The sequence below is a fragment of the Paenibacillus sp. VCA1 genome, assembly GCF_031583795.1.
GTDB classification, from domain to species: domain Bacteria; phylum Bacillota; class Bacilli; order Paenibacillales; family Paenibacillaceae; genus Paenibacillus_AQ; species Paenibacillus_AQ albilobatus.
This window is the reverse complement of the sequence record NZ_JAVLSX010000013.1, coordinates 1-57,671: the sequence shown is the minus strand read 5'-3', so window position 1 is coordinate 57,671 and position 57,671 is coordinate 1. Positions and strand designations below refer to the sequence as shown.

The following is a 57,671-nucleotide window of genomic DNA, read 5'->3' as shown; positions in this document are numbered from 1 at the left end:
GCCAAACCGTGGCGGTAAATATGCAGCATTTCATTCCAGGAGCCGCCTTCATACCACACCTGTTCCCGTTCCCGGCCGCCGCTCTCGAGATCCCTCCAGCCAAGCCTCCAAACGCCTTCTCCCTCATCGATCCATACTTCGGCCATCCCGTCTCCCTGTTCGCTTACCTTCAACATTCGGTTCATAAATACGGTTTGCATCTCGCTTTACCTCCCTCTGAAATCAGCACAACAAAAAAAGCACCTCCCTTGAAGTTCAAGAGAGGTGCTTCCCCGTTATTATGCTGTTATTCCAAATGATACCACATCATCGCAAATGGTCAATCCTTTTTGAAAAAAACGACGGCGTTCGCTAATCAAAGGCGCATGCGGATCGGATTCCTGCAATGGCCTTACTTATAATATGACGTGGTCAGAGGAACGAATAAGGCTCCTTTGTTCTCCACATCCGCGTAAATGAACAGTTCGTTGACGCCGGAGATGTCGACGACGATCGTTTTTAAGCCGTCTTTTACGGCGACCTTTTCGGTTTTCAGCTTGACCTTCTTCTCACTGTCTTCAATGAAAAAGTTGTCGATGTCTTCGCCCACAGCAGCCACCTGCAGATACAGCTTCTGGTATTTTCCTTTCGGGAACAGCATGAAGCTGCTGCTGCGTTTGCTGCCGGCATTATCGAAATACGCTTCCTTGTAATCCTTGCCCTGATAAGTCGTTTGGGCCGGGTCCTTCGTATAATACATGCTTTCGAACCCCTTCGCGATCGCTACGCCTTCCGACTTCTCCCCAAGCTCTACCGTGTACGTTTCCGGGTTATAGGATACGGCGATTCCCATCACGTCCGCAACGGCGCGAACCGGAAGATACGTCGTTCCGTTGTATGTAATCGGCAGCACCGCATTTCCTTTCTCGTCCCGAGGCTGAACGGGCGTTCCGTTGTATTTGAGCTGGATGCTGCTGTTCAAATACGCTTTGACCTCCTGAAGTTTGGCTCCGGCATAAACGCCTGAAGCTGCTGTTAGCAGCATTGCAGCCGCTGCCGTCGTCACGATCCATTTCTTTTTCAAACTTTCCACTCCTTGCCATATAATGTTTTCATAATCAATATATATGAACTATAGTGTTTTGTATTTCTTCAGACAAGCGGCTTTTTGACTAAAAATATATTTAGCGATAGATCAAACGAACGTCATAAACGCGAAAAAGGAGGCTTCGCAGCCTCCTGTTAAAGATTGAATAAAATAAAGCGCTTGTCCTTATGGACGATTCGTTTATCCGGCAGCCAGCGCTTTTTTCGCCAGAGCGAGCGCTCCGCATAAACCGGCGTTGTCTCCCAGCTGCGGAGGAACAATGTAGTCCGCGATTTGTTCGGAGATGGCCGGAAGCTGCACGTAGCCGTTCAGCAGCTCCTGCAGTTTTGCATGAATCAGCGGGAACAGCTGCAGCTGTTTCATGACGCCGCCGCCCATAACGATTTTTTGCGGAGACAAAATGAGAATGTAGTTCATCAACGCTTGCGCGAGATAATATGCTTCCATTTCCCAAGCCGGGTGATCCGGCGTCAGATCTGCACCCGGGACTCCCCACCGTTTCGAAAGCGATGGGCCTGCGGCCACGCCTTCCAGGCAGTCGCCATGATAAGGGCAGAAACCTTCGAATTTGTCCTCCGGATGGCGGCGGACCAGAATATGTCCCATTTCAGGGTGCGAAAGCCCGTGCACCAGTTCGCCGCCAACGACCGCGCCGGCGCCAACCCCGGTGCCTACCGTAATGTAGAGGCAGCTGTCAAATCCTTTGGCGGCTCCCCACGTATATTCGCCCAGCGCCGCGCCGTTCACGTCGGTATCGAATTCGATCGGCACCTGAAAATGCGAACCCAAATGGCCTACGATATCAAAGTTGCTCCAATGCGGCTTGGGTGTCGTCGTAATGCGTCCGTATGTAGGACTTCCTTTGACGGGATCGATCGGGCCGAACGAACCTACCCCAATCGCTTCCACGCCTTTATTTTGAAAAAAGGAAACCACCTGTGCCATTGTTTCTTCCGGCGTTGTCGTCGGAAAGCTGATCCGCTCCAGCACGGTTCCGTCTTCCTTGCCGATTCCGCACACAAATTTTGTACCTCCGGCTTCAATCGCTCCCAGAATACTCATCGTTTGCAATCCCTCCTGCACCATTCTCTTGTCTGTTGTTCTTATGAGGCATTTAAGTACTGAATCCTATCCATAACCACGGGCATTATAGCCCAGTTCTCCGATGAAAGTCAATGTACAAACACACGAAGGGACGCCTGGCGCGATGCCGGCATCCCCCGGTGTATGGCGGTTTCGCCCGATTTTCCTTTATAGGACGACTCCAAGCAGATGGCAGAGACTTTTCATTTCGAGCTCCTCGAACTTGTCGACCACCGACTGCTCGTTGAGCGACAGCTCACAGTTCTCCAGCGCGCACGCCACAGGAGCTTCACAATAGATTTCCGCGAGCTTGCGCGACAGATGCATCATTTCCAGATCCGCTTCGATTTTGGCGCGGACGCTTTTCGATATCTGATCGAGATTGTCCAGGATGCCTTCGATCGACCCGTATTCCTGGATCAGCTTGTGTGCCGTCTTCTCTCCGATGCCGCGGACGCCCGGATAGTTGTCGCTGGCATCCCCCATCAACGCCTTCACGTCAATGATTTGGCGCGGACGAAGCTGCCTTTCCTCGTATAACGACTCCGGTGTGTACACCTTATAATTGCCGTGGCCTTTTTTCATGATAATGACGGTCGTACGGTCGCTTACGAGCTGCAGCAGATCATGATCGCCTGACAGCACCATAACGTCCATGTCCTGGCTGAACTTGGCCGCCAACGTGCCGATGCAATCGTCGGCCTCGTAACCTTCCGCTCCGATGTTGGGTACGCCCATACTGTCCATGACGTCCCGGATCAGTGAAAACTGCGGCACCAGATCGTCCGGCGCCTCCGGACGGTTGCCTTTGTAAGCCGAAAAATGCTCCCCGCGGAACGTCTTGCCCCCAAGATCCCAGCAGCAAACCACGTGGCTAGGGTCAAAGTTTTGCACCGCATCCCAGAAGTAGCGGATGAAACCGTAAATCGCATTGGTCGGAATTCCCGATTTCGTCCGGCGGATATATCCGCTGGTGGCGGTAGCGTAATAAGCTCTAAACAACAATGCCATTCCGTCGACCAACAGGACGGATGGGCGTTTCTCTTGCGTAATCAATCTTCGTTTCTCCCCTTGTGTGCCTCACCCCGTACAGTGGGCGGGCAATGCTGCATCTAGTATAACACAACTAGGGGGAGCTTTTGGGCGGTTTCCTGTTATCCCCAGACGGATTCGTACTGATCCTCCTTGAAACCGACGGTAACTTTGCGGCCATCGGTTACGACGGGGCGTTTAATCAACATGCCGTTGGACGACAACAGCTTGATCTGCTCTTCTTCGGTCATGTCGGCCAGCTTGTCTTTTAAACCCATTTCTTTGTACACTTCACCGCTCGTGTTAAAGAACTTTTTGAGCGGAAGCCCGCTTAGGCGTACAAGTTCGGTCAGCACTTCCGGCTTCGGAGGCTCTTCCTTAATATGATGAAGCTCCAGTTCATGTCCATGGGACTGAAGCCATTTAACGGCATTGCGGCAGGTGCCGCATTTCGGATATTGGTAAACTTGAAGTTTGCTCATCTGGTCAATCAACTCTCTTTTTTAGTCATTCTTTCTCGTTGTCTATCGTGATTCAGCTATAGTGTCCTTCCCGTAACAGCTCCCGCAATTCCCGCATATCCTCGGGCATCGGCGCCTGAAAGGTCATCTTCTCGTGCGTGACCGGATGCTCGAAGGACAGCTCGAAGGCGTGAAGCGCCTGGCGCGGGATGGCCCGGTCCAATAAAACGATGTTCCGCGCGAATGAGGGCATAAGGCTCACGTGCGCTTCGGCTTCATTTCCGGGATCCGAACCTTGGCTTTCGATGTCCTTGTAAACGTCGTGACGGTACAGCTTGTCCCCGATCAGGGGACAGCCGATGCTGGTCATGTGCACACGGATCTGATGCGTTCTTCCCGTCTCCAGGTTCAGCCGGACAAGCGACCCGTCCGCCCAGCTTTCCAGCACCCGGTATTTCGTCCGCGACGGATAGCCGTCCGGCGTCACGATCCGGCGGTGGGGCTCCTCAGGGTCCCTGTCGATTGGCCCGTCGATTTCGCCCTCGGGCGGCTCCGGCGTACCGTGCACCAAGGCGAGATAGGTTTTGTCCACGCGGTTTCCGATCATTTGCTCGGATATATGCTGGTGCACGTAAGGATTTTTGGCGATCGCAAGCACGCCGGTCGTTTCCTGGTCGAGACGGTGTACCGCGCGGAAACGGAAGGCCTCCCCTTTTTGGCGCCAATAATCCACGACTCCGTTCGCAAGCGTGCCCGTATAATGCCCGTGCGTGGGGTGCACGATCATGCCGGCTTCCTTGTTTACGACGAGGATATGCTCGTCTTCATAAAGAATTTCGAAAGGAATCGGCTGCGGCAAAATGTCGTCGGAGGTTTCCTGCTCCATTCGGATCGCCACCTCGTCCCCGGCCTGAACGGGAACGCTGGTGTAAACTCTGCGGCCGTTTAACGTAATTCCTTGTTCCGTCAGCTTCAGCCGGGACTGCAGCTTACGTGATACATGCATGCGCCGGAGCAGGATGGCCTTTAGCAGCCAGCCGTCCTCCGCTTCGGGCACGATATAAGTAATTGGCGGATAATAGGATGTCATTTTTTGTTGCCGAACACCTTTTTGCTGCGGACGTATTCGATATCCGGGACGCCGCCGCGAACGTTGGCCGTACGGGCCGCAACGAAGAAATAATCGGACAGCCGGTTCAAATACCGGCGAACTTCCGGGTTGATTTCTTTGTGACGCCCCAATGTGACGACCCTGCGTTCCGCCCGGCGGCATACCGTTCTGCATACATGCAGCGTTGATGACAACAGCGTTCCCCCAGGCAAAATAAACCGTTCCAGCTCAGGGGTCTCCTCCAGATATTTATCGATCCACTGCTCCAGCCGCTCCACCATCTCGGCACGAACTTTATATTTGCTCTCGCTCAGTTTGACGAACGCCAGATCCGACCCGCAATCAAACAATTCATGCATAATTTCGATCAGGTCGCCGCGCAAATCGGCAAAAACCTCACCCTCCATCAGGCTTGCAGCCTGGCCGACGTAACAATTCAGCTCGTCGATGGTTCCGTAAGTTTCCACCTGAAGGTCATCCTTCGATACGCGTCCGCCGATAACGGATGTCTCGCCTTCGTCCCCGGTCCGTGTATATATTCTCATTCGATCGTTCCTCCCTTAGGCCGTAAAGCCGCCTACTCCGTCATTTCCTTAAGCGCCTTCACCGCGTTATCCACATGTTTCGCCGACACGGGGATCGTGACGAACAGCTTGTCCGGCGTATATTTCAAATCTTTGAACATCTTCATATCCTTGACGGGAATCCCGTACAGATGCTCCGTGTTGTCGATCGTTTTATCTTCCTTTTCTTCCTTGCTCGCAAATACGCCTGCCGGATATTTTTTCGGATCAAAATGGTCATCCAGCACGACATGGCCTCCCATTTTGCCGTAATTTTTCATGTCCTCTTCAGGCAAAATCATGATGTCGTGGCCGCCCGCGGCATATTCGACCATCAGCTTTTCCGGGTTATACAGCGGGCTTGCGATCACCTGGACCTTGATGTCCTCGCCGAGACGTTCCTGCAGCGCTTTCTCAAGCGGTTCGGCGACCTGCGTCGGATCGGACTTGTCGTCAATCATGAAAATCGATAGATCCGGCTTTTCCTTCCCGCAGCCCGCAAGCATAAAAACAGCGAAAATAACCAGCATGAGTTTACCGTACGCCTTCACTCTCTGCTCCTCCTCCATTCTCCAATAGGTTCAATATATCATACCTGGAAGAGACAAAAAAGCGGACCGCTTCCAAACCCGCAAACAGCAAAAAGCCCCCTCGGGACAGGCGGCGGAAATTCGCTGAAAACGAACTCCGCTTTCCTGTTCCCCGAAGGGGCGGGGGTTTTACCGAAAACAAGGATATTTGCAGCCTTTTTAAGGCTTACGATTTATTTTTCTTGGGGCAGGATTTCATGTATTCGTTAATCTTCAGATCCAGCAAGCTGCTGATTTCGATCACGACTTCCGAGGTGAAGGACTGTTCCTGCATAAAGATTTGTTCCATCTTGTTGCGGAGCATCAGAATTTCATCTTCCAAGGAAATATTCTTCGCAGAATCCGTCGTTTTGGCCGACCAATCACCGCGCTGATCATCTTCTGCAATATAGTCGCCTTGATATGAGGGCAAATCATATTCGGCACAGAACAAAGGTAATCCCTCCCTGGTAAGTCTTTTCTTGCTCCCGAAGCAAAATTATAACATATTCGCGGATAAAAGAAAGTGAATAATTCGTTAAATTATTCAAAAATCAGTACAAACCCCTAAAAAAAGGTTTTGCAAATATCCTTAAGGGAGGCTTCCGGCCAAGAAGAAAAGAAAACCATGTTGAGGAAGACCTATAGTTACATTAAACAGAAAATAATGGAAACGAAACTTGAAAATGCTAAAAACATCCAATCAGCCGGAGGACGGCCGATCGGATTCGATTCAAGACTCCTGTTTGAGTTTGTGCAGAAACTGCCCGATCCGGTCAAGCGCCTCGGTCAGCTGAGCCACAGACGTGGCGTAGGAGCACCGCAAAAAACCTTCCCCGCTTGCGCCGAAGGCCGTTCCCGGAACCGCCGCAACCTTCGCTTCGAGCAGCAGCCGCTGCGCGAACTCTTCGGAGCTGAGCCCCGTCGAGGCAATGCTCGGAAACGCGTAAAACGCGCCCTGCGGCTCGTGGCAGGAAAGCCCGATGTCCTGGAAGCCCTGAACGATCAGGCGCCGGCGTTGATTGTAGGATTCGACCATACGATCCTTTTCTTCCATGCCGTGCTTTAATGCTTCGAGCGCGGCTACCTGGCCCATGACCGGAGCACACATGATCGTATATTGATGGATTTTCAGCATGGCGGCGATCAGTTCAGGATGGGCGCAGACATACCCCATCCGCCAGCCGGTCATCGCAAACGCCTTGGAAAAACCGCTGACCAGAATGGTACGGTCCTTCATGCCCGGAACGGATGCCACACTGACATGCTTTTGGCCGTAAGTCAGCTCGGCGTAAATTTCGTCGGAAATGACGATCAGATCGTGTTTTTCCACGACTTTCGCGATCGGAAGCCAGTCCTCGTACGTCATGATGGATCCGGTCGGATTGCTCGGATAACACAAGATCAGCACCTTGGTTTTAGGGGTGATTTTCGCTTCCAGCGCTTCGGCCGTCAGCTTGAAATCGTCCTTCGCGTAAGTTTCGATGCCGACAGGCACGCCGCCCCCGATCGAAGTGATCGGCGAATAAGGCACGTAACACGGTTCCGGAATCAGGATCTCGTCTCCCGGAACGATCAGGGCGCGCAGGGCGAGGTCGATGGCTTCGCTGCCGCCGACCGTGACGATAATCTGGTCCTTCGGATCGTATGCCACCTGAAAGCTGTCGTTCAAATATTCCGAAATCGCTTCACGGAGTTCGATCATCCCCGCATTGGAAGTATACGCGGTCATTCCGCGTTCCAGGGAATACACACAGGCCTCCCTGACATGCCAAGGCGTCGTGAAGTCGGGTTCGCCCACGCCGAGCGTGATGATATCCTTGCTGCCGTTCGCCAGGTCGAAAAACTTGCGGATCCCGGACGGCGGAATGTTGCGGACCAGCGGGGACAAATACGATTCCATCGATTTAACTTGCTGTTGTTTGGTATCTTCATTCACGATCATGACACATCTTCCTTTACGGCGAGACTATGAGACGGTTATCTTCTTCGCGATCCTCAAAAATGATGCCGTCCTGCTTATATTTTTTCAAAATAAAATTGGTTTTCGTCGACAATACCGAATCGATCGGCGACAGCTTCTCGGACACGAAGTTCGCCACTTCCCTCAGGTTCCGCCCTTCCACTTCGACAAGCAGATCGTATGCGCCGCTCATCAAATAAACGGATTTCACCTGCGGGTACAAATAAATGCGCTCCGCGATTCCTTCGAACCCGCGGCCCCGCTCCGGGGTAATCTGCACTTCGATCAGCGCCGTTACGGTTTCTTCTTCAATTTTGCTCCAGTTGACAACGGCCGCGTATTTCACGATGACGTGGTCCGCTTCAAGCTCCGCAATCGCCTCTTTCACCGCCTCCTCTTCCACGCCAATCAGGGTGGCGAGAAGTTTGGGAGATCGTCTCGCATCCTCATTCAGCAGATCGAGGACTTTCAGCTTCAGTTCGGTAAGTTCTTTCATACAGGTTCCTCCAGCATTCGTTTCGCGGGTTGCTTACAAAACATGTCATACCCGGGAAAGAGATTAATACTAATATTACAATACTTTGGGATGCATGCAAAGAAAAACCGTCTCCCCGGCGTGGGCCGAATTTGAGACGGTAAAAATGTGCCATGCTCCTCCAACCGGAACTCCCGATCACATGTTTAAGCCCTCGGGAAGCAGGTTATTGGTTACATGTAATAAGGATTTTGAGCGTTTTGCTGATTTTGCTGCATTTGCGAAGCCTGCGCGTAATGGCCCATGCTGCTCGTTTTTTGCTGCACGAACTGCCGGGTCTTTTGCTGCGTGTTCCGCGCATCCTGAACCTGCTTGTCGAGGTCCTGGCGAAGGGCGCTGGAGGAAGTCGAATACATGTTGAGCTGCTTCATCAGATTATAGAGTTCGCCTTGCATGCGAAGCGTATCGTTGGTCAACTGCGTGAACAGCTGCCGCACGGCCGGACAGGAAGATTCCGTCGTCGCCGTCGTGTATTCCCTGACGGTCCGTTTCAAATCTGCGAGGATGGTGTACAGCAGGTCTTCATCCTGCATGAATGCGGAGTTGCCGGATTGATAATTCATCGTAGTCGTTTACCTCCTGAAGTAATTTATTGCTGCGGTTGGGTCGGCGCAAGCGGCTGATGCTGCTGCAAGGATTGGACGAGCAGATCCAGATGGTGGTCCATCGACCGGATATATTGCTGCAAAGCCTGCTGAATCGTCGGATTTTGGGTCGTAGCGCAAGTGGCCGCGCATTGCTTGATCAGCAAATCTTCATTGGAAATCGAATCGACGATATATTCCAGCTCTTTGCCCGTAATGGCCTGCATTTGACCGGATTGCATAAACGTTTTGCCTCCTCTGGGGATATTTAACTCGCATTTATTATGTCCCGGTCCGTTTTTTCTATGTGCCGAGCGTAATCGGCTTGGGAATGACAAATACTGAAGTGAGGCAAACGAGGCTGGAGCAAGGGAAAGGAGCGATAGCGAGATGATCCTGAACAGCGGAAATCCGGCATGGCCCCATACGATGAAACCCGTACCCGAATATCCCGCGCTGGATCAAGACCTGGAATGCAGCTTCCTGATCGTCGGCGGCGGGATGAGCGGCGCCATGCTTGCATACAAACTCGCGGAACGGCATTCCGACATCATACTCATCGACAAAAGAAAAATCGGGGGCGGCAGCTCGGCCGCCAATACCGGCTTGCTTCAATATTCGAACGACAAAACGCTGACGTCCATGATCCGTACCTTCGGCGAGGATATCGGCGTTGCCTTCTACAAAAGCTGCGAGCGAAGCATCCGCCAAATTCGGGAGATGTGCGCCAAGCTTCCGCGCGACCTGGAGTTCGTCCCCCGCAGCAGCCTGTATTTTGCCAGCAGCGAAAAAGACGTCGAGATGCTCCAAGAGGAGTATGAGACGCTGAAAACATATGGTTTCAAGGTGGATTATTGGGATCGGAGCAGCATCGAAAAACATATGCCATTCTCGAAAGCAGCCGCCCTTTACACCCGCGGCGACGCCGAGGTGAACCCGTTCCGCCTCGTCCACGCCATGGTCGAAGCCGCGGCGCTGCGGGGAGTCCGGGTGTTTGAGCATACCGAAGCGGTTCATTTCGAATACGGCGAAAGCGGCGTCACCTGTTATACGGATGCCGGCAACATCCGCGCAAACAAAGTGATCTTTTCGACGGGCTACGAGACGCAGGAAATAAAAAAGGACAAAAACGCAGTGATCAACGTTTCTTATGCCGTGTTGACCCAACCCCTCGAGGACCTGTCGGACTGGCATGAACGCTGCTTGATCTGGGAGACGGCAAGGCCATACCTCTATATGCGGACCACGCCTGACAATCGCATCGTCGCGGGCGGGCTGGACGAAGCTCCCCCCGCTCCTGAAAAACGCGAAGGCCGCCTCCTTCATCAAACCGAGGTGCTGCTGAATGAAATCCGTAACCTCTTTCCCGGATATAACCGCCTCAAAGCCGATTACGCTTGGGCGTCGATTTTCGGCACGACCCATGACGGAATGCCGATGATCGGCACGCATCCGGACTATCCGCATTGTTATTTTATCGAAGCATACGGCGGCAACGGCACCGTCTGCTGCATGATCGCCGCGGATTTGCTGGCGGATGAGCTCTTGGGGCAGAAACGGCCGGAGCTTGGCATGTTTTCGCTTCAGCGGAGCAGCAAACCCTCTCCGTCAAACTCGGTTCCGATCCGCTAAACAAAAAGCAGGCCGCGTCATCCTTTGACTTGGCCTGCTTTTTGCATTTGAAGCCGGATCTCGATTCTGGTACCTTGGTGAAGCTCGCTGTCCACATGGATTTTCCCTCCATGAGCCTCTACGATATCGTGTGCGATAGCCATGCCGAGGCCGGACCCTTTGTGCAGCTCGCCCGTGTTCGTTCCGCGATAATAACGGTCGAAAATCCGTTCCAGCTCTTCTTTCTTGATTCCTTTGCCGTGGTCCTCGACAACGATGCGAACGAAATCCCCTACTTTCCCGACACGGACTTCAACGGCCACATTCTCATCGTTATGGACGACCGCGTTGTAGATCATATTGGCGACCGCACGGCGAATCAGGATGTCATCAGCCTCCACGAGGATCCATTCGTCGCTGTACTTGAAATCGATATTCCGGTTGCCGTACCGCGCATCGTTTAACGTATCGATGACGGCATTCCGGACAAGGCTCACGATGTTTACGCTTTTCAGATTGAGCGCCAGTCCCTTGTTTTTCAAACGGGTGGAAAGGTTAAGGTCCTCAATCACGTCTTTCAAATAAAGCGACTTCCGTTCAATGATTTCCGCGTAATCCCGCATTTCCTCGACCGTAAAATCATAATCCTTGTCCCGCATCATTTCGGCGTACCCCTGAATCGAAGCAAGCGGCGTTTTGATATCATGCGAAATGTTCGCGATCCACTCCTCTTTCATCCGGTCCAGCTTTTTCCGTTCCAATTCGCTTGCCCGCAGCTCCTCGCTCAGCACGTTGACATTGTAAAACACGTCTTTGTAGATGCCCCTCGTCTCGTAGCGCACCCGGTAGTTTTTATGGGCCAGCTGTTTAATCCCGTCAATGAGCGCGGAAAGCGGCCGGGTTAACCTTTTGCTGAACAGATAAGCGATGCAGAGCGCGATGAAGCCGTCGACGCAAAGCAGAGTGAGGATGCCAATTTGAAGAAACCGTCCAACCTTCCGGATATCATAGGTAAGAACATTCCGCTCCAGATTAGGGTTTTGAAAGCCGATCAAATAGCTGTAGCGTTCCCCGTTCACCGTCTTTTCCCCGATAAAAACGGTCGACATCAGCTCCGCTTCCATATATTTGTAGGTCTGAACGATATCCAGCGGCGTATATTTGGTTTTGGCTTCAGGCGGCACAAGATAGCCATAGACCTGACTGCCGTTTTCGTTCAAAATTTGAATCCAGGCATGATTGAGCTCAAGCGTTTCCTTCCCCTGCCCTGTGATGTCCATTCCCGATTCGGAAACGACGATTTCTTTGCTGAATGAGCGGGTGATGGCCTCGGCCGAGGCCTTTTCTTGATAAAACGGGGGCTGGGGGGATACTTGCCGGTATATAAAAAGCCCGGTTACCACCATAATGTTAATGAAAATGACGACGACCACAATCAGGACGACGGATGCCATATATCTGCCGGTCAGCCGCCATTTCATTGCGCCGATTCCTCCAATGCAAGCTTATATCCCAGTCCCTTTACGGTCACCAGATATTGCGGGTTTGAAGGATCCTCCTCGATCTTTTCCCTTAGTCGCCGAATATGAACCATGACCGTGTTGTCATAACCGAAGGATTCCTCCCCCCACACCTGGTCGTACAGGCTTTCCTTGCTTATAATCCGGTTCGGATGTTTCAGCAAATAGCTAATGAGGCCAAGCTCTTTCGGTTTGAGCTCGATGATTTCGCCGTTTTTCTTCAATTCGAATTTTTGTTCGTCAAGCTCAAACGGGCCGGCTTTCAGGATGTGCTCGTTTTCCTCATCCGGCACAGCCTCCGTTCTTCGAAAGCGGGCTTTGATCCGGTAAGCCACTTCCTTCGGGCTGAACGGTTTGGTGATGTAATCGTCGCCGCCGATGGCAAATCCGAGTATTTTATCGATTTCCTCGGTTTTGGCCGACAAAAAGAAAATCGGCACGTTCGAAACGCTGCGGATTTGTTTGCATACGTCATACCCTTCGCCGTCCGGCAGCATAATGTCCAGAATGACAAGGTCGGGCTGCTTGTCCTGAAACCGAATCCAGCCTTCTTCGGCGGAAGAGGCGGTATATACAAGCTCGAAGCCTTCCTTGACCAGCACGGTTTTCAGAAGCTTTACGATATCCTCCTCATCGTCCACGATCAATATTTTCTGACTTTGCGGCAATCGGTTCGACCTCCTTTCTGCAAGCAGGGAAAAAGACCGGCAGCTAAACTGCCGAGTCTTCAGTAATCATCTTCCCCGTCCTCCCATTACTATAACCATATATTGAAACGGGCGCATTGGCCAGCGACTCTATTTTCTTATTCATCGGCAAAAAACTTCGCCATCGGGTTGGCCGTCTTTTTGCCGGACGCGATGCGGCCTGCTTTGTCCAAGATGTAATATTGATAATAGTCGCCGCTAAAACCGAGCGCACCCAGCATCTGTTCCGCAAATGGTTCGACCGCGTTGCCGTTCAGGGCCTCACCATTCCAGAAAAAATGCAGCAGCAGACGATTTTGATTGTAAGGCTGCTTAATGACGTATGCGCCAGAAGATGCTTTTTGGTTCATCTTGCTTTTCCAGTCGAAGCCGATGGCCTTCGATTTCTGAATGATTCCGGGTTTAAGCGCCTGGATGAGTCCGTTCGTTTTGGCGTTACCGATGGCGATGATATTGCTGGTTCCGAGCTCATTTTCCAGCTTTTTCTTGAGTGTTTGCCTATCGGAAATGACCTCGTATGGAATGCCCATGATGCCAAGAGTCCCTTCAAGCTGTGCCAAGATCGTCTGCTGCTGCTTTTTCGCTGGGCTGCCGGCCTGGTCGCTCAGCACAATCGTCAGCGGTTCGCCCTGCAGCGCCTTATCCATGATACGGCTCATCGTTTCCGCAGGAAGATCCGGAACTTGGGTCAGGGACGAACGGTACATGTTTTTGAACTGCTCATGCCAATACGCGGCTGTTTCCGCCTCGGACAATTGATATTCGGGTTTCAGGACAAAATGCGGATCATGCAGTACCTTGTCCATTTCCTTTCGCGCCTCATCACCGAGCGTATCCTGAATCGTCTGCAAAAGCCCTTGGATCGTCGCGTTTTTGTACTCGTACCGCTTGAAATATTCCTGCATGAACGCATCGAATTTGTCCTCGCCCACCATGCGGTACAGCTGGTAGATGGCCTGGCGACCTTTATTGTAAAAGGTTGGATTTTCCAAGTCCCCTACTTCCGTATTGGTTGCGGCGATCGGCTTGTCTACGGAAGACAAGTCATCGATTTGGATCGATTTGAACCCGTTCAGCTCATCGCCTTGTTTTTCCGCGAAATACACCTTCGAAAAATCGGCAAACCCTTCGTCCAGAAACGACTCCTTCTCCGAGTTGTTGCCGATCAAGGCATGGAACCATTGGTGGGCGATTTCATGCACGAACACGTAATCATGCGCAGGATCGCTATTCCGCGCGATTTGTCCCATTTGAATGACACGGGCAAACTCGACCGCCACACCCTCTACGTACGACTCCGCGATCCGGAACTCAGGGTAAGGGTATTTCCCGTATTTTTCGTTAAAAAACGAAATGGCCTTAAAAGCAGTATCGATGTATCCGTCCACGAGTTTTTTCTTATCCGGCATGTTGTCGAAATAATAATATTCAACCGTCAGGCCGTCACGCGTCACACTCTCCACCTTATAATTCGGGCTGGCAAAAAAGACGAGCTCCCGGGTGTTATCGGCAACGGCGGTTACGATTTTGCGGCCGGGCTCCTTCGGGTCGACCTGCGTCGTCATGTTCCCCGGCATCAGCATTTGATAGGAATCGGGCACGTTAAAATGCACTTCAAAATCTGAGGATTCGTAATAATCGGTTTCAAAGGTTTTGCTATACGGCGTTTTGTCCCACGCATGTTGGTTCTCGTCGTAGACCGACATGACCGGGAACCAATGTGCGCCGTTGATGATGTCTTTGTAGTAGGACAGGCGCTGCATGCCGTAAGGGATCTTCACCTCAAAGCCGATTTCGACGGTCACCGCTTCGCCAGGCTTTAGCTCCTGCTGCAGTTTAACGGTCAAAACCTGGTTGCTGTTCGAAAAAACCAAGGGTTGTCCATCGGCCGCCGCGCTCCGAATGTCGATGCCGCCAAGAAAGTCCTCCGGCTTCTTCTCGGGATTTTCCTTCCGAATCTCCTCGTTGCTTCGCTCAAACATGGAAGTTTGGGTCGCTTTGGACCGGTTGGCGTCGGCAAACGTATGGAAGACGATCTCCCGCAGCGTATCATTGGTCGTGTTCCGGTACGTGACGGTCTCGCTTCCTTGGATGCGCATGTTGTTCTCGTCAAGCCGGGCGTCGATCCGGTACTGGACCGGGGCATGGGCCTCAGCAGCCAGGACGGATCGGGCGGATGAAGCCGCCGGCGCAGCAAAGGCTTGAGTGGCGTTGACAATGGGGCAGACCACTAGCGTAATAGCCAGCGAGTAAGCCAGAGTTTTTTTTGATACAGATTTGAAGGTTGTTCGATACATTTAAGTCTCTCCCTCGTACACATGTTTAGTAGACTACATCCCGGCTCCGGAAAGAATAGTTTATTTCCCGGCGCCCTCCAGCTTTTGCTTCGCTTGTTCGGGCAGCTCGCTAGCCTGCACTTCCTGATAAGAGCTGACTTCATTTCCCTTCACATAGATTCGCAAATAAGCGTTCTTGCGCAGTTCCTTGCCTGCCGTAAAAGTCAAATCCTTTTCTTTTCCGTTAGAATCAAAGCCCTTCAGGGTGTATTCGTAATAAACATACTTCTGTCCACTGTCCGACTTATCTTCCATTTTCTTTCCGTCTTGGGTAATCTGCACGTAATATTGCTGCGCGCCAAGGCGGTTCACATTCACGTTTTGGATGAATACGACGAATCCGACCAGAACGATCACAACAACCACTAAAGCGATAATCCCCTTTTTCATTCCCGTTCACTCCTTATTTTGTATTGGTAACGATTTTGCAGTACGCATGTACGGTCAAGAAATAATAGATCAGGTAGATGCCAACATAGACCCCCATGCAACTCACGACGGGAACGACCAGATTGGCCATCATCAGCTTCGACAATGCCGACAGGGCGACGGCGCAGTGGGCGATGCCGAAAGCAAGCGGCAGGGCGAAAACGAACAGCACCTGTTTGGCGACGGATTTGCGGATTTCCCGTTTTTTGACGCCGATTTTATGCAAGATCAAATAACGGGCTTTGTCGCTGCCGGCTTCCGTCAGTTGCTTGAAGTAAATGATGCTGCCCGTCGCCGCCAGAAACACGAGGCCGAGGAATCCGCCCATAAACATCAAGAGGCCGGTAGATTCCATTCCCCGCGAATAATCACTGTAAAAGCTTGAAAACTCCGCTTTCTTCGGCAAAATCCCTTCCAGCCGCTTCGTCAGCTCCTTCGCCTTGTCCTGATGGGTGATGCCGTAGGCTTCCACAGCCATGGCCTTGGCCTTCGGCTTAAGCTCCGCAAACATGTCATCGCTGACGACAATGGTGGAGTAAACCGTTCCTTGATTCAGCACATTGTAGTTTTTTAATGTTTTGAATTGGATGGTCTTATTGATTCCGTTTCCCTTCAATTTGATCGACGAACCGACGTATTCCGGCGACATGCCTTCCATATAGAACGGCTCGATAGCTGCGGCCTCGCTGCCTTCAAGGCTTACGACATCGTCACGACCCTGCAGCTTGGCCAACCGGTTAAAATCGCGGCTTGATATAACCGCAAACGATTGTTCATCTGATCCTTGAGCGTTTTTCAGGCCGGAGGTGTCGGCATCCGCTTCGAGAAGAGGAATGGACTCATGGTATAGCACCTTATGCCCCGGAGCCTGCCCGATCGCCTGATCGGCTCTCTCGGTCGCCGCGCCGTCAACCCCGATAAACATATAGCTGTTCGGATTCGCAAGCGCCGCGTTCGTCCGGTTGTTGTAATAGGTGCTGTACGCCGTTCCGACCGCCGTCAGCGTCGTTGCGCTCAGCACGGCGATGATCGTCAGCGTCCGCGCGTTGCCTTTCATCCGGTACAGCAGCTGGGAAGTCCCGATCAGGTTCAGTCCGCGCCAGTAGCTTCTTTTGTGTTTGCGGGCCAGCTTCAGCAGCGTAACGGTCAACGTGTTAAACAGCAGGTATGTGCCCAGGATGACGGATATCAAAATAACAAGCGGAGTCAGCATGAAGCCGAACGTCGCCCATGCCTTGGACGTAAGCATATTTTGCAGCGCGAGCCAGTAGCCGAACCCGATGAGCGCTACGGATAATAACGCAATGATCAGGGAAGACTTTGGCTCTTTCTCACGTTCTTGATCTGCCTTGAACAGCTCGATCAGTTTGAAACGATAAATCAAGCGATAGCCTTGGACCGACGTGATCAGCGTAATGATCATGAACACCACGAACGTATTCAAGATCGCAGCCGGGGAAATGGAGAAATCCGCCACGACGGCGTAACCCATCACCTTCATCAAAATCATGACAAAAAACCGGCTAAGCACCGATCCAAGCGCGATTCCGACGATCAGGGCCAGAATGCCCATCAGGAAATTTTCATAAAACAGCATCCGCCCGATCTGTCTTTTGCGGACGCCAAGCAGCGAATACAACCCCACCTCTTTTTTGCGCTTCCGCGTGAAAAACGAGTTCGAATACCAGATGAATACCGCTACGAAAACGATCAGCACGACCGCCGCCCCGCTGAACGCCGAGCTGATCTTTTGCGATCCTTCCGATGCGGATGCGATGGTGCTGTCGTATTTCAAGGACACGAACGTAAAGTAAATGACGATGCTGAAGATCATCGATGCGAAATAAAGAAAATAATTCGTGAAATTTTTCCGGATGTTTTTCCCGGCGATCTTAAACAGCGTCATGATGCCCACCTCCGAGCGTCGCCAATACCTCAAGAATCTGTCCGAAAAATGCTTGTCTCGTCATGTCTTCCTTATGGAGCTCTTTGAACAGCCGGCCGTCGTTGATGAAAATGACCCGCTTGCAGTAGCTCGCCGCATATGCGTCATGGGTAACCATCAGGATGGTCGCTTGATTGTGCCGGTTCAGCTTGCTCAAGCTTTCCAGCAGCCCGGTCGCCGATTTCGAATCTAGCGCGCCGGTCGGCTCGTCCGCCAAAATCAGGCTCGGATTCGACACGATCGCCCGCGATGCCGCCGCACGCTGCTTTTGCCCCCCCGAAATGTGGTACGGGTACTTATCGAGAATCTCGCGAATGCCGAACGTATCGGCGATTTCCTCAACCCGCTTTTCGATTTCGGCTGCCGGGACTTTGGATAAAGCCAGCGGGAGCAGGATGTTTTCCTTGACCGTCAACGTATCAAGCAGATTGTAGTCCTGAAAAATAAACCCGAGTTTATTCCGACGGAAATCGGACAGCTTCTCCTCGTTCATGGCAACGATGTTTTGCCCGTCGATCGTGATTTCGCCGGAGGTCGGCGTATCGATGGTCGAGAAGATGTTCAGCAGCGTCGATTTCCCCGCCCCGGACGGGCCCATGATGCCGACATACTCCCCTTCTTCAATGCTCAGGTTGATGTTTTGCAGCGCCGTATATAGGTTTCCTTTTGTGCCAAAGGTTTTGTTTACGTTTTTTGCTTGCAGTATGGTTTTCATTTGGTTACTCCTTAAATGAATAATTTCTTAATCTTTGATGTCTGTGCAAGGTGCCGCTGCGGTTACGGATCGTTCTTCCGATCAGCTTCACGATTCCGTCCCTTCCGCTATTTCGCTACTATGAAGGTGTTTAACGTAAGAGCTTACTCACAACTCACAAACCTAATCTTAAAGCTCCAACCTTACAGCATTTTAATCCCAACCTTACAGCAACCTTAAATTTCACAACGCAAAATAACCCCACAAAATGCTATAGACACAAAAAAACCCCCGGGCGCTTTCTCAGCGTCACCCCGAGGGTTGCAAAAATACCATATTACTACTTATTTGTTACGGCCGACTTTTCCGCCTTCAGCAGCTTGCGGGCGAACACCCAGCTGACAATCGGCGATGCGCCAAGAACAAGCATCAGCACGGTGATGGTGAGCGGCGTCCTGCTGATCATCAGCACGGCGATGAAAATAAAGGTTCCGAGCAGCCGCCCGACCATCAGGCTCAGCTCGCGCAGGACGACCAGCTCGACCCGTTTTTCTACCGTTTCGTCGCTCCTGCCCATCAAGTCGAACCCCGCCGCGGTGATCGGCAAAATATACAGCGGCATAAACACCGCCGTCCCGATCCCGAACGCCAGCAGGGTACCGTAGCCGTTTTTCCACAGCAGCGGGAGGATGACAATCCACAGCAGCAGGGCTCCGACAAGCATCCCCGGACTTCTGAATTTGGGTTTGAACCATTTCCCGGCAAGCCAATAAGTCAGAAGCGATATCGCTGACGTAATCAGCGTAAATTGTCCCAGCTTCGATTCCTGCTTCGTCGCCACGAACACGAGCAGGCCGATCAGGAAGGCGAAAACCCCTTCGCGCACGCCTTGGGCCACAAGCCCCGGCGTCATCCACCGCCACGGATTCCCTTTGCTGCGCAGCTGGCTGATGGGCTCCGCCCAGCTGTAGCCGCTGCCTCTCTCCCTTTTTTTCAGAAAAAAACTAAGGAAGACGCAAAGGCCGTAAATCACCAGCGAGATCGTAAACACGACCCTGTATCCCCGATCACCCTTAAGCCACGTAATCAGCAGCCCCGAAAACCAGGGGCCGACGATGCCGGTGACCGAACCGAGAAGCCCGACCCAACCGTTAAACAAATCCCGGTTCGCCCGGTCGGTCACTTCGAAATAAACGACGTTGAACGAAAGCCAAAAGAGTCCCATTGCAATGCCAAGCAGCAGTCCCAGCGGCCAGATCCAACGTACCGCGTTCGGCCCTGCCCATAATACCAGCAGATAAAACAGCCCCGAAAGAACGATGCCTGCACGCAGGGCGTTCATCTTGTTGTATTCTTTCACCCACTTGCCGCCAAGCCAAAAGGTAAGCCCGATAGCCACCTGTTGGGCGACGGTAAACCAGCCGATCATCGCGTAATCTTGTTTGCTTTTCCATAGATACACGTTCAAAAAGGTGCCGGAAAGGGCGCCCGCCAGCACGATCAGCCCGTTCACGGCCAAGAGCAGCAGCGATTGGCGGTTCAAATGTGCCTTCGTTTTCATAAGTCCCCCCTTTGGATCGCCGGACATGTTCGGTCTTAACATACCCCAAAGGGAGGAATATCATTTAAAAAATCATGTGCATTCAGGGTCCATGAGCGGTTAAGCGTTGCCGCGGCTCAAATGGTCCACCATGCGCAGCCGGTCTTCTTCGGCCAAATTGGTTTCAACATGGAAGCATCCCGTGCAAATATACATATTGACCCGGAAAGGAGGCTGAATGACAGGCGACTTCATGGCGCTGAACTGCGCCGGCGCAAAGCTGTCCCCTGTAATCTGCTGGGTGCCGGCCAAAATCATGTAGTCGCGGCATTTCGGACATTCCGGCACTTCCTCCTGCTCATCCAATATTTTTTCCACGGTTTCTTCGTAATTCATCAAATCATGGCTCTCTTCGAATTTATCCAGCGTACGGATAGAAGGGGGGAGATTATGCCGCATATCCTCTTGTCCCCAATACGCCGCGTCGTCATCGATTCCTTCGTCTTCCCATTCCTCATGCTCCGCGGGCTCTTCTTCCTCTTCCCCGAGCTGGATGCTCAGCGTCCGATACCCCTTCAATTCGTTTTGGCAGTATGGACAAGTTTCTTCAGGTCCAATTTCCTCGTCCCAGACGATTTCCGTCTGGCACCATGGGCAAACGGTCGTTTCCATTGCCATTCACTCCTCAATGATTCATTAAATAATAGATGCCGACGATAAAAAAGATTAAAGCGGCCACGAATAAAATTCTTATCAGGTTCTTCATTTTTTCCCCCTAATAAATACAAGCCCCGATGACATAAGACAGGGATACCGAGATCAGCAGGGAGATGATCCCTACCGCCCGGTTATCCTTGCGTATTTCCTCGTCGACCGAAAATACCGGAGTTAAAAACTCAAACAGCAAATACGCCACAAACAGCAAAATATAACCAAAAACGGCCCACTTCATCGTATCGTATATGGTTGTTTTCGCCTCGATGCTGTACCTTAACACGTTGGCTATGGCGAAAATTTTGCCGCCGGTCGCCAGGGATGCCGCGACGTTGCCGCGGCTGATCTCCTTCCAGCAATTATACCTGGCGACCAGCTCAAACAGGTACAAAAATACGATCAAGCCCAAAATGGCTACCGAAAAATAACCGATCAAAATCCCAAGCGGATGGGAAAGCATCTGATCCACCCAATTTTTCATCGTCCTGCCTCCTTCAATCGCTGCACGTCAGCCTTTAACCGGCCGATTATTTAAGCTCCGCAACCGTTACGCCTGTTCCGCCTTCGCCGTAATTGCCGAGACGGAAGCTCTTGACGTGTTTATGCCTGCGTAAATAATCGGTGATTCCCTTCCGTAAAATGCCTGTGCCTTTGCCATGAATCAGGTACACCTGACCCAAGTTGCCAAGGAAAGCTTCGTCGATAAAACGATCGACTTCGATCAACGCTTCTTCAAGATTGGCGCCGCGCAAATCAAGCTCGGTCCGGACGTTGTCGTCCCGGGTGCGCTTCACCGTCGTCGCCTGCCGCTGAACCTGTTTGGCCGCCGCTTCGTGCGTCTGCACCAGCTCCAGGTCATCCAGGCCGACTTTCATTTTCATGATGCCGAGCTGCACGACCGCTTCTTTAGGTCCGGCCAGTTCGACGACATGGCCTTTTTGGTTCAGGCTGTACACCATGACCTCGTCGCCCGCTTCGATTTTGCGGGGAGCCTTCGGCTTGTTTCGCGCCGCCGATTTTTTGCGCTGCTGCGGCTCGGCATCCTCAAGCCTTTTGCGTGCTGCAATCAGCTTATGCTCTTTGACCGCCGCGCCTTCTTCTTTGGCGAGCTGACGGAGATCGCCTATGATTTCCTCCGCTTCGCGTTTCGCTTTCGCAATAACCTCTTTCGCTTCCGCCTGCGCTTTTTCGATCAACCGGTCGCGCTGCTGCTCGAGTTTCTCCAGCTCCTGCTGGTGCCTGCTGCGCAGCTGCTCCATCTCCTGCCGCAGCTTTTCGGCCTGCTCCCGCTCCACTTCCGCGCCAAGGCGGTTTTCCTCGAGCGATGCGATCATATGCTCCACGCGCTGATCCTCTTCGTTGACTTGGCCGCGCGCAAAATCAAGAATTTGGTTCGGCAGCCCAAGCCGTTCCGCTATCGCAAACGCGTTGCTTCGGCCCGGCACGCCCACAAGCAGCCGATACGTCGGGCTTAAGGTGTTCACGTCAAACTCCATGCTCGCGTTGATGACGGATTTTCGTTCGTAAGCGTAAGCCTTCAGCTCGCTGTAGTGCGTCGTTGCGACCATGCGGCAGCCCATTTGATGGATATGCTCCAAAATCGCGATCGCAAGCGCGGAGCCTTCCGCCGGATCGGTGCCCGCACCGACCTCGTCCAGCAGCACGAGGCTCTTTGGCGTCATGTTTTTCAAAATACGGATAATGTTCGTCATATGGCTTGAAAAGGTACTGAGGCTCTGCTCGATGCTCTGCTCATCCCCGATATCGGCGTAAATCGCGTCGAATACGCACAGCTGGCTGCCTTCCTCCGCCGGAACGAACATCCCCGACATCGCCATCAGGCTGAGCAAGCCGATCGTTTTCAGCGTTACCGTCTTCCCGCCGGTATTCGGGCCCGTGACGATGATGGACGTGTAGGAATTCCCCAGCTCCACGTCGATCGGGACAACCTTCTCCATATCGATGAGCGGATGGCGCCCTTTGCGAAGCTTCAGGAACCCCCGGTCATTCATGATCGGTTTTGATGCTTTCATCGCATGGGCCAAGCGGCCTTTAGCAAAAATAAAGTCGAGCTGGCCGACGAGATCGAGGTCGAACAGCAACAAATCCGCCTGCTCGCCCACTTTGGCCGTCAGCTTCTGCAAAATGACCTCGATTTCGCGCTCCTCTTTCATTCGGGTTTCGCGGAGCTTGTTGTTCATCGCCACGATCGATTCCGGTTCGATAAACAGCGTTGCGCCGGAACCGGATTGGTCATGCACGATGCCGCCGAAATACGAACGGTATTCCGCTTTGACCGGAATGACGAAACGGTCGCCGCGGATCGTCACGAGCTGGTCCTGCAGCATTTTGGCGACGGACGAGGAACGGATCATGTTATCCAGCTTCTCGCGGATGCGCACTTCGCCGGAGCGGAGCTCGCGGCGGATTTGGGCAAGCTCAGAGCTTGCGGAATCCAGCACTTCCGCTTCATCCGAAATGCATGCCTTAATGGCGTCCTCCAGCGTTTTTTGCTCCGAAATGTTTTCGCTGATGCTTACGAGCAGCGCAAGAGGCTCGTCCTCGTTCATTTGCGAAATGAAACGCTTGATGCGTCTTGCGCCTCCGGTCGTGTTGCTGATCGCCAAAAGCTCGTGCGGATTCAGCGTGCCGCCGATTTTCGCCCGTTTCAGCGCCGCCGAAACGTCGCTGATTCCGCCGAAGGACGGCGTTCCTTTCAGACGTTCCACGGTATAGGCTTCATCGGTCGCCTGCAGCAGTTTTTTGACCGACTCGAGGTCGGTGTCCGGCCTTAAGTTTTCCGTGATTTGTTTGCCCATGGAGGTCTGGGTATAGCCGGCACATGTATTTAAAATCTTGCGGTATTCCATTGTATGCAAAATTTTATCGTCCAAGAAAATTCACTACTCCTCTCATGCATCGGGACCTGCAAAACCGTGTGCTGCCGCAGTCAGCTTTTTTGCAAATCCCCATATCGCTCTTTATTATATACGAAACATGCTCGGCTTCGCTATTTGCCTTCAAAATGGCCAAAGCGGAAATTCCAATAAATCAGGACAAGTCCGATACATAACATTGCTCAAATTGAATACAATAAACGATGCATACAGAACCCATTTCCTAATGAACGGCATTAACATGCATTACGAAATGGTTCATACAACGTACTTTCTACGCAAAGGAGGCCAATTGCATGCATTTTCTGGGTCATGTCGTACGATTTATCGTTTCCGCGATTGTGCTTATGGTTGTCGGCTGGATCGTTCCGCAATTCTCCGTCGGTGGATTCTGGAGCGCTCTGCTGTTGGCCCTGGTCATTGCTTTGCTTGGCTGGGTAATTGAAGGAATCTTCGGCAAGCGAGTTTCGCCGTTCGGTCGGGGCATTGTCGGCTTCGTGGTCAGCGCGCTGGTCATTTACATCGCCCAATTTATCGTTGGCGGAGTCAGCGTCACCATCCTTGGTGCGGTCCTTGCCGCCCTCGTGATCGGGATTATCGACCTGTTCATTCCGGTGTCCGCCTTCAATGCAGCCAAAGACCATAAATAACACATGCAAAAACCCTCCTGTTCCCATGGAAGCAGGAGGGTTTTTCATTTCGCCTGTCATGGTTATGGTTCGGATCAGATGGAAGCCACCTTGCCCTCGGGCGAGTCGGCCAAAATCGCATCGGAAGCCGTCACCACTTTGTTTTTGCCTGTCCGCTTGGCATGATATAACGCGATGTCAGCCTTGCAGAACAACGTTTCCTTGTCGTCCCCGGGCCGGTAATCGCATAACCCGACGCTCACCGTCACCGGCCGGCCTTTCAGGTTCGGGTGCTCCTGAGCGGAAATTCCTAAACGGAGCTTTTCCGTGATGGCTTCTGCCTCCGCCAGCGTTTTATCCGCGAAAATAACCGCAAACTCTTCCCCTCCATACCGGGCCGCAAAATCGTTCGGCATCATGATGGAAGTGATCGTTGCAGCCACCTGCTTGAGCACGAGGTCGCCGACCCAATGCCCGTACGAATCGTTGACCTTTTTGAATCCGTCGATATCGATAATCGCCAGCTGCAGCGGCAGATGGTATTTCTCCGAATGCTGCAGCAGCGCGTCCAAATATTCGTGAAAGGTTTTATGATTGTAAAGCCCCGTCAAAGCATCCATTTTAAGCAGCTTGTCCGAAATGGTTTTTTCGACGAGAAGCTGCTGTTCCGACTTCATGACCGTTTTCAAATACCCGGCAAATTCCTTCACCCGGATCAAAATCGTGCTTCCAATCAGCAGGCTGACCACAAACACGCTTTCGACCTGAATGAATTCCTCGATCGGTTTTTGGTACAGCGGACGTTCGATCAAAAAATAAATCGGTATGTACGTCAAAATGGTAAAAACACCGAAGCTGAACAGCATTTTTCGGTCAAAATAGACGACGGAGATGACAACGGGAAGCAGCAGCGCGATTTGCGATCCGTCCGCGGTCGGTTGGGTAATAAAATAAAACATGTACGAGATCAAGAAACCGCATGCCGCGATCGCCTTTTTATGATGTTTCGGCCAGCAGCGCAGCCACGTTTCGGTCATGACGAGCAGCAGCACGGTCAGCCCGTTCGAGCCGGACCACCGCAGCCAGAAGCCCGTCCCTTTTCCCGCCCCGCCCGGGTGGGCTCCGCCGGACAGCAAAAAAACGGCCTGGGCCAGCAGAAACATCAGCATGACGATCCAGTAAGCGTTTAATATTTTTCGGTGCCACCGATCCTCCAAAAGAACATTGTTCCCGTCCATGAAAAAGTCAATCCCCTACTCTTTAGGAAAAAATAAACTTACAGGAAAAACATAAGGAATCGTGATTATCATTATAACTTAACATCCAGTCAAAATACATCTCGAGCTGTAAAATTATTGAAAATCCAGTTGGTTTGGTTCCCCTATGGACGACTTGCGTTATGAATTCACCAATTATTCAAATGAGTGACGTTCCGCTCTTCCAATTTTGGGGTATGATGACTACTAGAATTGCTTCAAAATTAAAGTTTTGAGGAGGGTTCACGATTGAAAAAGACCATTGCTTTGGTTCTTTCCTGCATGCTTCTCCTGACGCTTGTCGCTTGCGGAAAAAATAAGGAGGATGCATCAACCGCAAACGGCGGCGTCACCGACACGGGCGTTGCCCCCAGCGAAGAGCTGGTCATCAAAGCGACGAATTATTCGTTCGATAAACAAGAATATCATCTCAAAAAAGGGGTTCCCGTTAAAATTACGTTCGACAATAAGGAAGGGACCCACGGCGTTTTGGTTCCGGGTCTCGAACTCCAGCTCGACAACAAACATAAATCCCAAGTCGTGACGCCGGATAAAGCCGGCACGTTCGAAATGACCTGCTCGGTATTTTGCGGCGCAGGACATACGGCCATGATCGCCAAAGTGATCGTGGACGAATAACATCAGGCGGGTCATCTTTCGCAAATAACGGTCCGCAAACCGAAACCCGTCCAAATAACAAAGGGTATAGGGGTCTTCGACGATCGGACGGACTCCAAGCAAATCCCCCTACAGACTGCAGAAAGGAACGCGTCATGATATGCTCCTGCTTGCGGCTGTAGGGGGATTGTCTGTCTTTTAGGGAACGCGATCAGCTTTGGTCCTGTTCGATCAGTTCGATCCACTCGTTGTATTCGGTTTGCAGCTTGGCGTATTCATCCTGGAGCAAGCTGTGTTCCTTTTGCAGCTCCTCCGTTTTCTCCTGCTGAAGCTCAAGCTCGGCCTGCAGCAGACGGTACTGGTTGGCCATTAGCTCGAAGTTTTCGCCGACCTCGCGCAGTTCGGCCGCCGCGCGTTCCTTCTCGTTCTGCAGCTCGTCCAGCTTCTCTTCTCCTGCGGCGATTTGACGCTGCCATTCGGCAAGCTCCGCCTGCAGCTCCGATTCCTTGCTGTTCCAATGCTCCTCGCGGCTCATCATCTCTTCCAGCTTTTCCTGATAGGACTGAAGCGCGAGCTCGCTATTGCGGAGCAGCTCCCGCTGCTCGTTTTCCCGATCGGCGGCTTCATCCAGCATCCGCGTCAGCTCCTCCGCCTTCCGGATCGCTTCATCCTTTTCCTCCAGCACCATCAAATACTCGATTTCGGTATCTTCCTGCTGCCGTTTCATTTCGGCGACCTTCCGCTGCAGCTCCTCGTATTGCTTTTGCAAACCTTGGTACTGCTGCTTCAAGTTTTCGTATTGGTTCATGTGCTCCTGATAGAGGCGTTCCAAACCGCTATGTTTCTGCCTGAAATCGCTGACCTGGAGTTCAGCCTCGCGATAAGACGCCTCAAGTTCGGCAAGCTCCCTTTCAAGGCGGTCGCACCGTTCGCTTGTTTCGGCCATCTGGTTCAGCAGCTCATCCTGTTCCCGGAGCCGCTGATCGTACTGATCCTTCAGCATCTCATGCTGCTGCAGCGTTTCGCCGTGCTGGCGCTGCAGCTTGCGGTACTGCTCTTCTTTTTCTTCCATCGAATGCCGCAGTTCCGTAAGCCCGGCTTCTTTTTGTTCCGCGGCCTGCTCCAGCTCCGCATACCGCGCCTGCTGTTCTTTCAAAGCCTCTCGGAAATCCGCGCTATTCGCCTTGCTTTCCTCAAGCGCCTTCCGAAGTTCCTCTGCTTGGGCTTTGTTCCCGTCAAGCGCAAGCTGAAGTTGTCCGCATTGCGCTTCCGTTTCCTTGAGCGTCCGCTGGAGCTGTTCGGAATGCGCTTCGTTCTCCTTCAGCATTTGCTGAAGCTGCGCATATCCGGCTTCTTTTTCCTCAAGCATTCGCTGGAGCTGTTCATATCCGGCCTCGGTTTCCTCGAGTGTACGCCGAAGCTGCTCGTATCGGGCTTCTTTTTCATCGAGCTCGCGCCGAAGCTGTTCTTGCGCAGCTTCTTTTTCATCGACCTCGCGCTGAAGCTGCTCTTGCGCAGCTTCTTTTTCAAGAAGCTCTCCTTCCAGCTTCTTCCGGATTCTGTCTTTTTCCTGCACCGACTGCTGCAGCGTTTGGATCAGCTCTTGGCTTGAATCAAGCTGCTCCTGACGTTCCCGGAGGACTTGCTCCTTGGCCGCAAGCAGCTCCTGCTGCTCCTCGATGGAAAGCTCCTGCAGCTGCAGCGTTTCGTCCAAGTCTTCGAGCTTCTTGTTCAAGTATTCGATCTGCCGCTGCTGCTGTTCCAGAAGGGCGCGCTGTTCTTCGTTCTTCCGCTCCGCGGCTTCCGCCTTCCGGGTCTCTTCCTCCAGCTGCTCCTTAAACACGCTCAGCTCGTCGTGTAGCGACTTCATGCCTGCTTCGAGCGTATCGTTCTGCTCTCCGGCCTCCAGCAGCCGAAGCTCCAAATCGCCGATTTCTTCCTTGTGCTTGTCCGCCTGGCTGCGCCAGGAAGCCGCATCGGCCGCCAGCTTTTCCAGCTCGGCTTTCTGCTTTTGGGCGGACGCGCCGTATTCTTCAAGAAGCTTTTGCATGCGGCGTTGTTCCTCTTCCGAAAGGGCTGCTTCCTCCTTGAGGCCGTTGATCTGTCCATTCAGTCTGACCTGCTGCTCCCGAAGCGTCTTCAGTTCGGTCTGGGAAACCTCTTCTTTCTTGAGCGCCGCCTGGTGCTGCTCCCGAAGCTTGGCATACGCGTTTTTCGACTGCTGCAGTTCCTCCTGAAGACTTCGGAGCTTGCCTTGCAGCTGGGCGCTCCCTCCCCGAAGCTCGTTCAACTGCTTGTTTAAGCCCTCGATGGCCGTTTGATGTTTTTGCTCCGCCTCGCGCAGGGACGCTTCGTGCTTCTCGCGGGCTTCCTTTAATGCGGCCAAATGCTTTTCTTCGGCCGTTTTGAGCAGTTCCTGCTGCTTCTGCTGCGCCGCCTGCAGGGCAGCGGCATGCCCCTTCTCAAGCTCCTGCACCGCCGCCTTGTGCCGCGCTTCTAGCGATTGACGGTCCCTTTGATGCTGCTCGGCCGCCTGTTTTTCCTTGCGCTGCAGCGCTTCCTTCGCTTCCGTTTCCTTCTTGAGCAAAGCGCGTGCGTCTTCCAGCTCTTTGCCGAGCGAAGCCCGGGTTTTCTGCAGTTCGGCGCTTAAGGATCCTTTGGTGTCCTCCAGCTGCTTTTGAAGTCCGGAGCGTTCGGACTCCCACTGCTTCCGAAGCTCCTCCATCTCTTTCCGGCTCGCCTTATGATCGGCCTGGAGTTTTTCGTATGCCTCCTGCTGCTCCGCGCGGAGCGAATGCAGCTTCGCCAGCTCGCTCCGCAGCTCGCTTCTTTCGCCGGTCAGCATTTTGACCTCGCTCTGAAGCTCTTGCATCTGAATGGCTTCCTCGGCCATATGCACGGCGGTCAACACGGCAAGCTTCATCGTGTCGAGCCGGGCATGGCTTTTGGAAATGGTGTTCATCCGCTCATCGACGTAAGCGGCGATTTTTTTCATGTAATCGGCACTGCTGCCTACCAATTTATAAGAAGTCCCGTAGATCTCTACGGTGACGCGGGTACGATCGGGTGTAGTCACTGCTTGCGCCCTCCTTCGTATTGTGTTGGTCTGAGATGTCTGTTTTTTCCGCAAAAAAAGCCACATCGAATCGTATATGTACATGGATTCGATGCGGCTTCGTTCAATTCCTGCTATTTTCTCAATTCTGCATGAAAAGTTTGCTCCAGGCGGCCGACTACGGCTGCATGCGCCGCGGATACCTCTTCATCCGTCAGCGTGCGTTCGTTGTGGCGGTAGACCGTCGAAATCGCGACGCTCTTTTTGCCTTCGCCCAGCTTGCTGCCCGTGTACACGTCGAATACCTGCACGGACTGCAGCAATTCTCCGGCCGCTTCGCGGATGGCTTCCAGCATCGCTCCGGCTTCCACGCTTTCGTCGACGACGACGGCGATGTCTCGTTCGGATGCCGGGAAGCGAGGGAGTTCGCGGTATCTGATGTCTTCACTAGTATGATCGTATAGCGGCTGAAGCAAAATTTCCGCCGTATATACGTCGCCAAGGTCGCGCTCCTGCTGAAGCTGCGGATGCACCTGGCCCATCGTGCCGATCAGAATCTGCTCCGTGCCATGCTGCAAATATAGCGAAGCGGAACGCCCCGGATGATATCCTTCCGGCTGATTCGCCACGTAACGGATGTTGTCCTCGAGGCCGAGGAATTCGAACAACGTTTCCAGCGCGCCTTTCAGATCGAAGAAATCGACCTTCTCCGGTGTTTGGTTCCACTGTTTTTCCGCGCGGCTGCCGCAAAGCAGCAGCGACAGCACCGGCAGTTCTTTCGGCTGAACCGTCAGCTGCTCTTCGTTCGTATAGAACACGTTCCCGATCTCGAATACGGCAAGGTCGTTTTGCTTGCGGTTGGCGTTATACGCGGCGACGTCCAGCAGGTTCGGAATGATGCTGGTGCGGAGGACGCTGCGCTCCTCGCTCATCGGCATCAGCAGCTTGACGGCATGGCTGCCCTCGGTCAAGGCCGGGAACAAGCGGGTCGTCTCCGGATGCGTGAAGGAATACGTAATGACCTCCTGCCACCCGCCATGCGTAAACATCTTGCGGATATCGCGGCGGATCGCCTGCGCCTTTGTGTAAGCGCCCGGCGTCGTTTTGCCTTCGATCGCCGTCGTCGGGATGTTGTCGTAGCCGTACAGGCGGGCGATCTCTTCGATCAAATCCACGTCCAGCGTAATGTCTCCGCGCCGCGTCGGCACTTTAACTTCAAGCACGCCCTGCGCGGTGTCGGCACAGCTGAAATGAAGGCGATTGAAAATCGTTTTGACCTCCAGCATCGACAGATCGGTGCCTAGGAAACGGTTCAGCTTGTCGAAGGAAAGCACGATCACCTTCTCTTCGGCGTTTACCGATCCGGCTTCCACGATGCCTTTATGAACCGCGCCGGACGCATAACGGCAGATCAGCTCCGCCGCCCGGTTGAGCGCAGGAATGACGGCGCTTGGATCGACTTCCTTCTCGAAACGCTGGCTCGCTTCCGAGCGGAGTCCCAGCTGTCTGGACGTTTTCCGCACCGTACCGCCGTCGAACTTGGCGGATTCGAGCAGGATGTTCACCGTGCCGTCCGTCACTTCGGAATTCAGCCCGCCCATGACGCCGGCAAGCGCGACCGGTTTAACGCCGTCGGTAATGAGCAGCATATGCGGCTCCAGCTTGCGTTCCTGCCCGTCCAGCGTGACCAGCGTTTCGCCCTCCTTGGCAAGGCGGACGTCGATCGCGCCGTTCTCCAACTGATCGGCGTCAAACGCATGCAGCGGCTGGCCGTATTCCAGCATGACATAGTTCGTGATATCGACGATGTTGTTGATCGGGCGCACGCCCGCGGCCATCAGGCGGTTCTGCATCCACTGCGGGGACGGCCCGATCTTCACGTTCGTAATGTATCTGGCGGCATAGTGGCTGCATTGCTCCGGAGCGCTGATATTAACCGAAATATGGTCGGCCGCCGCGTCGCTGACTTCGACCAGTTCCTTTTCCGGTTTCGGCAGCTTCACGTCGCGGCCGAGAATGGCCCCGACTTCGTAAGCCGCGCCGATCATGCTGAGGCAGTCGGAACGGTTCGGCGTCAGGTCGAATTCCAGCACCTTGTCGTCCAAGCCGAGTACATTTCCGATCGGCGTGCCGACCTGTACGTTCTCTTGCAGCACGAGAATGCCTTCCTGCTGTTCCTTTGGCAGAAGCTTGTCGTTCATGCCGAGCTCTTTCGCCGAGCAGATCATGCCTTGCGACGCGACGCCGCGCAGCTTGGCCTTTTTAATTTCCAGCCCTCCGGGAAGTTTCGCTCCGACCAGCGCCACCGGCACCTTTTGGCCTGCCGCGACGTTTTTCGCGCCGCACACGATCTGCAGGTCTTCTTCTTGTCCGGCATCGACGATGCAGACGTTCAGCTTATCCGCATCCGGATGTTTTTCCTTGCTTTTTACATAGCCGACAACGACCTTCGAGACGCCTTTGTTGCGGTTTTCGATTTCGTCGATTTCGATCCCCGCGCGCGTGATTTGTTCGGCAAGCTCTTCGGCCGCCACGTTTTCAAGCGAAACATAGTCCGCTAACCATTCTGTTGATACTTTCATCCCGGGTCCCTTCCTTCTTTCCTGATTTCATGTCCGTTCGCAATTTCCTTTACCGGCGGGCGAACTGTTTCAAAAATGCCATATCCCCATTATAGAAATGACGAATGTCGTCAATGCCGTACTTGAGCATCGCGATCCGGTCCGGCCCCATGCCGAAAGCGAATCCGCTGTATACTTCAGGATCGTAGCCGCCTTTGCGCAGCACTTCCGGATGCACCATGCCGCAGCCCAAAATTTCGAGCCAGCCGGTCTGCTTGCACACGCGGCAGCCGCTGCCTCCGCATCTTGCGCAGGTCACGTCCACTTCGGCGCTTGGCTCGGTGAACGGGAAGAAGCTTGGACGCAGGCGGATTTGGGTTTCGGGCCCGAACATTTTTTGCACGAATTGGAGCAGCGTGCCTTTCAGGTCGCTCATCCGGATATTTTTGCCGATGACCAAACCTTCGATCTGGTTGAACTGGAAGGAGTGCGTCGCGTCATCGTCGTCGCGGCGGTACACTTTGCCCGGGCAAATAATTTTGACAGGCACATGCCCCTGCATCTTTTCCATCGTCCGCACTTGTACAGGCGACGTTTGCGTCCGCATCAAAATGTCTTCCGTAATGTAGAACGTATCCTGCATGTCGCGCGCCGGGTGGTTTTTCGGCAGATTCAGCGCCTCGAAGTTGTAATAGTCCGTCTCCACTTCCGGCCCTTCGGCGATTTCATAACCCATGCCGATGAAAATTTCTTCGATTTCCTGGATGACCCGGTTCAGCGGATGAACGCCGCCCTGCTTCATTTTGCGTCCAGGCAGCGTCACGTCGACTTTTTCCGCCTGCAGGCGTTTTTCGGTTTCGGCTTTCTGGAATGCTTCCTGTTTCGATTCGATGACCGCTTCAATCGCGCCGCGCACGTCGTTGGCCACCTGGCCGATGACCGGGCGTTCCTCGGCGCTCAGCGCGCCCATGCCCCGCAAAATTTCCGTCAGCGCGCCTTTTTTGCCCAAATATTTGACGCGCAGGTCATTCAGCTGCTGCACATCCTCTACTCCCTGCAGCTGGTCCAGAGCTTCCTGCCGCAGCGCTTCGAGTTTCTCCTTCATCTTTTTCCTGCCTCCTTCTCAAAATAAACGTACCGCTTTCGCCTCAAGGGCGATTCGGCAGCCTCCCCGCAACGAAGAGGAACACCGCACCCGAACCTGATCCCTGAGGCTTTACAAAAAACAAAAAAGGCCTTTTCTCCCCAAAAGGGACGAAAAGACCGTGGTACCACCCTTGTTAGAACCGCATATCGCCCGCGGACGGGCATGCCTGTTCTCACTCTGATTCGTCGTTAACGGCACGAAAACCGGTTTCCCCTACTGCCCCGTGCCGGCCGCGCCGGACAAAAGGTTCAGGGAACTGCTCCGGAGGGAATTTCGGCAGCCCTGTCCCTATAGAAACGCTCTCAATCTCCGGCGTCTCCTCCCTGTAAAGCGGCACTGCGTACTTGTCTCCATCATGGCATTTGTTTTGTTGTTGAACATCAATATATGACGTTTACTTCATCTTGCACACTATAGTCATCTATTATAAGCAAAAAGGGCGGCGGTGGCAAGCCACCGCCCCGTTCGGTCGGAATTAAAGGCTCTCCAGTTCCTTCCGCAGCGAACGAATTTGCCGGATGCGTTCTTCGGCGCCCTCCGCCTCATCGATCTCGAGCAGCCTGGCGATTTCCCATTCAAGCGCGAGCCTCCGGTTTTCCCGCTCCGGATCTTCATTTAAAACTCCCCCATGCCTAGCCATGCGCTCCTCTTCTTCCTCTACCGTGCCTTCGAACAGCGCAGCTTCATGGTCCGGGGAAAGCGTCAGCAGGCGGTTCGCCAGCTTGCGGACCAGCATCCGGTCATGGGACACGACGAGCAGTGCCCCGGGATACGAAGCCAGCGCCTCTTCGACCACCTCGCGCGTCTGGATGTCCAGGTAGTTCGTCGGCTCATCCAGCACAAGCAGGTTGGCGCCGCTGAAATAGAGCTGCACGAACGCCGCCCGGCATTTTTCGCCCATGCTGAGATTGCCGATTTTTTTGAACACGTCTTCCCGCGAAAAAAGAAAGCAGCCCAGAATCGTGCGCGCATGCGTTTCCGTCATGTCCGGCAGGCGCAGCAAGCTGTCCAGCAGCGTTTCATCCAAATTCAAGCCTTCCAGCTCCTGCGAAAAATAACCGATGCGAACCGCAGGATGCATCCACACGTTCCCTTGATCCGGTTCAAGCTCGCCGAGCACCAGCTTCAGAAGGGTGGATTTGCCGCTGCCGTTCGGGCCTCTTACCGCCATCCGGTCGCCTCGGGACAGATCAAAGTCCAAATCCCGGAACAACGGTACATCATCATAACCGAAGGTTACGTCTTCCAGCCGAAGCAGGTAGCGGGCCGCAAACCCTCCGTCCCCAAGCTGCATATGGACCTTCGGCGTATCCCTCGGTTTCTGCACGCTGTCCTTTTCCAATCGTTCCAATTCTTTTTGCTTCGCATGGTACCTGGAAATGTTTTTCTTCGCTTTTGCTTTGTAATAAGGAGTGGCGGCTTTGGTTTCGGTATTTTTATCGGCCGATTTTTCGGCGTGGTGGAACCATTCCTGGTAACGGCGGATCGACTCTTCCAGCGCTTCCTTCGCCTGCTTCTGCTTTTTGTACAGCGCCTCCTGCTCCCTCAGCTCCCGCTCCTTCTCCCGTTTGTAGTCGGAATAGCCGCCTTTGTATTTTTTTGCGCCGGTCGGGGTCAGCTCCCAGATTCCCGTCGCCACCCGATCCAGGAAGGTCCGGTCATGGGAAACGATCAACACCGTGCCGTCGTATTGGTTAAGCCAAGTTTCGAGCCAGGCCATGCTTTCCCCGTCGAGATGGTTGGTCGGTTCGTCAAGCAGCAGAAACGCCGGGCGTTTGGCCAGCAGCGCCGCCAGCCGTACCCGCGTTTTCTGGCCGCCGCTCAGATCCGCAAAAGGAAGCTCCCATAACTCCGGTCCGATGTTCAGCATGGTAAGCACTCGCTCGAGTTCGATTTCCCACTGGAACCCGCCGAGCTGTTCATAACGCTCCAGCGTTTGTCCATAAGCGTCAAGCACGGTGCCGTCTTCCGAAGCGGAAGGATCCGCGAGCCGCTGTTCAAGCTGCTTCAGGTTCTGCTTCGCGCGCCAAACCTCCCCGCTGTCGCATCCCGCCGCATCCAGCGTTTTCAAGGACATCAGCGATTCGGAGCCCTGCTCCATCATTCCCCACTGTTCGAGAGGCAGTCCGCGTTCCACGCTGCCGCGGTCCGGGGACAGCCGTCCCGTCAGGATGTTGAGCAGCGTCGTTTTGCCGGCTCCGTTGGCGCCGAACAACGCCACCCGTTCGCCTTCGAAAATTTCGAAATCCACGTTTTCAAAAATCGTTTTGCCTTTAAACTCCTTGGTTAGCTGTTTTGCTTTCATAATATTCATCATCTATGCATCATCCTTTTGAAATCAGAAATAAGTAAAACCGCAGGCAGCTCGCCTACGGCAGGGATTCAAAATAGGATGATGCCTATTCGTTCATACGCGGACATACGGAGCCATCGACCCGGAGCATGACTGCAATCCGGAACGCAGCTTCCCTATACGCCTCCAAAAACGCGAAAAAAGCACTCCGCATCCTTAACTGGGCCCACGAATCCCGAAAAATAGACATAACCACTCTCTTCCCTGCGCTTGGCGCGAGAAAACTGCCTGTGCAACATATTCATGTCGGCATGCAGATTAAAGAGAATAGCCATGTGTATCCATTGGTATTGTGGTTACCTCGTTTCGTTAGGATGAAATGCTCGATGCCATTGTATCAAATTTATCCGAGGAAGGGAAGCCCGGAAAAACCCCCGCATACATCTCCGGATGTACCCCCGGGATAAAGAATCGACTTGCGGTGGGATTCCGGCCGCCGGATCTGTTGATATTCTTGAATCATGACATGAACGAAGTTTCAAAAAAAAGTATAATCATGAGGTGGTTAACGATGATGAATTCTTCCAACTATATTATTATCATTGTGCTTGTGTTATTGCTTTCGGCCAGAGAAAGAACCGTGAAACCCGTAAGTATGTGGATCATCCCGGCCTTGTGGGCGTTTATGGTGCTGCCCGCGATCCAATGGCAGTCGGTCGGCGTCCTCGAAGCCGGCATGTTTGCCTTATGCGTCGTCGTCGGATTGGCTCTTGGCGTCATCAGAGGTAAACTGGAAAAAATGCGCGTCCGCGAGGACGGCAGCATTGTCGCGCAGGGCTCGATGGTCAGCATGCTTATTTTTGTCGCCGTGCTCGCCCTCAGGCTGTTTGCGGAACATTGGGGGCAGACGCACTCCTTCGTCAGCTTCGCGAATGCGCTGATGTTCATTCCGCTTGGCACGATTTGTGCCCGCCGCATCGTCATTTACCGGCGTTATCAAGCCATGTTGAGCCGGCGCGGCATGTAACCGAAAGCGGCTCGGGCGTCCGTTCATGCTTCGCCTTTGACTGCCCGCATCTTTTGTTTTGGAGGTAACCGCCATGAAAAACAGCAAGGCCAATCCAAAAATACCGGGCGCCGCCACACGCGTGCGCAGCCTGCTGTTCACCCTCCTCCTCGCCTTCTCCATGGTTCAAAACCTGAGCCGCGCCCCGCTCCATGAGGCATTGCCCGGCGCGGCCCTGATGATTGGCTGCTTATCGCTGTTATGGATGCCGGTCCGGTTCAAGCGTCCCTGGATAATTCTTGCGGCCGCGTCGATCATTTGGGTCGGCACCATGTCGTTTTGGCTTGCCGAAGGGTTGAACGCGACGATTTATATCGTGCTCATCTTCCTTACGGGATGGGTCACCTCATGGGTGCCGTCGGCGCACTCCGCCATTTTTACGGCTGCTACCTGCGTTGCGAGCCTTTTCCTCCTCTTTTATGTGAGCGGACAGGGACCCGAATCGTTGTTTACCCATGGGATGGGACTCGCCGGCATTTACCTGCTGATGTGGGGCAGCAAAGTCCGGAAGGACGCGCGCAGGATGGAACAACGGCATTTGAAGGAGCTTACGGAAGCGCACCAACAGCTTGAGCAAGCCTACGCTCAGCTTCACGAAGCCCATCTGGAGCTGGAAGAGGCCGCCGAACGTTCGCTCCGTTATGCCGTTCTGGAAGAACGAAGCCGGATCGCCGCGGATATCCACGACAGCATCGGGCATGGTCTGACCTCCGTCATCGTGCAGCTGCAGGCGCTGCCGTACATGATCCGGGCAGCCCCGGACGAAGCGCGCTCCGCGCTGCAAAGCGTGACCGAAATCGCCCGCGGATGCCTGCAGGACGTCCGGGCGGTCGTTCATGAAATGGGTCTCTCCCATACCGGCATGACCGGACTGAAAAAGCTTGCCGACAATTTCGCCGAACGAAGCGGGCTTGAGGTCGATTTTGCCGCCGATCTGCATGAACAAATTCCGCCCGAACAAATCGACGTGCTGTACCGCATCCTTCAGGAAGGATTGACGAACATTTTGCGCCATGCCGAGGCGACCGCGGCCGAAATTCGGCTGTCGGGGGAGCGCGACCGCATCATCATGACCATTCGCGATAACGGTCGGGCCGAGTCTCCCGTCAAGCCGGGATTCGGCCTGTCGGCGATGAAGGCAAGATGCGAAAAAGCCGGAGGCTCTCTCGCGATCCGTACGATACATCCCCATGGATTGGAGCTTGTGGCGCAGCTGCCGAAAAAGAAAGGTTAGAGAATCCCCGCAAATGAGCGATTGTTCCGAAGTTATTCAGGTACGCTAGGAGAACCATGAATGATAAAAATACTATAAACGCTTCGCTGTCTTTAAACAGGCGAAACGAGAAAGAGGTGGCCCAACATGCCCACCGAACGGATCCGCGTCATCATTGCCGACGACCAGCCTTTGATCCGCCACGGACTCGGGTTCATCATCAAAGTCCAACAGGATATGGAATGGTGCGGAGAAGCCGGCAACGGCCATGAAGCCGTCACGCTCGCCCTGAAGGAACGCCCCGACATCGTGCTGATGGATGTGCAAATGCCCGAACAGGACGGCATCGAAGCCACCCGGGAGTTGAAGCGGCTGCTGCCGGATGCGAAAGTGATCATCCTGACCACCTTCGACCTGGAGGAATACGTGTATGAGGGCATTCGCGCCGGCGCCGCCGGGTATTTGCTGAAAGACGCCGACCCGGACGAACTGCTGAACTCGATTCGCGCGGCCCATCGCGGAGAAGCGATTTACCGTACCTCCGCCGCGGCCAAAATGATTTCGGAAGCCTTACAGATGTCCGCTGCGGCGCAGGGCAAAAAGGACGCGCTTTCCAATCTGCCCGACCCGCTGACCGACCGCGAGCTGGAAGTGCTTCAGGAGATGGCTTACGGCCTGAAAAACGAGGACATTGCCGCGAGGCTTCATATCAGCGAAAGCACCGTCAAAACCCATGTGCATCGGATTTTGCAAAAAATCGGCGCGGAAGACCGCACGCAGGCGGTCGTGCTGGCCATCCGCAACCGGTGGGTGGACTAGCGCCGCACACCGGAAAACCGAAAAGAGGCCGTCCCAAAAGATCTTGGATCTTGAGGGCGGCCCCATTTTTGCTGTTGAGAGACGCTACGGATACGGATCATTCCTCCCGTCGCTCTTGCGCTCCAATTTCCTGAATGGTTTTCGCACTAGAAATTGGAAGTGAATCCAGCATTCGATTGAATGAATCTATACCTCTTCCAATATCAATACCCCGCGTCCCGGCAGTTCCACGGTTCCCGACAGTATTTGTCCCGACAGCAAATCCCGATGCTTGCCGCTGCCGATGTCGACTGCCGCAAGGTCCGCGTTATGGTTCAACAGGAAGAGGAAGGAACGGCCTTCCTTCACGCGCCTTGCGGCTTCAACCCCATCGGGCAGCCGCTCGACCAGAGGTTTGACCCCTTGATCCGCGCACAGCTTGGCAAGGAACGGACGCAAAAACTCCGGTGCTGGGCTAGTGGCCACATAATACGCCTTGCCTTTTCCGTAAGCATGAACGGTCAAAGCAGGCATGCCTTGATAAAAATCCGAGCCGTATTCCGCCAGCACTTCGGCCCCCTCCGCATGGATCAGGTCGAACAGCATTTCGCAGTCATAGGAACCGTCCAGCTCGCCAAACGGTTCTTTCATCACGATCTGGTTGTACTGGCCCGCAGGAAGGGCATCGATTTCCTCCGCCCAGATGCCAAGCAGCGGACGAAGCTCGCCCGGATAACCGCCGGTCGTGACGCGGTCGTTTTCATTGACGATGCCGCTGAAAAACGTCGTGACGAACGTGCCGCCCGCCGCCGTAAAGGCCTCCAGCTTTTTGGCAACCCCCGGTTTGACCATATACATGACCGGCGCGATGACGATGTCGTACCGGCTGTAATCGGCTTCGACGCTGATCATGTCGGCTTGAATCCCGAGCTTGAACAAGGCGTCATAATATTTATGCACTTCGCGCACATACTGCAGCTCAACCGTCGGACCGCTCGAAAGCTCGATCGCCCAGCGGTTTTCCCAATCATAAAGGATCGCCACCTTTGCATCGCTTCGGGCGTCGAGAAGCCTGTCCCCGAGCCGTTTCAGCTCTTCGCCGAGCTCGGCGACCTCGCGGAATACGCGCGTATGCTCGTGCCCCGCGTGCTCGATGACCGCGCCGTGAAACTTCTCGCAAGCCCCGATCGAACGCCGCATTTGGAAAAACATGACCGTATCCGCGCCGCGGGCGACGGCCTGATAGCTCCACAGCCGCATGACGCCGGGTCTTTTGAGCGAGTTGTAGGCCTGCCAGTTCTGCTGGCTCGGCGTCTGCTCCATCAACAGGAACGGCATCCCGTCCTTCAGCCCGCGCATCAAATCATGCACCATCGCCGTTTCGCTGACGGGCGTGTTAAGCGACGGGTAATTGTCCCAGGAGATGACATCCATCTCTTTGGCCCAATCGAAATAGTTCAGCTCCGGGTACGTTCCCATCAGGTTGGTCGTAACCGGCACGTCCTTGCTGTGCTCGCGGATCGCCTCCGCTTCGATTTTGTAGCATGCCAGCAGGCTGTCCGACATAAACCGGCGATAATCAAGCGAAATGCCTTGAAACGCGCTGACGTTGCCTTCCCCTTCTTCGCTGAGGCCGCTTGGAAGCACGATGTCGTCCCAATCGTAAAACGTATGTCCCCAGAAGCGCGTATTCCATGCTTGATTGACGGCATCGAGCGTTCGGTAGCGGTTTTGCAGCCATTCGCGAAAAGCCGCCTCGCATCGTTCGCAGTAACAGTAACCCCCGTATTCGTTCGAGACATGCCAGAGCAGTAGCGCGGGATGATCCTTGTAGCGCTCCGCCAGCTTGCCGGCGATCAGTCCGGAATATTTGCGGTACGTCGGGCTGTTCGGGCAGGAATTATGCCGTCCGCCGAACTTGCGCTTCCGCCCGTAAAAATCGACCCGGGTCACGTCCGGATGCCGTTTGGCCATCCAGGCCGGATGCGCCGCCGTGCTCGTCGCCAGCACGACGCCGATGCCGTCCGCATGCAGGCGGTCCATCGTTTCGTCCAGCCAGGCGAAATCGTACGTATGTTCATCCGGCTGGTTCAGCGCCCAGGAAAAAACGTTGATCGTCACGACGTCGATCCCGGCCAGCTTGAACATCCGGTGGTCTTCCTTCCACTCTTCCGGCCCCCACTGCTCCGGATTATAGTCTCCGCCATACCAAATTTTCGGCAGCTTCGGATGGATCAAATTCGGCCTCCCCCTTTACTCGGTTGTCCCCGTTTTCCACCTTTCCCCACGTATGGGAAAACGTATCCCAGATCGAAAGCCCGCGCCCGTCCTCGTCGTACGCCCCTTCGATCTGACAGGAGGCCGTCGCGGCCCCCCAGCGGAAATCGGACGAAAGTTGAAATATGCTCATGCCATTTCTCCTCTCACATCGGTGTTATCGTATAGATCTCGCCCGGCTGCGTCGCAAATTCTTCCGCGGCCGAAACCAAGGTCCCGTCTTGGCGCTGGACGACATAAACGTCCCCGTTCAAAATCCGGCAGGCGCGGCCATGCGTGGACGTGATGTTCGCCTGGATCAGCCGGCCTTCCGCCCATTCCATGGCGACGGTAAAGCCGCCGCGGGCGGCCAGCCCTTTAACCTTGCCGCAACTCCAGGCTTCAGGCAGCGCCGGGAGCAACTCCAGACCACCGGCATGGCTTTGAAGCAGCATCTCCGCCACCCCCGCCGTAAACCCAAAGTTGCCGTCGATCTGAAACGGCGGGTGGTTGCCGAACAGGTTCGGCAGGGTCGAATCGGTCAACACCCGGTGGATGCTGCGGTAAGCCCGTTCCCCGTCGCCCAGCCGGGCGAATAAATTGATCATCCAGGCTGCGCTCCAGCCGGTATGGCCGCTGCCGGCCGCAAGTCTCGCCTCAAGCGTCGCCGAGGCGGCTTCGGCAAGCTCCGGCGTCAGCCGCGGATGGATGGCATTCCCGGGATACAAGCCGTACAAATGGGAAACATGCCGGTGTCCCGGTTCATGCTCGGCAAAATCCCCGCTCCACTCCCTGACCCGCCCGTCGGGCCCGATGCCCGGATGGGCCAGCCGTTCCCGCCGTGCCGCCAGCCCGTCGCGGAGCTCGGCATCCGTGTTCAAAATGGCCGACGCCTGAATACAGTGGCCGAACAGCTCGTCGATCAAGGCCATATCCATGGCGGAGCCTTGCGCTATGCTGCACGGCGTGCCGTCCGCCGTCAGAAAAACGTTCTCCGGCGACGTCGATAAAGGTGTCGTCCATGCGCCGTCCGGACGCTGCACCAGCCAATCCAGGCAAAACAGCGCGGCTCCTTTCAAGATCGGATACGCCGTTTCCCGTAAAAACGAAAGATCCGGCCGGAACGCATACCTCTCCCATAAATGCCTGGACAGCCAGACACCGGCCATCGGCCAAAACGCCCATTTGGCGCTGCCTGCCGACGGCGTCGACATCCGCCACAAATCGGTGTTATGATGCGCGGCCCACCCGCGGCAACCGTAATGGACCGCGGCAGTACGCCCGCCGCTGTCGCTGAGCTCGCGGATCAGGTCGAAAAGCGGCTCGTGGCATTCTCCCAGGCTGCAGCTTTCCGCCGGCCAATAGTTCATTTCCGTATTGATGTTGGTCGTATAATTGCTGTTCCATGGCGGCTGAAGATGCGGATTCCAAATCCCTTGCAGGTTCAGGGCTTGGGTACCGGGCCTGGAGCCGGCGATCATCAAATACCGCCCGTAATGAAAGAGCAGGCTTTCCAGCTCGGGATCGTACGCTCCGCCCCGATAGGCTGTCAGCCGTTCATCCGCAGGGAGGTTCGCGGCTGCTCCCGCTTCCGTCCCCGGGGTCTCCGTACCGAGGAGCAAATCGCAGCGGTCAAACAAGGAGCGGTAATCCTGCACGTGTCGCTCCCGAATCTCTTCAAACTCTGCCGGCGCGTCCCGCAAAATCCGCGAGCATGTTGCAGCCGGCGGCAACCCGTCCCGTCCCGGCATGACGTCGTATCCGACGAAATCCGTCGCCGCCGTAAGCAGGAGCAATACAGCCCCGGCCTGCCGGATGATCAAGCGCCCGTTCTCCGTTTTCGCCTCACCGCCTTGGGTTTTCGCGGTCAGCATCACCGAGAAGCTAAGCCCCATCGTGTCCTCGTACAGAACCGGACGCGGATGGTCGCCGCGGTAATTTTCCGCGACATGGGACGGACTGCGGCCGGTTAATACCAGCGCCCCATCCCCTTCGATCCGGCACGGATGCGGGGAAGACAGCCAGACTTCCATATCGGGCAGCGCCGCTTCGCCGCTTCCGTCGGCCTTTTCGGCGCGGATATGAACGGCGATCACGTCGTCCGCATGGCTGGCGAGCACCTCCCGGACGATTTTTACGCCATCAGCTTCAAATCCCGCCTCTACCACGGCCTCCTCCAAATCCAGCGTCCGGCGGTAGTTTCGGATTTCTCCTTCGATGCGGGTTGCGATATGCAAATCGCCAAGCGGTTGATAGGATTCGCTCCGGCGGCCGATCATGCTTCCTTCGATCAGCGCCTCCGCCTCGGTGTATCTTCCCTGGGCCGCCAATTCCTTGGCAAGATTCAGATGGCGGAGCGCTTCATAATTTAACGTATCCCGCGGGAACCCCGACCAAAAGGTGTCTTCGTTCAGCTGAATCCGCTCTTCCCGGTCTCTGCCGAACACCATGCCGCCCAGCCGCCCGCTTCCGACGGGCAAAGCTTCGGTCCACTCCTCGGCCGGCCCCCTATACCATAATGTTTTTCTGTATTGACTCATTCGCGTTTTCCCCTTCCCAGACCCATTTTTCAACTCATCTTACTTGCCATGAGCTTTCCATAGGCGGGCGGAAGGTTCCTTCCTCCAAATGCATTTTCCGCAAAATATTACACGCGAGGTTTTTGCAAAATCCAGACGCTCAAATATTTGCACGCTTTCCGCTTCCCGGTTCAAAAGCAAATCGTCAGTTCCGCGGCGCTGGCATCCGGCGTCACGACGATTCCGCGCTCCGTGCTCGCCGCCCGGCCGCCTTTCACGCTCGCCACCTGGCTTACGCCCGGTAAAACGGCCTTCCAGTCCGAAGTGCCCGACGCCTCGACGCGCACGGAAAGTTCGCCGCCGGCCAAAACCGCTTTTGCCTGCAGCGCGGGCTTCCCTTTCAGGTCCGGAACGGTCACCCGCATCTCCTTGCCTTCCTCCGGCGCAAAGATATGAAGCTCCACGCCGTCCGCAAAATCATAGTCCGGTTTATCGTCCACGGCGCCGACCGGGATGATGCTGCCCGGACGCACGTAGAGCGGCAGGCTCATGAAACCGTGCTGCTCCGTGATCCAACGGCCGCCCTGCACTTGCTCTCCCGTCAGGAAGGAATTCCACGTACCCGGCGGCAAATAAAACTCGACTTGTCCGTCTTCGCTGAAAACCGGCGCAACCAAAAGCGAATCGCCCAGCATGTACTGCCGGTCGAGCGTACGGCATCCCGGATCATCCGGGAACTCGAGCACCATCGCCCGCATCAATGGCAGCCCCAGGACCGAAGCGTCCACGGCGGCGCCGAACAGGTACGGCATCAGGCGGCATTTGAGCTTCGTGAAAAATCGCATCACCTCTACGGCTTCCTCCCCGAACAACCACGGCACGCGGTACGATTGGTTGCCGTGAAGGCGGCTGTGGCTGGACAGCAGGCCAAATGCCGCCCAGCGCATATAGACGTCGGCCGGTGCCGTGCTTTCGAAGCCCCCGATATCGTGGCTCCAGAAGCCGAAGCCGGACAGGCCCAAGGAAAGGCCTCCGCGCAGGCTTTCCGCCATCGAATCGTAGTTGGCCGTGCAATCCCCGCCCCAGTGGACCGGGAACTGCTGGCCCCCGGCCGTCGCGGACCGGGCGAACAAAGCCGCTTCCCCTTTGCCGAGCTTTTCTTCCAGCACTTCAAACACCGTTTGGTTGTAAAGCTGGGTGTAATAGTTATGCATCCGGTGCGGGTCGGAGCCGTCAAAATAAACCGCGTCGGTCGGAATCCGCTCGCCGAAGTCCGTCTTGAACGAATCCACGCCCATATCGACAAGCTCGCGCAAATAATCGCCGTACCAGCGGCACGCATTCGGATTCGTGAAATCAACGATCGCCATCCCCGGCTGCCAACGGTCCCACTGCCAGACGCCGCCGTCCTTGTTTTTCAGGAAATAGCCGTTCTCGGCCCCTTCATCAAACAATCGCGACTGCTCGCTGATATACGGGTTGATCCAGACGCAAATTTTCAGCCCTTTTGCTTTCAATCGTTCCAGCAATCCCCGCGGATCCGGGAATACGGCCTCGTCCCATTCGAAATCCGTCCAATGGAGCGGCTTCATCCAAAAGCAGTCGAAGTGGAACACATGCAGCGGAAGGTCGTGTTCCTTCATGCCGTCGACGAAGCTCATGACCGTCTGTTCGTCGTAATCGGTCGTAAAAGAGGTGGTCAACCACAAGCCGAAGGTCCAGGCCGGAGGAAGCGCCGGCTTGCCGGTGAGCGCCGTATAATTTTGCAGCACATGCCGCAGCGTTTCTCCGCCTACGATGAAATACTCCAGCTTTTCCCCTTCGACGCTGAACTGCACCTTCGACACCTTCTCGGAACCCACTTCGAAGGAAACGAGACCCGGATTGTTGACGAACACGCCGTATCCTTTGCTCGACAGATAAAAAGGAATGTTTTTGTAGGCCTGCTCCGTGCCCGTGCCGCCGTCGCGGTTCCAAATGTCGAGCGATTGCCCGTTTTTGACGAACGGCGTAAACCGTTCCCCAAGTCCATAGATATGCTCGCCGACGCCCAAATCAAGCTGTTCGCGCATGAAGGTTTGACCGTCCGCGCGCGTAATGTGGGCGAGCGCCTTAAGTCCGCTCCCCGTGATCCGTTTGCCGTCCTGATAAAAGGACATGCCCCAGTCGCCGCTGCGGCGGATGCTTGCCTTGAGCCGCCCGCTTTGCAGCCAAACCTCTTCATCGCCAAGCCCCGTTTGAACCTCGTGGTCCTCTTGTTCATGGATTCGGAATTCGGGCTTCAGCGGCGCTCCGCCTTTGTGATGGTGAACGAACACGCGAATGACGTCCTCCATCGGGGAAGAAAGGCCCACCGTCAGCATGGGCAAGTCAAGCATCGCCCAGCGCGGCGTCAAATCCCGGGGCGAAGCGTACACGCTTACCGTTTTTTCCCGGGCTTTCGGGTCATAAGCCTGAATCGGGCTCATAATTTCGAAGCCGGGCAGAGTCAACCAATTGCCGTCGCTAAATTTCATCTTTTAAGCTCACCCCAGGTAACAGGCGGGAAGCCCCGGCTTTGACCAGCCAAAACTTCCCGCCATTCATTTTTTTTGCATCCCTTTAAATGCCCTAGCGGGCGGTATTATTCATTCCACAGCTTCACGCGTTTTTTCACGAGCTCCTCGCGCAGCGTTTCGGCTTTTTCGACGCCCGCTTTTTCGATATCTTTCATGTACGCGTCCCATACCTTATCGAAATCGGCCGGTTTGGCCAAAATCGCTTCCGGAATCCGTTTCCACGTAATATCCTTCAGCTTGTTGTCCAGCACGACGATTTCGCTGTCGCCCGGAATGTTGATATTCCATGCCGCGCCCCAAGGTTTGACTTTAAACTCGTCTTCTTTCGGGAACAGATCTCTCCACGATTTGACGTTGTAGGCGGCCAGCGTTTTCTTTTCGACTTCGTTGTACGAGGTCTGGATTTGCTCCGGGAAGTTCGTCGTGTAGTAGTTTCCGGTCGAATCTTTTACGCCGTCGCCGTAATGAACGCCAAGCGTGTTGTAGAGGCCGATGCCTGTTTCCTTGGTGAAGTTGGTTGCGTCGTTAACCTTGCGGTCGCTGATTTCCTTCGGAATGACGCGTTTGCCGTTTTCGACGTTGTAGTGTTTGCCTTCAATTCCCCAGTTCAGCAGCACTTGCCCTTCATCGGAAGCCAGGTAATCGAGGAATTTGATCGCGCGGACCGGGTCTTTGCAGTCTTTGCTGATGCCGATGCCGTAGCCTGCCATATAACCTGTCGGCCAGAACGATGTTTCTTTGTATTCCTTGGTTAAAGTCACCGGATAATGGCCGTAGCCCTGATCGAATTTGCCCGCCGCTTTCAGCGCCTTTTCAGCGTCGCCGTAAGCCCAGTCCTGATCGATCAGGCCGATGACGCGGCCGGTTGCGATCTTTGCTTTGTATTGGTCGTATTTTTGCACGAAGCTTTCCGGATCAAGCAGCCCGATATCGTTCATATGATTGAGCCAGCGGAAATATTCTTTTTCCACGGGGCGCCGGAAATGGTACGTAACCTTTTGCGTATCCACGTCGATCGCGTATTCGCCGTCGTCCGGCGAGCCCGTCGTGTAAAAAGCCGGGTTCGTGACCGTAATGTACATGTACCAGTCGTCGGCGTTTAACGTCAGGCCGATGTTTTTGTTGCCGTTTTCGTCCGTCGGATGTTTTTCGATATATGATTTGATCACGTTTTCATAATCCTGGACCGTCCGGATTTCCGGATATCCCGCTTCGGCGACCGCCCGGTGCTGGAGTTCGAAGCCGCCGCCGGCCTGGAAGTACTGCTGCCCTACCCCCGCATAAGTCGGAATAGCGTAGATGGCATGGTCTTCATCGCTGTAACGGGCGCGTTTCAAGGAATCGCCAAGCACTTTTTTAATGTTTGGAGCATACTTGTCGATGAGATCGGTCAGATCCAGCATGGCGCCTGCGTCGACGAGCTTGCTGATATCGTTTTTGGCGCTGATGAGGTCGGGATATTGCCCGCTGGATGCGATCAAAGCCACCTTCTGCTGCGGATCGCCGACGGCGAACTCCGCGTCCAGGGTCACGCCGGTTTTTTCCGTAAGCACCTTGCCGATTTCGTCCTTCATCCCCGTCCAGTTCGGACTCGGGTCGGCGCTGAAAAAGGAGAACGTGATCGGCGAATTGTCGCTGCCCGTCGCTGCCTCCTTGCCGGAGCCGCCTGTTTTTACCTCCGCGTCGCTGCCGTTATTCCCCCCGCATCCGGCCAACATGCCGACAAACAAGGCGGAAACGAGCAGCAAAACCGAAGCTGTCGTTTTTCTCTTTCTGTTGCTTGCCATACTTGCACCCCTCCTGATGGATTCGAATGGATCTTCCAAACTGATCTATCTGTACAACATGGGAGCCGCTAAGCGCCCCTGATCATACCGTTTCGGACCGTCAAAGGTCAGCTTTTGACCGCGCCGAGCGTCATGCCTTTGACAAAATACTTTTGCAGGAACGGATACACCAGCAAAATCGGCACGGTGACGATAATGGTGATGGCCATTTTGATCGACTCCGGCGACACCTGATTGACTGCGGTTGCCACTACGTTCGTCCGGTAATCGCCGCCGCTGCCCGCCGTCGTGCTCTGCAGCACTTTCATCAGCTCATACTGAAGCGTCGTCAGCGACTCGCTGGAACCATTGTACAGGTACGTATCGAACCAGGCATTCCATTGTCCCACCGCCAAAAATAGCGAGATCGTCGCCAAAGCCGGCTTGGTCAGCGGCAGGATCACCCGCCAGTAAATCGTAAAATCGTTGGCCCCGTCAAGCTTGGCCGATTCCTGCAGCGCATACGGGATGCCGTCGATAAAGGATCGCATGACGAAAACATTAAAAGCGCTTACGACACCCGGCAAAATATAAACCGCAAACGTGTTCATGAGGCCCAAATCCTTCATCAGCATGTAAGTCGGAATAAGTCCTCCGGATACGTACATCGTCAACGCGAGACATGTGGACACGAATTTCCGTCCTTGAAAATCCTGGCGGCTGATCGAAAACGCAAGCATCGATGCGCTGAGCAGCCCAAGCAGCGTGCCCATCACGGTGCGGAGCGCCGATATTTTGAAGCCCGTGACCAATCCGCTGAACGTAAATATTTTTGTATAATTATCCCAAGTGAACTTTCGGGGAAAAACGGTAATTCCGCCGCGCACGCTGTCGATGGAATCGTTCAGCGAGATGGCAAGCACGTTCAGGAACGGATAAACGGTCACCACGACGACGAACAGCACCAACACATATACCACCGTATCAAAAATCCGGTCGGACCAGGATTTGCCGCGCGCAAATGCTGTATTCCCCACGATCGTTTCCCCCTTTCCCAAAATGTTGTCGCTTGCAAGAAGCCGTATGTAAGGGCCGTCCCCGGCATCCTATAACAGGCTTTCTTTCGTCGTGCGCTTGAAAATGCCGTTAATGGTGAACAACAGCACGACGCTGATAACCGAGTTGAAAATGTTGATCGCCGTACCGAAGGAATAACGGGCCATGCCAAGTCCGTATTTCAGCGAATACAGGTCAAGCACCTGCGAATAATCCGTCACCAGGTTGTTGCCGAGCAGGAACTGCTTCTCGAAGCCGATGTTCAGCAAGTTGCCGACGGACATGATGAGGAGTACGATAATGGTCGGCCGGATTCCCGGCAGCGTAATATGCCATATTTGGCGGAAACGGCTTGCCCCGTCCACCCGCGCCGCTTCGTACAGCTCGGGACCGATGCCCGCGATGGCGGCCAAATAAATAATGGCGTTCCACCCGGTTTCCTTCCACACGTCCGACAAGGTCACGATCCCCCAGAACAGATGCCCCTTCGCCATAAACTGGATCGGTTCGTGAATGAGCCCGAGTCCCAGCAGCACATCGTTGACCAGTCCGTTGTCGGTGGACAACATTTTGGTGACGATCCCCGCCGCCACGACCCACGACACGAAATGGGGCAAATACGAAATCGTTTGGGCAAAACGTTTGAACACGCTGAGGCGCACCTCGTTCAGCAAAATGGCGAACAAAATCGGGAACACGAAACCCGCAATCAGCCCCATGGTGCTCATCGCCAGCGTATTGCGCAGGGACAAAAGAAACTGTTCGTCGTGGAAAAGCGTCTTGAAATGTTCGAAGCCCACCCATTCCTGCTCGAAAAAGCTTCGCGCCGGCTTATATTTTTGAAATGCCATCGTCCATCCCCATAACGGGAGATAGCTGAACACGAACACCCAAATGACGAACGGAATCGACATCAGATACAAATACTTCTGGTTTCGGAACGTTTTCCAAAAACGTTTTCGGGACGCCGGCCTCCTGCCGGGCTTACCCCCGCGAACCGGAGCGCTGTCTGTTATGTTGGCTGCCGCTCTCAATGCACATGCCCTCCTCTCTATACCCCCATTTTAAATTGTTGTAAGCGATTGCAGTACCCGAAAAATTAGAGATAAAATCCTGTGAAAATTAGACATTTTCGCCAGCTCCGAACACCCGTTCCTTGAATGCAAAAAAAGAAAACCCCTTACCGTCATTTTCCCTTACGGTAAGAGGTTGGAGATACCCCGACATATTTGCGGAATTTCATATTAAAATAATCCGGGTTCATATATCCCACTTTTTCGGCGACTTCGTACACCTTCATGCCTTGGTCCAAAAATGCCTTCGCTTTTTCGATGCGGACCTTATCCAAATATGTGTTAAAATATTCGCCGGTCGTATTTTTGAACATTTTCCCCAGGTAAGCGCTGTTATAGTTAAACAGATCGGCCAGCGTTTCGAGCTTCAAGTTTTCATTGTAACGCCGCTCGATCAGTTCCGACATACGCTCGATCTCGCTTCCCCGGCTTTCGCAGCGCATCCTTTCGGAAATTTCCATAAAATAAGCGACGGCCGAACCGGTCAGTTCGCTTATGTGACTGCTTGCGTAAAAAGCGCCGACCGGAACCCCGTGCTCCGTCCAAAAAGCGCGCATATCCGGATGGGACGATTCCAAACGGATCAGCACGCTGCCCGCCAGCCGGATCAGATTCTCCTTAAACTTCAATTCATCCATTCCTTCGGCCGCCATGCGCCGGCATATCGCTTCGACGAGGGGCTCCAGTTTTGCGGAATTGCCGGTCTCCAAAACAAGCAGCAGCCGGTGTTCGGCTTCGTCAGGCTCCAAAACCGGGTCTCCCTCTTCTTCCTGCCAAACCTCCGCCGAACGGTTCCGTATGAACGTATCTTGCGGGCAGAAAAAACTTCGCTTCAGCCCGTCGCTTGCCGCCGCCAAGGAAATATGCGCCTCCTCCGGCCCGGACACCATTCCGCCCGCCGCCGCGCTGAAGGCCAGCCCCTCCGCGCCCCCCGCGGACATAAACTCCGGGATCATCCGGTACAGCTCCCGATCGCCTTCCCGGCATTCCGGCGGTGTCGTTAGAAGAAGTCCGAGATACGGAGGAAAGTGGAAGCATATACCTAGCGCTTGCTGCCGAAAGCCCTCGTCCAAAGCCTGCCGGATCCGGGACAACGCCTCTTCGTCAGCCGCCTGCAATCGCCCGAGCCGCAGCAGCACGACCTCGCAAGGCCCTTCCGGAATGCCGAGGGAAGCCGCCAGGCTCGCCAGCCGTCCGCCATCCAATGAGCCGGACTCCGGCAGCAGCAATTCCTTCAGCACCGCCTCTTTGCTCCGGGCCGGTTCTTCCCGGCTCCACTGGTTGAACTGCCGCTCTTTTTCGATCGCCTCCCGGATTTGTTCGAGATAGGATACGAGTTCGTCCTCGTCCACCGGTTTGAGCAAATAACCGTCGACGCGGCAGGAAATCGCGCGTTTGGCATACTCGAAGTCGGCATAACCGCTCAGAATCAGCATATGGCTGTCCGCTCCGCGGCTGCGCAGCTCCTGAATGAGCTGCAGACCGTCCATGCCCGGCATCCGGATGTCCGCCAAAATCAACTCGGGTTTATGCGCTTCGTATTTCTCTAAAGCCTCCTGGCCGTTCGCCGCCGCATCGACCACCCGATACCCCTGTTCTTCCCAAGGGATCAACGTTCGCAAGCCTTCGCGCAGCTTCGGTTCGTCATCAACGATCAATACCTTCAGCATCATCCATCACCCCCCTTCCATCGGAATGGCGAAGGAGATCGCCGTCCCGCTGCCGGGCCGGCTATGTATGGATAAACCGCATGGTTCCCCATACGTAAGCTTCAACCGGACATGCACGTTGCGCAGCCCGATCCGCTCGCCTTCCCGTTCCTCCGTATCTTCCAGCGTCCGCATGATTTTGTCCATTCTCTCCTCCGTTATGCCGATACCGTTATCCGTGATGGTGAACTCGGCCGCGTTGTTTTTCCTCTGAATCCGAACTTTGACGACCGCTCCTTCCGCCGTATTGTCCAAGCCGTGCACGACGGCGTTTTCCACCAGCGGCTGGATGATCAGCGGGGGCACGTACAGCGCCTCCAGATCCGGATCGACTTGAAACTCGTACCGGAGCCGGTCCTCATAACGAAAACGCTGAATCTCCAGGTAACAGCGGACCATCTCCAGCTCCTGCTTCAGTGGGATTTTGCTGTTGCCGACCTCGAGGTTGTTCCGCATCATTTTGCCGAGCAGCCGCACGATTCTCGCAATTTCCGTCTGCCCTTGCATATGGGCCTCCATCCGGATCGATTCCAGCGCATTAAACAGAAAATGGGGATTGATTTGGCTGGCCAGCATTTTAAAGCGGATTTCGCTTTGTTTTTGCTCCAGCAGCCGGTTCCGTTCATTGGACACCGTCACTTCCTCCATCAAGTCGTGGATGTTGCGGACCATGGAGTTGAACTGCCTGGACAACAGCCCGATTTCATCCTTGCCGTCGATTTGCAGCGTCGTGTCGAAATCCCCGAGCCCGACCCGGTTAATATGCCTGCTGAGCCGCAGCATCCGCCGGGAAAACAGGGACGAGACGCCATAAATGAGCAGGAAAGCCAAAATGATGCTGATCACGATGACCGTAAGCGCCAATCGGATGATTTTGTTCGGTTCCTTGACGATGCTGCCGATCGAAAAAACGGAAATGATCCGCACCCCGTTTTCGCTGGAAACCGGTTTGAGCTCGTCGATCAGCACTTTGGAAGGGACGCCGTTGAGCGTGGCCTCGAAAGTCCCGCTGCGTTTGGTCATCATGTTGCGGTCGAGCGAAAGGTCGGTCAGCTTCTTGTCCTTCCAATCATCGCGGTTGGCCGCGACGATGTTGTCCTGATCGTCCACGATCATCGTATCGAAGGTTTCCTGGTTCAGGATGGAGTTCAGCATGTTCGCGTTTACGTTCAGCACCAGCACGCCGTATTTTTTCAAGCTTTCGAGTTCGATCGTCCGCACCAGGCTCAAATATTTTTTATGGTCGCGTTCGTCCTCGATATACCGCCAGCTGACCAGGCTTTCATGCTTGAGCGCATGCCCGTACCAGTCGCTGGCCTTGATCTCGTCCGACGCGTTGATCAGCTCCCAGTTGTTGAGCAGCGTCGCGTTGTCGGTATAAAGACGGATGTTGGATATTTCTTTATAGAGTCTTAAATATTCCCGCATGTCGGGATATTCCCTGTAGGCCTCGACCACGTCGTATACGCTTTCATAATGCCGGTTCGCCAGCTTTTTAAGCCTGGCGTCGTTGGATAAACGGTAAGAAATGTCGAGCGAGACGCGAATGACCTCCTCGGTCCTCTTTTTGATCCGGTCGACGTTCGTCGAAGCTTGCTCCATCGCGTTGTTGAACGCCATCTGCCTCATTTCGGCGGTGAGGTATCCCCCGACCAGCAGCACCGGCAGGAGCGCCGCAAGCAGGAAAGACAGCAGCAGCTTATTCCGTATTTTGATATCGTTTAATAACGTGACGAAGCGGTGCCACATGTCTGTTTCCCCCACGGCGAGTCAGTTACCGAAAGCGTCCCCATCCCTTACGGATGCCGTTCCCTTTCTTACCTTCTAACTTTATATCCTATTTGCGGTAGGCCGCAAGCCTTTGGTTCAATTCCTTGGTTTGGCCGTATACGTCTTGATATACCGTAAACAAACCGTCATACTGCTTGACCTGCTCCGGATTCGGCGAAAAGACTTCAGCCGGACGGATAAACTTCTTCGCGCACGCTTCAAGCGACGGAAACCATCCGCAGCCGTACGCCGCCAGCATGGCGGCACCCATGGCAGGCCCCTGCTCGCTTTCGAGTTTGACGATGTCGGCATTAAAAATATCCGCCTGCATTTGCAGCCAGGTTTCGTTCTGAGCGCCGCCGCCGATCGCCGTCACCTCGGTAATTTCCTTGCCGGACCCGCGGATGATGCCGATGGACTCGCGCAGCGAAAACGTGATGCCCTCCAAAACCGCACGCGCAAAATGCTTTAGCGCATGGCCCGAATCCATGCCGATGAAGCTGCCGCGGATGTCCGCATCCGGATGGGGCGTGCGCTCGCCGGAAATGTACGGCGTAAACAGCAGTCCGCCGCTCCCCGCCGGAATGTCTTCGATGCCCTTCAGCAGCTCGTCAAAGGAGGATTCCTTCGCAAACGTTTCTTTAAACCAGGAAAGGCTGTGCCCCGCCGCCAAAGTGACGCCCATCACGTAAAAGGCGTTCTCTTCCCCGTGGTTGAAGAAATGCATTTTCCCCTGCGGATTGACGTCTTTCCGGCTTTCATAGGAAAGGACGACGCCCGACGTGCCGATGCTGCACATCGTTTTGCCTTCGCCCAAAATGCCCCCGCCGATCGCTCCGCAAGCATTATCCGCCCCGCCCGCAAACACCTTCGTCGAGGGGAGAAGCCCTGCCGCTTCAGCCACTTCCGGGAGCAGCGTGCCCGTCAGCTCGGAGGATTCCACCAGCTTCGGACAAAGCGACAAGGGCAGATCAAATGCGCCGGCAATGTCCGCGCTCCACGCTTTTTCCGCCACGTCGAGCAGCAGCGTGCCGGCCGCATCCGAATAATCCATCGCAAACTCGCCCGTCAGACGGTATCGGACGTAATCCTTCGGCAGCAAAAAGAGCGAAGCTTGGGACAGAATTTCCGGTTCATGCTCCTGCACCCACAATATTTTCGGAAGCGTAAACCCTTCCAACGCACGGTTGCGCGCAATGTCGAGCAGATTGTTTCCAAGCTTTTGTTCGATTTGGCGGCATTGTGTCGTCGTCCGCGTATCGTTCCACAAAATGGCCGGACGGAGCACCTTTCCTTCCGCGTCCACCAGCACCAGCCCGTGCATCTGTCCGGAAAAGCTGATGCCTTCCACGTCGGACGGGTCGGCCTGGGATTTCTCCATCAATTTACGCAGGCTCACGATGGTGCGCTCCGCCCAATCCTCCGGATGTTGCTCGCTCCAGCCCGGATTCGGGCGATGCAGCGGGTAGCTTTCCGCGTGCTCGCAGACCACCTGGCCTTCCTCCGACACAAGCACGGATTTGACCGCGCTGGTCCCGATGTCGATTCCGATTACGTATTTCATGAATAGCGCCTCCCAAGGCTAGATTCTTTTAAAAGAAAAACGTCTATCGACGTACTTTCACCGAAGACGGACCGCATTTTAGCGAAAATTTTTTTGCGAGTTAAGGATGCTTTGGCACGGAAGGTTTATACTTCCTTATCTTTTAAAAAGAAAGAGGCTGCCGAAGAATGCTTCTTCAGGCAACCTCCGCTGCATACTTTTTTTGCTCGCGTCCCTTTCGCGAACCTTTGCTTATTCCGCCAAAATGTATTGGTTCAACAGCGATTTCAGCATTTCCTGGCGTCCGGATTCGTTTTTGCGGGGCTGGTCGTTGTTCATCGCATATTCGGACAGGGAAGCCAGCGTCGCTTTGCCGGAAACGATCTCGGCGCCGACGCCTTCCTTGAAGCTGCTGTAACGTTTTTCGATGAAGTCGTCGAACACGCGGTCTTCGATCAGCTTGGCGGCTACTTTCAGCCCTTTGGCATACGTATCCATGCCGGCGATATGGGCCAGGAACAGATCCTCCGGCTCAAAAGACGGACGGCGCACTTTCGCGTCGAAGTTGATGCCGCCTTTGCCGAGGCCGTCGTTTTTGAGCACTTCGTACAACGTCAGCGTTGCGTCGTAGATGTTCACAGGGAATTCGTCCGTGTCCCATCCGAGCAGCATGTCGCCTTGGTTGGCGTCGAGCGAACCCAGCATGCCGTTGATCCGCGCCACGCGCAGCTCATGCTCGAACGTATGGCCTGCCAGCGTCGCATGGTTGGCTTCCAGGTTCAGTTTGAAATGTTTGTCGAGACCGTATTTTTGCAGGAACGAAATCGTCGTTGCCGCATCAAAATCATATTGGTGTTTCGTCGGCTCTTTTGGCTTCGGCTCGATCAGGAACTGGGCGTCAAAGCCGATTTCCTTCGCGTAATCCACTGCCATGGAGAACAGGCGGGCCATGTTGTCCATTTCCAGCTGCATGTCGGTGTTAAGCAGTGTTTCGTAACCTTCGCGGCCGCCCCAGAAAACGTAGTTTTCCGCTCCGAGACGTTTGCCGACCTCAAGGCCTTTCTTGATTTGGGCCGCCGCATATGCGTATACGTCGGCGTTGCAGGTCGAACCTGCGCCGTGCATGTAGCGCGGATTCGTGAACATGTTCGCCGTGTTCCACAGCAGCTTTTTGCCGGAAGATTTCATGCCCTGCTCAATGAGGTCCACGATCGTGTCAATGTTGTTGAAAAATTCCTTCAAGCTGCCGCCTTCCGGCGCGATGTCGACGTCATGGAAGCAGAAGTACTGCAGATTCATTTTATCCATGAATTCAAAAGCGGCTTCCACGCGGGCTTTCGCCTTATCCATGCCGCTGAGGTGATCCCAGCCGCGGACCGCGGTTTCGCTGCCGAACGGGTCGGTTCCGCCCGCGGTCAACGTATGCCAATAAGCCATGGCGAAGCGCAGATGCTCTTCCATCGTTTTGCCGGCAACTTTTTCCTCCGGATTATAGTACTTGAACGCAAACGGATTGGTCGAGCGGCTGCCCTCGTAATTGATTTTTCCGACGTTTTCAAAATATGCCATTGCGCATGCTCCTCCTTGGATACTGTATGTTTTACCCTGCTATTTTTTATCGACGAAAGCCTTTACAACACCATCCTAACACAAAGTTTTGACTTTGTATATTGGTTAAACTAAGTATTTTTATCATGTTGCATTTTGCAAAAGAAGACACTAGACTAGGGGGATACGATCATAAACGGCATCGCCGTCTTGACCGGCGGAGATTCCGTTTCGCGGATGAAATAAAAGCCTGATTAGAAGCGAGAAACATACAAATTCTTTTATTTTGGAATATCGAAAGGTTCCCTGAAGGATGTGTTTGACATGAATGTAACCGGCGACCAGGCCCTCGTCAAAAAAATAAACAAATCGCTGATCCTGCATACGATCCGCAGGCATCCCGAGCTGTCCCGCGCCCGAATTTCGGAAATTACGGGACTGAACAAAGCGACCGTGTCCAACTTGGTAGCCGAGCTGCAGCAGGAGCAGCTTGTCCTCGAAGCCGGTCCGGGCGAATCGAGCGGCGGGCGCAAACCTCTCATTTTGCATTTTAACGCGATGGCCGGCTGCGTGATCGGCATGGAGCTGCGCGTCAAGCAGATCTCCGCCGTCCTGTGCGATTTGAACGGGAACGTGCTCGCCGAAACGGAGGCCCCGCTTCGCCGGCACGATCTTGCTTATACGTTTGAACAAATGAAAACGATGATTGCCGGGCTGATCGCAGGCGTCCCGTCAACCCACTACGGCATCGTGGGCATCGGCGTCGGGGTGCCCGGCATGGTCGACGAGAACGGGGTTGTCCTGTTTGCGCCCAACCTCGGCTGGGAAATGGTCGATCTGCGCAGCATGCTGGAGGAGCATTTCGCGCTCCCCGTCATCATTGACAATGAAGCGAACAGCGGGGCACTCGGCGAGCTCCATTTCGGCCGGGGCCAAGATGTCCGGCATTTGCTGTATATCAGCGCGGGTTCGGGGATCGGTTCCGGGATCATTATCAGCGGCGAGCTGTACAAAGGTTCCAGAGGATATGCCGGCGAAACCGGCCATATGAGCATCGAAGCCGAAGGCATGCCCTGCAGCTGCGGCAGCCGCGGGTGCTGGGAGCTGTATGCTTCGGAGAAGGCGTACGATCTGGCGGCGAGCGAGCTCCCCTCCTATCAGACCCGGGAGCTCGTCCGTTATGCCGCCGAAGGCGACGAGGCTGCGCGTGGCCAGTTTCACGTCATGGGCAACTATCTCGGCATCGGCCTGACGAACCTGATCAACGGCTTTAATCCGGAGCTGATTGTGCTCGGCGGCGCGTTGTCCGAAGCCCGCGAATGGCTGGAGGAGCCGATGCAGCGGGTTGTTGCCAAACGGACACTCCCCTACCACAAGCAGCAGCTCGAAATCGCGTTTTCCGCGCTCGGCAGCCGGGCGACGATGATCGGAGCGGGCTTCTCCGCGGCGATGCATTTTCTGGGGCACACGAGGGTGATGGTGTAAACAAAAAAACGCCTTTCGGCGTTTTTTTTTGAATGGATATGGAGCGGGTGATGGGAATACTCAACATCCCGATTAAAAAGCGAGCCTCCGGCTCGCACCTAGAGGTAGATGTTGACGCGCGTCCTGATCGGGTCATTCCCAAAGAAGCTTGCACGGACGGTCGCACCCACGCGCGTGGGTTCTCTTCCCCACAAACCTCCATAAAACAAAAAAACGCCTTCGGCGTTGTTTTTATGTTTTATGGAGCGGGTGATGGGAATCGAACCCACGCTACCAGCTTGGAAGGCTGGTACCGCCCCTAGTCTGTGGTGTTCAATTTGGGCATAAAACCTTATAGATTAACGGTTTTTCGATTTTTCTCCTAGTCTGTG

At 54.4% G+C, this 57,671-nt stretch carries 45 protein-coding genes, 1 pseudogene and 1 other annotated feature (1 of these 47 running past the window's edge); of the genes and pseudogenes, 7 read left to right on the top strand and 39 right to left on the bottom strand.

Annotated features, from left to right (window positions below; all coding sequences use genetic code 11):
• From RJP21_RS25010 to RJP21_RS24950, 13 genes are all read right to left on the bottom strand, one after another.
• On the bottom strand, window positions 1-200 hold the 5' end (the start) of the coding sequence (locus tag RJP21_RS25010) for an HRDC domain-containing protein (RefSeq protein WP_310861717.1). The gene continues 805 nt to the left of window position 1, outside the view; only the first 200 of its 1,005 coding nucleotides appear in the window; it begins with the start codon at window positions 198-200; its stop codon lies off the left edge, out of view.
• Between the two features lie 191 nt (window positions 201-391).
• On the bottom strand, window positions 392-1,072 hold the full coding sequence (locus RJP21_RS25005) for a stalk domain-containing protein (protein WP_310861716.1): 681 nt from the start codon (window positions 1,070-1,072) through the stop codon (window positions 392-394).
• Between the two features lie 195 nt (window positions 1,073-1,267).
• The gene (locus RJP21_RS25000) at window positions 1,268-2,149 is read right to left on the bottom strand and encodes an ROK family protein (protein ID WP_310861715.1); all 882 of its coding nucleotides are present in this window, start codon (window positions 2,147-2,149) and stop codon (window positions 1,268-1,270) included.
• A 189-nt stretch (window positions 2,150-2,338) separates the two neighbouring features.
• Window positions 2,339-3,223 (bottom strand): 5'-3' exonuclease, encoded by an 885-nt coding sequence (locus RJP21_RS24995; protein ID WP_310861793.1) that lies wholly within the window; start codon window positions 3,221-3,223, stop codon window positions 2,339-2,341.
• Between the two features lie 101 nt (window positions 3,224-3,324).
• Window positions 3,325-3,684 (bottom strand): arsenate reductase family protein, encoded by a 360-nt coding sequence (locus tag RJP21_RS24990; RefSeq protein ID WP_310861714.1) that lies wholly within the window; start codon window positions 3,682-3,684, stop codon window positions 3,325-3,327.
• 52 nt (window positions 3,685-3,736) lie between these two features.
• On the bottom strand, window positions 3,737-4,753 hold the full coding sequence (locus RJP21_RS24985; RefSeq protein WP_310861713.1) for an RluA family pseudouridine synthase: 1,017 nt from the start codon (window positions 4,751-4,753) through the stop codon (window positions 3,737-3,739).
• Entirely contained in the window at window positions 4,750-5,319 is a 570-nt protein-coding gene (locus RJP21_RS24980; RefSeq protein WP_160043142.1) for a cob(I)yrinic acid a,c-diamide adenosyltransferase, read from the bottom strand. The genes RJP21_RS24985 and RJP21_RS24980 overlap by 4 nt, the downstream gene beginning before the upstream one ends.
• 32 nt (window positions 5,320-5,351) lie before the next feature.
• Complete coding sequence (locus RJP21_RS24975) at window positions 5,352-5,888, bottom strand: hypothetical protein (RefSeq protein ID WP_236575681.1); 537 nt, start codon at window positions 5,886-5,888, stop codon at window positions 5,352-5,354.
• A gap of 205 nt (window positions 5,889-6,093) precedes the next feature.
• Window positions 6,094-6,360: an aspartyl-phosphate phosphatase Spo0E family protein gene (locus tag RJP21_RS24970; RefSeq protein ID WP_160043141.1), complete on the bottom strand. Its 267-nt coding sequence runs from the start codon at window positions 6,358-6,360 to the stop codon at window positions 6,094-6,096.
• Window positions 6,361-6,639: 279 nt separating this feature from the next.
• On the bottom strand, window positions 6,640-7,851 hold the full coding sequence (locus RJP21_RS24965) for an aminotransferase class I/II-fold pyridoxal phosphate-dependent enzyme (RefSeq protein ID WP_310861712.1): 1,212 nt from the start codon (window positions 7,849-7,851) through the stop codon (window positions 6,640-6,642).
• A gap of 13 nt (window positions 7,852-7,864) precedes the next feature.
• On the bottom strand, window positions 7,865-8,365 hold the full coding sequence (locus tag RJP21_RS24960) for an Lrp/AsnC family transcriptional regulator (protein WP_160043140.1): 501 nt from the start codon (window positions 8,363-8,365) through the stop codon (window positions 7,865-7,867).
• A gap of 212 nt (window positions 8,366-8,577) precedes the next feature.
• Entirely contained in the window at window positions 8,578-8,967 is a 390-nt protein-coding gene (locus tag RJP21_RS24955) for a spore coat protein (protein WP_160043139.1), read from the bottom strand.
• A 26-nt stretch (window positions 8,968-8,993) separates the two neighbouring features.
• Window positions 8,994-9,230 (bottom strand): hypothetical protein, encoded by a 237-nt coding sequence (locus RJP21_RS24950; protein WP_160043138.1) that lies wholly within the window; start codon window positions 9,228-9,230, stop codon window positions 8,994-8,996.
• 148 nt (window positions 9,231-9,378) lie between these two features.
• On the opposite strand from RJP21_RS24950, the gene RJP21_RS24945 reads away from it, so the two are divergent.
• Window positions 9,379-10,620 carry an NAD(P)/FAD-dependent oxidoreductase gene (locus RJP21_RS24945; protein ID WP_310861711.1) on the top strand — a complete coding sequence of 414 codons (1,242 nt, stop codon included), beginning with the start codon at window positions 9,379-9,381 and terminating at the stop codon, window positions 10,618-10,620.
• 17 nt (window positions 10,621-10,637) lie between these two features.
• On the opposite strand, the gene RJP21_RS24940 is transcribed toward RJP21_RS24945, so the two are convergent.
• The 10 genes from RJP21_RS24940 to RJP21_RS24895 all read right to left on the bottom strand — a co-directional run bounded on the left by RJP21_RS24940 (window position 10,638) and on the right by RJP21_RS24895 (window position 23,378).
• Window positions 10,638-12,080 (bottom strand): sensor histidine kinase, encoded by a 1,443-nt coding sequence (locus RJP21_RS24940; RefSeq protein ID WP_310861710.1) that lies wholly within the window; start codon window positions 12,078-12,080, stop codon window positions 10,638-10,640.
• Window positions 12,077-12,787 (bottom strand): response regulator transcription factor, encoded by a 711-nt coding sequence (locus RJP21_RS24935; protein WP_310861709.1) that lies wholly within the window; start codon window positions 12,785-12,787, stop codon window positions 12,077-12,079. The genes RJP21_RS24940 and RJP21_RS24935 overlap by 4 nt, the downstream gene beginning before the upstream one ends.
• A 137-nt stretch (window positions 12,788-12,924) precedes the next feature.
• Window positions 12,925-15,123, bottom strand: coding sequence for a M1 family metallopeptidase (locus RJP21_RS24930; RefSeq protein WP_310861708.1), 2,199 nt, complete (start codon window positions 15,121-15,123; stop codon window positions 12,925-12,927).
• Between the two features lie 60 nt (window positions 15,124-15,183).
• Complete coding sequence (locus RJP21_RS24925) at window positions 15,184-15,552, bottom strand: YxeA family protein (RefSeq protein WP_310861707.1); 369 nt, start codon at window positions 15,550-15,552, stop codon at window positions 15,184-15,186.
• A gap of 13 nt (window positions 15,553-15,565) precedes the next feature.
• Window positions 15,566-17,497, bottom strand: coding sequence for an ABC transporter permease (locus tag RJP21_RS24920; protein WP_310861706.1), 1,932 nt, complete (start codon window positions 17,495-17,497; stop codon window positions 15,566-15,568).
• Window positions 17,484-18,251 (bottom strand): ABC transporter ATP-binding protein, encoded by a 768-nt coding sequence (locus tag RJP21_RS24915; RefSeq protein WP_310861705.1) that lies wholly within the window; start codon window positions 18,249-18,251, stop codon window positions 17,484-17,486. The genes RJP21_RS24920 and RJP21_RS24915 overlap by 14 nt, the downstream gene beginning before the upstream one ends.
• 319 nt (window positions 18,252-18,570) lie before the next feature.
• The gene (locus tag RJP21_RS24910) at window positions 18,571-19,791 is read right to left on the bottom strand and encodes an MFS transporter (protein WP_310861704.1); all 1,221 of its coding nucleotides are present in this window, start codon (window positions 19,789-19,791) and stop codon (window positions 18,571-18,573) included.
• Between the two features lie 99 nt (window positions 19,792-19,890).
• Entirely contained in the window at window positions 19,891-20,442 is a 552-nt protein-coding gene (locus tag RJP21_RS24905; protein ID WP_310861703.1) for a hypothetical protein, read from the bottom strand.
• Window positions 20,443-20,545: 103 nt separating this feature from the next.
• Window positions 20,546-20,965 carry a DUF350 domain-containing protein gene (locus tag RJP21_RS24900; RefSeq protein ID WP_310861702.1) on the bottom strand — a complete coding sequence of 140 codons (420 nt, stop codon included), beginning with the start codon at window positions 20,963-20,965 and terminating at the stop codon, window positions 20,546-20,548.
• Between the two features lie 46 nt (window positions 20,966-21,011).
• The gene (locus RJP21_RS24895; protein WP_310861701.1) at window positions 21,012-23,378 is read right to left on the bottom strand and encodes an endonuclease MutS2; all 2,367 of its coding nucleotides are present in this window, start codon (window positions 23,376-23,378) and stop codon (window positions 21,012-21,014) included.
• A gap of 299 nt (window positions 23,379-23,677) precedes the next feature.
• Between RJP21_RS24895 and RJP21_RS24890 the strand changes: the two genes are divergently transcribed.
• Window positions 23,678-24,031, top strand: coding sequence for a phage holin family protein (locus tag RJP21_RS24890; RefSeq protein ID WP_310861700.1), 354 nt, complete (start codon window positions 23,678-23,680; stop codon window positions 24,029-24,031).
• Window positions 24,032-24,105: 74 nt separating this feature from the next.
• Here the strand turns inward: RJP21_RS24890 and RJP21_RS24885 are convergent, their stop codons facing one another.
• Window positions 24,106-25,248 carry a GGDEF domain-containing protein gene (locus RJP21_RS24885; RefSeq protein WP_310861699.1) on the bottom strand — a complete coding sequence of 381 codons (1,143 nt, stop codon included), beginning with the start codon at window positions 25,246-25,248 and terminating at the stop codon, window positions 24,106-24,108.
• A 267-nt stretch (window positions 25,249-25,515) separates the two neighbouring features.
• Here RJP21_RS24885 and RJP21_RS24880 point away from each other — a divergent pair, with 267 nt between their 5' ends.
• Entirely contained in the window at window positions 25,516-25,905 is a 390-nt protein-coding gene (locus RJP21_RS24880; protein WP_310861698.1) for a cupredoxin domain-containing protein, read from the top strand.
• A 190-nt stretch (window positions 25,906-26,095) separates the two neighbouring features.
• Here the strand turns inward: RJP21_RS24880 and RJP21_RS24875 are convergent, their stop codons facing one another.
• The 4 genes from RJP21_RS24875 to abc-f all read right to left on the bottom strand — a co-directional run bounded on the left by RJP21_RS24875 (window position 26,096) and on the right by abc-f (window position 34,964).
• Window positions 26,096-28,960 carry a hypothetical protein gene (locus RJP21_RS24875; RefSeq protein ID WP_310861697.1) on the bottom strand — a complete coding sequence of 955 codons (2,865 nt, stop codon included), beginning with the start codon at window positions 28,958-28,960 and terminating at the stop codon, window positions 26,096-26,098.
• A gap of 113 nt (window positions 28,961-29,073) precedes the next feature.
• Complete coding sequence (gene pheT, locus RJP21_RS24870) at window positions 29,074-31,521, bottom strand: phenylalanine--tRNA ligase subunit beta (RefSeq protein WP_310861696.1); 2,448 nt, start codon at window positions 31,519-31,521, stop codon at window positions 29,074-29,076.
• A gap of 49 nt (window positions 31,522-31,570) precedes the next feature.
• A complete protein-coding gene (gene pheS, locus RJP21_RS24865; RefSeq protein ID WP_310861695.1) occupies window positions 31,571-32,605 on the bottom strand; it encodes a phenylalanine--tRNA ligase subunit alpha in 1,035 nt (344 codons plus the stop codon).
• Between the two features lie 142 nt (window positions 32,606-32,747).
• Window positions 32,748-33,013 (bottom strand) — a binding site (T-box leader).
• Between the two features lie 109 nt (window positions 33,014-33,122).
• Window positions 33,123-34,964 (bottom strand): ribosomal protection-like ABC-F family protein, encoded by a 1,842-nt coding sequence (gene abc-f / locus RJP21_RS24860; RefSeq protein ID WP_310861694.1) that lies wholly within the window; start codon window positions 34,962-34,964, stop codon window positions 33,123-33,125.
• Window positions 34,965-35,511: 547 nt separating this feature from the next.
• Between abc-f and RJP21_RS24855 the strand changes: the two genes are divergently transcribed.
• The 3 genes from RJP21_RS24855 to RJP21_RS24845 all read left to right on the top strand — a co-directional run bounded on the left by RJP21_RS24855 (window position 35,512) and on the right by RJP21_RS24845 (window position 38,038).
• On the top strand, window positions 35,512-35,967 hold the full coding sequence (locus tag RJP21_RS24855; RefSeq protein ID WP_310861693.1) for a CcdC protein domain-containing protein: 456 nt from the start codon (window positions 35,512-35,514) through the stop codon (window positions 35,965-35,967).
• 73 nt (window positions 35,968-36,040) lie between these two features.
• Complete coding sequence (locus RJP21_RS24850; RefSeq protein ID WP_310861692.1) at window positions 36,041-37,240, top strand: sensor histidine kinase; 1,200 nt, start codon at window positions 36,041-36,043, stop codon at window positions 37,238-37,240.
• Window positions 37,241-37,366: 126 nt separating this feature from the next.
• Window positions 37,367-38,038, top strand: coding sequence for a response regulator (locus tag RJP21_RS24845; RefSeq protein WP_310861691.1), 672 nt, complete (start codon window positions 37,367-37,369; stop codon window positions 38,036-38,038).
• A 186-nt stretch (window positions 38,039-38,224) separates the two neighbouring features.
• Here RJP21_RS24845 and RJP21_RS24840 read toward each other — a convergent pair whose 3' ends face one another.
• The 11 genes and pseudogenes from RJP21_RS24840 to xylA form a co-directional block, all read right to left on the bottom strand.
• Window positions 38,225-40,255, bottom strand: a complete 2,031-nt coding sequence (locus RJP21_RS24840; protein WP_310861690.1) for a beta-galactosidase — start codon at window positions 40,253-40,255, stop codon at window positions 38,225-38,227.
• Between the two features lie 22 nt (window positions 40,256-40,277).
• Window positions 40,278-40,427 (bottom strand): annotated as a pseudogene (locus tag RJP21_RS24835) (family 1 glycosylhydrolase); the annotation flags it as partial.
• Between the two features lie 13 nt (window positions 40,428-40,440).
• Complete coding sequence (locus RJP21_RS24830; RefSeq protein ID WP_310861689.1) at window positions 40,441-42,813, bottom strand: glycoside hydrolase family 95 protein; 2,373 nt, start codon at window positions 42,811-42,813, stop codon at window positions 40,441-40,443.
• Between the two features lie 170 nt (window positions 42,814-42,983).
• Complete coding sequence (yicI, locus tag RJP21_RS24825) at window positions 42,984-45,308, bottom strand: alpha-xylosidase (RefSeq protein ID WP_310861688.1); 2,325 nt, start codon at window positions 45,306-45,308, stop codon at window positions 42,984-42,986.
• Between the two features lie 107 nt (window positions 45,309-45,415).
• Window positions 45,416-47,137 (bottom strand): ABC transporter substrate-binding protein, encoded by a 1,722-nt coding sequence (locus RJP21_RS24820; protein WP_310861687.1) that lies wholly within the window; start codon window positions 47,135-47,137, stop codon window positions 45,416-45,418.
• Window positions 47,138-47,244: 107 nt separating this feature from the next.
• On the bottom strand, window positions 47,245-48,153 hold the full coding sequence (locus tag RJP21_RS24815) for a carbohydrate ABC transporter permease (protein WP_310861686.1): 909 nt from the start codon (window positions 48,151-48,153) through the stop codon (window positions 47,245-47,247).
• 69 nt (window positions 48,154-48,222) lie between these two features.
• Window positions 48,223-49,206, bottom strand: a complete 984-nt coding sequence (locus RJP21_RS24810; RefSeq protein ID WP_397386280.1) for an ABC transporter permease — start codon at window positions 49,204-49,206, stop codon at window positions 48,223-48,225.
• 152 nt (window positions 49,207-49,358) lie between these two features.
• On the bottom strand, window positions 49,359-50,915 hold the full coding sequence (locus RJP21_RS24805) for a response regulator transcription factor (RefSeq protein WP_397386284.1): 1,557 nt from the start codon (window positions 50,913-50,915) through the stop codon (window positions 49,359-49,361).
• Between the two features lie 6 nt (window positions 50,916-50,921).
• On the bottom strand, window positions 50,922-52,703 hold the full coding sequence (locus RJP21_RS24800; protein WP_310861684.1) for a cache domain-containing sensor histidine kinase: 1,782 nt from the start codon (window positions 52,701-52,703) through the stop codon (window positions 50,922-50,924).
• An 88-nt stretch (window positions 52,704-52,791) separates the two neighbouring features.
• A complete protein-coding gene (gene xylB, locus RJP21_RS24795) occupies window positions 52,792-54,288 on the bottom strand; it encodes a xylulokinase (RefSeq protein ID WP_310861683.1) in 1,497 nt (498 codons plus the stop codon).
• A 231-nt stretch (window positions 54,289-54,519) separates the two neighbouring features.
• On the bottom strand, window positions 54,520-55,836 hold the full coding sequence (xylA, locus tag RJP21_RS24790; RefSeq protein ID WP_310861682.1) for a xylose isomerase: 1,317 nt from the start codon (window positions 55,834-55,836) through the stop codon (window positions 54,520-54,522).
• Window positions 55,837-56,139: 303 nt separating this feature from the next.
• On the opposite strand from xylA, the gene RJP21_RS24785 reads away from it, so the two are divergent.
• The gene (locus RJP21_RS24785; protein ID WP_310861681.1) at window positions 56,140-57,300 is read left to right on the top strand and encodes an ROK family protein; all 1,161 of its coding nucleotides are present in this window, start codon (window positions 56,140-56,142) and stop codon (window positions 57,298-57,300) included.
• Window positions 57,301-57,671: the final 371 nt, after the last annotated feature.

Excerpts from the sequence above, each read along its gene's own strand:
- RJP21_RS24915 (WP_310861705.1), bottom strand. The coding sequence starts at position 18,251 with ATGAAAACCATACTGCAAGCAAAAAACGTAAACAAAACCTTTGGCACA.
- RJP21_RS24965 (WP_310861712.1), bottom strand. The coding sequence starts at position 7,851 with ATGATCGTGAATGAAGATACCAAACAACAGCAAGTTAAATCGATGGAA.
- RJP21_RS24820 (WP_310861687.1), bottom strand. The coding sequence starts at position 47,137 with ATGGCAAGCAACAGAAAGAGAAAAACGACAGCTTCGGTTTTGCTGCTC.
- RJP21_RS24950 (WP_160043138.1), bottom strand. The coding sequence starts at position 9,230 with ATGCAATCCGGTCAAATGCAGGCCATTACGGGCAAAGAGCTGGAATAT.
- pheS (WP_310861695.1), bottom strand. The coding sequence starts at position 32,605 with ATGAAGGAGAAACTCGAAGCGCTGCGGCAGGAAGCTCTGGACCAGCTG.
- RJP21_RS24930 (WP_310861708.1), bottom strand. The coding sequence starts at position 15,123 with ATGTATCGAACAACCTTCAAATCTGTATCAAAAAAAACTCTGGCTTAC.
- RJP21_RS24945 (WP_310861711.1), top strand. The coding sequence starts at position 9,379 with ATGATCCTGAACAGCGGAAATCCGGCATGGCCCCATACGATGAAACCC.
- RJP21_RS24885 (WP_310861699.1), bottom strand. The coding sequence starts at position 25,248 with ATGGACGGGAACAATGTTCTTTTGGAGGATCGGTGGCACCGAAAAATA.
- RJP21_RS24905 (WP_310861703.1), bottom strand. The coding sequence starts at position 20,442 with ATGGAAACGACCGTTTGCCCATGGTGCCAGACGGAAATCGTCTGGGAC.
- RJP21_RS24785 (WP_310861681.1), top strand. The coding sequence starts at position 56,140 with ATGAATGTAACCGGCGACCAGGCCCTCGTCAAAAAAATAAACAAATCG.
- xylB (WP_310861683.1), bottom strand. The coding sequence starts at position 54,288 with ATGAAATACGTAATCGGAATCGACATCGGGACCAGCGCGGTCAAATCC.
- RJP21_RS24830 (WP_310861689.1), bottom strand. The coding sequence starts at position 42,813 with ATGAGTCAATACAGAAAAACATTATGGTATAGGGGGCCGGCCGAGGAG.
- RJP21_RS24900 (WP_310861702.1), bottom strand. The coding sequence starts at position 20,965 with ATGAAAAATTGGGTGGATCAGATGCTTTCCCATCCGCTTGGGATTTTG.
- RJP21_RS24925 (WP_310861707.1), bottom strand. The coding sequence starts at position 15,552 with ATGAAAAAGGGGATTATCGCTTTAGTGGTTGTTGTGATCGTTCTGGTC.
- xylA (WP_310861682.1), bottom strand. The coding sequence starts at position 55,836 with ATGGCATATTTTGAAAACGTCGGAAAAATCAATTACGAGGGCAGCCGC.
- RJP21_RS24845 (WP_310861691.1), top strand. The coding sequence starts at position 37,367 with ATGCCCACCGAACGGATCCGCGTCATCATTGCCGACGACCAGCCTTTG.
- pheT (WP_310861696.1), bottom strand. The coding sequence starts at position 31,521 with ATGAAAGTATCAACAGAATGGTTAGCGGACTATGTTTCGCTTGAAAAC.
- RJP21_RS24990 (WP_310861714.1), bottom strand. The coding sequence starts at position 3,684 with ATGAGCAAACTTCAAGTTTACCAATATCCGAAATGCGGCACCTGCCGC.
- yicI (WP_310861688.1), bottom strand. The coding sequence starts at position 45,308 with ATGAAATTTAGCGACGGCAATTGGTTGACTCTGCCCGGCTTCGAAATT.
- RJP21_RS24960 (WP_160043140.1), bottom strand. The coding sequence starts at position 8,365 with ATGAAAGAACTTACCGAACTGAAGCTGAAAGTCCTCGATCTGCTGAAT.
- RJP21_RS24850 (WP_310861692.1), top strand. The coding sequence starts at position 36,041 with ATGAAAAACAGCAAGGCCAATCCAAAAATACCGGGCGCCGCCACACGC.
- RJP21_RS24955 (WP_160043139.1), bottom strand. The coding sequence starts at position 8,967 with ATGAATTATCAATCCGGCAACTCCGCATTCATGCAGGATGAAGACCTG.
- RJP21_RS24910 (WP_310861704.1), bottom strand. The coding sequence starts at position 19,791 with ATGAAAACGAAGGCACATTTGAACCGCCAATCGCTGCTGCTCTTGGCC.
- RJP21_RS24985 (WP_310861713.1), bottom strand. The coding sequence starts at position 4,753 with ATGACATCCTATTATCCGCCAATTACTTATATCGTGCCCGAAGCGGAG.
- RJP21_RS24890 (WP_310861700.1), top strand. The coding sequence starts at position 23,678 with ATGCATTTTCTGGGTCATGTCGTACGATTTATCGTTTCCGCGATTGTG.
- RJP21_RS24940 (WP_310861710.1), bottom strand. The coding sequence starts at position 12,080 with ATGAAATGGCGGCTGACCGGCAGATATATGGCATCCGTCGTCCTGATT.
- RJP21_RS24980 (WP_160043142.1), bottom strand. The coding sequence starts at position 5,319 with ATGAGAATATATACACGGACCGGGGACGAAGGCGAGACATCCGTTATC.
- RJP21_RS24805 (WP_397386284.1), bottom strand. The coding sequence starts at position 50,915 with ATGCTGAAGGTATTGATCGTTGATGACGAACCGAAGCTGCGCGAAGGC.
- RJP21_RS24920 (WP_310861706.1), bottom strand. The coding sequence starts at position 17,497 with ATGACGCTGTTTAAGATCGCCGGGAAAAACATCCGGAAAAATTTCACG.
- RJP21_RS25000 (WP_310861715.1), bottom strand. The coding sequence starts at position 2,149 with ATGAGTATTCTGGGAGCGATTGAAGCCGGAGGTACAAAATTTGTGTGC.
- abc-f (WP_310861694.1), bottom strand. The coding sequence starts at position 34,964 with ATGATGAATATTATGAAAGCAAAACAGCTAACCAAGGAGTTTAAAGGC.
- RJP21_RS24800 (WP_310861684.1), bottom strand. The coding sequence starts at position 52,703 with ATGTGGCACCGCTTCGTCACGTTATTAAACGATATCAAAATACGGAAT.
- RJP21_RS24855 (WP_310861693.1), top strand. The coding sequence starts at position 35,512 with ATGATGAATTCTTCCAACTATATTATTATCATTGTGCTTGTGTTATTG.